This is a genomic window from Pseudoalteromonas sp. RWi3, from assembly GCF_054960735.1.
Genome location: NZ_JBHNYL010000005.1, coordinates 173,015 through 230,685 on the forward strand (window position 1 = coordinate 173,015; position 57,671 = coordinate 230,685).

53 protein-coding genes and 1 tRNA gene (2 of these 54 running past the window's edge) are annotated in these 57,671 nt (G+C 40.1%); 30 read left to right on the forward strand and 24 right to left on the reverse strand.

The window, feature by feature from the left end:
* The 6 genes from hemW to ACFI4Z_RS09440 form a co-directional block, all read right to left on the reverse strand.
* Positions 1–882 carry the 5' portion of a radical SAM family heme chaperone HemW gene (hemW, locus tag ACFI4Z_RS09415; protein WP_462670356.1) on the reverse strand. 255 nt of this gene lie to the left of the window's left edge, so 882 of the gene's 1,137 nt are visible here — the first part of the coding sequence; it begins with the start codon at positions 880–882; its stop codon lies beyond the left edge, outside the window.
* The gene (locus ACFI4Z_RS09420; RefSeq protein ID WP_462670357.1) at positions 879–1,478 is read right to left on the reverse strand and encodes an XTP/dITP diphosphatase; all 600 of its coding nucleotides are present in this window, start codon (positions 1,476–1,478) and stop codon (positions 879–881) included. The genes hemW and ACFI4Z_RS09420 overlap by 4 nt, the downstream gene beginning before the upstream one ends.
* Positions 1,479–1,481: 3 nt before the next feature.
* Complete coding sequence (locus ACFI4Z_RS09425; RefSeq protein ID WP_462670358.1) at positions 1,482–1,925, reverse strand: DUF4426 domain-containing protein; 444 nt, start codon at positions 1,923–1,925, stop codon at positions 1,482–1,484.
* A 49-nt stretch (positions 1,926–1,974) separates the two neighbouring features.
* Positions 1,975–2,508 carry a YggT family protein gene (locus ACFI4Z_RS09430; protein ID WP_394192672.1) on the reverse strand — a complete coding sequence of 178 codons (534 nt, stop codon included), beginning with the start codon at positions 2,506–2,508 and terminating at the stop codon, positions 1,975–1,977.
* A 298-nt stretch (positions 2,509–2,806) separates the two neighbouring features.
* The gene (gene proC, locus ACFI4Z_RS09435) at positions 2,807–3,628 is read right to left on the reverse strand and encodes a pyrroline-5-carboxylate reductase (protein WP_135473753.1); all 822 of its coding nucleotides are present in this window, start codon (positions 3,626–3,628) and stop codon (positions 2,807–2,809) included.
* 15 nt (positions 3,629–3,643) lie between these two features.
* Positions 3,644–4,357: a YggS family pyridoxal phosphate-dependent enzyme gene (locus tag ACFI4Z_RS09440; protein ID WP_462670359.1), complete on the reverse strand. Its 714-nt coding sequence runs from the start codon at positions 4,355–4,357 to the stop codon at positions 3,644–3,646.
* A 2-nt stretch (positions 4,358–4,359) separates the two neighbouring features.
* Between ACFI4Z_RS09440 and ACFI4Z_RS09445 the strand changes: the two genes are divergently transcribed.
* From ACFI4Z_RS09445 to ACFI4Z_RS09455, 3 genes are read left to right on the forward strand one after another with little or no spacing between them, the layout of a single operon-like run.
* Positions 4,360–5,400 (forward strand): type IV pilus twitching motility protein PilT, encoded by a 1,041-nt coding sequence (locus ACFI4Z_RS09445; RefSeq protein ID WP_099296268.1) that lies wholly within the window; start codon positions 4,360–4,362, stop codon positions 5,398–5,400.
* A 27-nt stretch (positions 5,401–5,427) separates the two neighbouring features.
* Positions 5,428–6,555, forward strand: a complete 1,128-nt coding sequence (locus ACFI4Z_RS09450; RefSeq protein WP_099296269.1) for a PilT/PilU family type 4a pilus ATPase — start codon at positions 5,428–5,430, stop codon at positions 6,553–6,555.
* A gap of 4 nt (positions 6,556–6,559) precedes the next feature.
* Positions 6,560–7,471: a hypothetical protein gene (locus ACFI4Z_RS09455; RefSeq protein WP_462670360.1), complete on the forward strand. Its 912-nt coding sequence runs from the start codon at positions 6,560–6,562 to the stop codon at positions 7,469–7,471.
* Here ACFI4Z_RS09455 and ruvX read toward each other — a convergent pair.
* The 6 genes from ruvX to ACFI4Z_RS09485 form a co-directional block, all read right to left on the reverse strand.
* On the reverse strand, positions 7,434–7,880 hold the full coding sequence (gene ruvX / locus ACFI4Z_RS09460; RefSeq protein WP_462670361.1) for a Holliday junction resolvase RuvX: 447 nt from the start codon (positions 7,878–7,880) through the stop codon (positions 7,434–7,436). The genes ACFI4Z_RS09455 and ruvX overlap by 38 nt on opposite strands.
* A gap of 35 nt (positions 7,881–7,915) precedes the next feature.
* A complete protein-coding gene (locus ACFI4Z_RS09465) occupies positions 7,916–8,473 on the reverse strand; it encodes a YqgE/AlgH family protein (protein ID WP_462670362.1) in 558 nt (185 codons plus the stop codon).
* Positions 8,474–8,705: 232 nt separating this feature from the next.
* Positions 8,706–9,659: a glutathione synthase gene (gene gshB / locus ACFI4Z_RS09470; RefSeq protein ID WP_462670363.1), complete on the reverse strand. Its 954-nt coding sequence runs from the start codon at positions 9,657–9,659 to the stop codon at positions 8,706–8,708.
* 53 nt (positions 9,660–9,712) lie between these two features.
* Positions 9,713–10,447 carry a 16S rRNA (uracil(1498)-N(3))-methyltransferase gene (gene rsmE, locus ACFI4Z_RS09475; RefSeq protein WP_462670364.1) on the reverse strand — a complete coding sequence of 245 codons (735 nt, stop codon included), beginning with the start codon at positions 10,445–10,447 and terminating at the stop codon, positions 9,713–9,715.
* A gap of 83 nt (positions 10,448–10,530) precedes the next feature.
* Positions 10,531–10,995 carry a hypothetical protein gene (locus ACFI4Z_RS09480; protein ID WP_462670365.1) on the reverse strand — a complete coding sequence of 155 codons (465 nt, stop codon included), beginning with the start codon at positions 10,993–10,995 and terminating at the stop codon, positions 10,531–10,533.
* A 30-nt stretch (positions 10,996–11,025) separates the two neighbouring features.
* Positions 11,026–11,919: a DUF350 domain-containing protein gene (locus ACFI4Z_RS09485; protein WP_135473748.1), complete on the reverse strand. Its 894-nt coding sequence runs from the start codon at positions 11,917–11,919 to the stop codon at positions 11,026–11,028.
* A 71-nt stretch (positions 11,920–11,990) separates the two neighbouring features.
* Here ACFI4Z_RS09485 and glnE point away from each other — a divergent pair, with 71 nt between their 5' ends.
* Positions 11,991–14,789 carry a bifunctional [glutamate--ammonia ligase]-adenylyl-L-tyrosine phosphorylase/[glutamate--ammonia-ligase] adenylyltransferase gene (gene glnE, locus ACFI4Z_RS09490; RefSeq protein ID WP_462670366.1) on the forward strand — a complete coding sequence of 933 codons (2,799 nt, stop codon included), beginning with the start codon at positions 11,991–11,993 and terminating at the stop codon, positions 14,787–14,789.
* 12 nt (positions 14,790–14,801) lie between these two features.
* Here glnE and ACFI4Z_RS09495 read toward each other — a convergent pair whose 3' ends face one another.
* From ACFI4Z_RS09495 to tolC, 3 genes are all read right to left on the reverse strand, one after another.
* Positions 14,802–15,374: a TcpQ domain-containing protein gene (locus tag ACFI4Z_RS09495; RefSeq protein ID WP_462670367.1), complete on the reverse strand. Its 573-nt coding sequence runs from the start codon at positions 15,372–15,374 to the stop codon at positions 14,802–14,804.
* A 59-nt stretch (positions 15,375–15,433) separates the two neighbouring features.
* Positions 15,434–16,360, reverse strand: coding sequence for an LpxL/LpxP family Kdo(2)-lipid IV(A) lauroyl/palmitoleoyl acyltransferase (gene lpxL, locus ACFI4Z_RS09500; RefSeq protein WP_462670368.1), 927 nt, complete (start codon positions 16,358–16,360; stop codon positions 15,434–15,436).
* 101 nt (positions 16,361–16,461) lie between these two features.
* A complete protein-coding gene (gene tolC / locus ACFI4Z_RS09505; protein WP_462670369.1) occupies positions 16,462–17,802 on the reverse strand; it encodes an outer membrane channel protein TolC in 1,341 nt (446 codons plus the stop codon).
* Positions 17,803–17,958: 156 nt separating this feature from the next.
* Here tolC and ACFI4Z_RS09510 point away from each other — a divergent pair, with 156 nt between their 5' ends.
* From ACFI4Z_RS09510 to ACFI4Z_RS09565, 12 genes are all read left to right on the forward strand, one after another.
* Positions 17,959–18,585 (forward strand): NUDIX domain-containing protein, encoded by a 627-nt coding sequence (locus ACFI4Z_RS09510; RefSeq protein ID WP_462670370.1) that lies wholly within the window; start codon positions 17,959–17,961, stop codon positions 18,583–18,585.
* Between the two features lie 33 nt (positions 18,586–18,618).
* A complete protein-coding gene (locus tag ACFI4Z_RS09515) occupies positions 18,619–19,077 on the forward strand; it encodes a DUF1249 domain-containing protein (RefSeq protein WP_462670371.1) in 459 nt (152 codons plus the stop codon).
* Complete coding sequence (locus ACFI4Z_RS09520; protein WP_462670372.1) at positions 19,064–19,855, forward strand: metallophosphoesterase family protein; 792 nt, start codon at positions 19,064–19,066, stop codon at positions 19,853–19,855. The genes ACFI4Z_RS09515 and ACFI4Z_RS09520 overlap by 14 nt, the downstream gene beginning before the upstream one ends.
* Positions 19,840–20,400, forward strand: a complete 561-nt coding sequence (locus ACFI4Z_RS09525; RefSeq protein ID WP_462670373.1) for a YqiA/YcfP family alpha/beta fold hydrolase — start codon at positions 19,840–19,842, stop codon at positions 20,398–20,400. The genes ACFI4Z_RS09520 and ACFI4Z_RS09525 overlap by 16 nt, the downstream gene beginning before the upstream one ends.
* A 32-nt stretch (positions 20,401–20,432) precedes the next feature.
* A complete protein-coding gene (parE, locus tag ACFI4Z_RS09530; RefSeq protein ID WP_099296284.1) occupies positions 20,433–22,322 on the forward strand; it encodes a DNA topoisomerase IV subunit B in 1,890 nt (629 codons plus the stop codon).
* Between the two features lie 15 nt (positions 22,323–22,337).
* Positions 22,338–24,263, forward strand: coding sequence for a tetratricopeptide repeat-containing diguanylate cyclase (locus ACFI4Z_RS09535; RefSeq protein ID WP_462670374.1), 1,926 nt, complete (start codon positions 22,338–22,340; stop codon positions 24,261–24,263).
* On the forward strand, positions 24,256–25,350 hold the full coding sequence (locus ACFI4Z_RS09540) for a PQQ-dependent sugar dehydrogenase (RefSeq protein ID WP_462670375.1): 1,095 nt from the start codon (positions 24,256–24,258) through the stop codon (positions 25,348–25,350). Before ACFI4Z_RS09535 ends, ACFI4Z_RS09540 begins: the two co-directional genes overlap by 8 nt.
* 10 nt (positions 25,351–25,360) lie before the next feature.
* The gene (gene parC / locus ACFI4Z_RS09545) at positions 25,361–27,655 is read left to right on the forward strand and encodes a DNA topoisomerase IV subunit A (protein ID WP_462670376.1); all 2,295 of its coding nucleotides are present in this window, start codon (positions 25,361–25,363) and stop codon (positions 27,653–27,655) included.
* A gap of 204 nt (positions 27,656–27,859) precedes the next feature.
* Positions 27,860–28,651, forward strand: coding sequence for a hypothetical protein (locus tag ACFI4Z_RS09550; protein ID WP_462670377.1), 792 nt, complete (start codon positions 27,860–27,862; stop codon positions 28,649–28,651).
* Positions 28,652–28,749: 98 nt separating this feature from the next.
* The gene (locus ACFI4Z_RS09555) at positions 28,750–29,463 is read left to right on the forward strand and encodes a 1-acylglycerol-3-phosphate O-acyltransferase (protein ID WP_462670378.1); all 714 of its coding nucleotides are present in this window, start codon (positions 28,750–28,752) and stop codon (positions 29,461–29,463) included.
* Complete coding sequence (gene rraB, locus ACFI4Z_RS09560; protein WP_099296289.1) at positions 29,463–29,798, forward strand: ribonuclease E inhibitor RraB; 336 nt, start codon at positions 29,463–29,465, stop codon at positions 29,796–29,798. The genes ACFI4Z_RS09555 and rraB overlap by 1 nt, the downstream gene beginning before the upstream one ends.
* A gap of 209 nt (positions 29,799–30,007) precedes the next feature.
* Positions 30,008–31,216 (forward strand): HD-GYP domain-containing protein, encoded by a 1,209-nt coding sequence (locus ACFI4Z_RS09565; protein WP_462670379.1) that lies wholly within the window; start codon positions 30,008–30,010, stop codon positions 31,214–31,216.
* Here the strand turns inward: ACFI4Z_RS09565 and ACFI4Z_RS09570 are convergent.
* Positions 31,176–31,499, reverse strand: coding sequence for a hypothetical protein (locus ACFI4Z_RS09570; RefSeq protein ID WP_462670380.1), 324 nt, complete (start codon positions 31,497–31,499; stop codon positions 31,176–31,178). The two genes, ACFI4Z_RS09565 and ACFI4Z_RS09570, sit on opposite strands and share 41 nt — an antisense overlap.
* Before the next feature lie 305 nt (positions 31,500–31,804).
* Between ACFI4Z_RS09570 and ACFI4Z_RS09575 the strand changes: the two genes are divergently transcribed.
* Positions 31,805–33,073, forward strand: coding sequence for an outer membrane protein transport protein (locus ACFI4Z_RS09575; protein WP_462670381.1), 1,269 nt, complete (start codon positions 31,805–31,807; stop codon positions 33,071–33,073).
* A 40-nt stretch (positions 33,074–33,113) separates the two neighbouring features.
* On the opposite strand, the gene ACFI4Z_RS09580 is transcribed toward ACFI4Z_RS09575, so the two are convergent.
* From ACFI4Z_RS09580 to pepA, 4 genes are all read right to left on the reverse strand, one after another.
* Entirely contained in the window at positions 33,114–33,557 is a 444-nt protein-coding gene (locus tag ACFI4Z_RS09580; protein ID WP_462670382.1) for a hypothetical protein, read from the reverse strand.
* A gap of 121 nt (positions 33,558–33,678) precedes the next feature.
* Positions 33,679–36,534, reverse strand: a complete 2,856-nt coding sequence (locus ACFI4Z_RS09585) for a valine--tRNA ligase (RefSeq protein ID WP_462670383.1) — start codon at positions 36,532–36,534, stop codon at positions 33,679–33,681.
* 59 nt (positions 36,535–36,593) lie between these two features.
* Entirely contained in the window at positions 36,594–37,040 is a 447-nt protein-coding gene (locus ACFI4Z_RS09590) for a DNA polymerase III subunit chi (protein WP_394192774.1), read from the reverse strand.
* A gap of 177 nt (positions 37,041–37,217) precedes the next feature.
* Positions 37,218–38,729 (reverse strand): leucyl aminopeptidase, encoded by a 1,512-nt coding sequence (pepA, locus tag ACFI4Z_RS09595; protein ID WP_462670384.1) that lies wholly within the window; start codon positions 38,727–38,729, stop codon positions 37,218–37,220.
* Positions 38,730–39,275: 546 nt separating this feature from the next.
* Between pepA and lptF the strand changes: the two genes are divergently transcribed.
* Both lptF and lptG read left to right on the forward strand, forming a co-directional pair.
* Positions 39,276–40,388: an LPS export ABC transporter permease LptF gene (lptF, locus tag ACFI4Z_RS09600; RefSeq protein ID WP_462670385.1), complete on the forward strand. Its 1,113-nt coding sequence runs from the start codon at positions 39,276–39,278 to the stop codon at positions 40,386–40,388.
* Entirely contained in the window at positions 40,385–41,452 is a 1,068-nt protein-coding gene (gene lptG / locus ACFI4Z_RS09605) for an LPS export ABC transporter permease LptG (RefSeq protein WP_462670386.1), read from the forward strand. The genes lptF and lptG overlap by 4 nt, the downstream gene beginning before the upstream one ends.
* A gap of 37 nt (positions 41,453–41,489) precedes the next feature.
* Here the strand turns inward: lptG and ACFI4Z_RS09610 are convergent, their stop codons facing one another.
* The gene (locus ACFI4Z_RS09610; RefSeq protein WP_462670387.1) at positions 41,490–41,984 is read right to left on the reverse strand and encodes an RDD family protein; all 495 of its coding nucleotides are present in this window, start codon (positions 41,982–41,984) and stop codon (positions 41,490–41,492) included.
* 251 nt (positions 41,985–42,235) lie between these two features.
* On the opposite strand from ACFI4Z_RS09610, the gene ACFI4Z_RS09615 reads away from it, so the two are divergent.
* From ACFI4Z_RS09615 to ACFI4Z_RS09660, 10 genes are all read left to right on the forward strand, one after another.
* Positions 42,236–42,320, forward strand: a tRNA-Leu gene (locus ACFI4Z_RS09615).
* Between the two features lie 581 nt (positions 42,321–42,901).
* Positions 42,902–44,839, forward strand: coding sequence for a BspA family leucine-rich repeat surface protein (locus tag ACFI4Z_RS09620; protein WP_462670388.1), 1,938 nt, complete (start codon positions 42,902–42,904; stop codon positions 44,837–44,839).
* Positions 44,840–45,035: 196 nt separating this feature from the next.
* Positions 45,036–45,509 carry a GNAT family N-acetyltransferase gene (locus tag ACFI4Z_RS09625; RefSeq protein WP_462670389.1) on the forward strand — a complete coding sequence of 158 codons (474 nt, stop codon included), beginning with the start codon at positions 45,036–45,038 and terminating at the stop codon, positions 45,507–45,509.
* 298 nt (positions 45,510–45,807) lie between these two features.
* Positions 45,808–46,359 carry a cytochrome b gene (locus ACFI4Z_RS09630; protein WP_462670390.1) on the forward strand — a complete coding sequence of 184 codons (552 nt, stop codon included), beginning with the start codon at positions 45,808–45,810 and terminating at the stop codon, positions 46,357–46,359.
* Between the two features lie 222 nt (positions 46,360–46,581).
* Positions 46,582–47,700 carry a hypothetical protein gene (locus ACFI4Z_RS09635; RefSeq protein ID WP_462670391.1) on the forward strand — a complete coding sequence of 373 codons (1,119 nt, stop codon included), beginning with the start codon at positions 46,582–46,584 and terminating at the stop codon, positions 47,698–47,700.
* Positions 47,701–47,811: 111 nt separating this feature from the next.
* On the forward strand, positions 47,812–48,090 hold the full coding sequence (locus ACFI4Z_RS09640) for a hypothetical protein (RefSeq protein WP_462670392.1): 279 nt from the start codon (positions 47,812–47,814) through the stop codon (positions 48,088–48,090).
* 352 nt (positions 48,091–48,442) lie between these two features.
* Entirely contained in the window at positions 48,443–49,438 is a 996-nt protein-coding gene (locus ACFI4Z_RS09645; RefSeq protein ID WP_462670393.1) for a fatty acid desaturase, read from the forward strand.
* 83 nt (positions 49,439–49,521) lie between these two features.
* Positions 49,522–49,902 (forward strand): VOC family protein, encoded by a 381-nt coding sequence (locus ACFI4Z_RS09650; protein ID WP_462670394.1) that lies wholly within the window; start codon positions 49,522–49,524, stop codon positions 49,900–49,902.
* 49 nt (positions 49,903–49,951) lie between these two features.
* Entirely contained in the window at positions 49,952–50,203 is a 252-nt protein-coding gene (locus ACFI4Z_RS09655) for a TIGR03643 family protein (RefSeq protein WP_462670395.1), read from the forward strand.
* 473 nt (positions 50,204–50,676) lie between these two features.
* Positions 50,677–51,816, forward strand: coding sequence for a Na/Pi symporter (locus tag ACFI4Z_RS09660; protein ID WP_462670396.1), 1,140 nt, complete (start codon positions 50,677–50,679; stop codon positions 51,814–51,816).
* A gap of 228 nt (positions 51,817–52,044) precedes the next feature.
* On the opposite strand, the gene ACFI4Z_RS09665 is transcribed toward ACFI4Z_RS09660, so the two are convergent.
* The 3 genes from ACFI4Z_RS09665 to ACFI4Z_RS09675 form a co-directional block, all read right to left on the reverse strand.
* Positions 52,045–54,099 (reverse strand): TonB-dependent receptor, encoded by a 2,055-nt coding sequence (locus tag ACFI4Z_RS09665; protein WP_462670397.1) that lies wholly within the window; start codon positions 54,097–54,099, stop codon positions 52,045–52,047.
* Positions 54,100–54,164: 65 nt separating this feature from the next.
* Complete coding sequence (gene rhlP, locus ACFI4Z_RS09670; RefSeq protein ID WP_462670398.1) at positions 54,165–55,019, reverse strand: rhombotarget lipoprotein; 855 nt, start codon at positions 55,017–55,019, stop codon at positions 54,165–54,167.
* Between the two features lie 69 nt (positions 55,020–55,088).
* Positions 55,089–56,666 carry an ATP-binding cassette domain-containing protein gene (locus tag ACFI4Z_RS09675; protein WP_462670399.1) on the reverse strand — a complete coding sequence of 526 codons (1,578 nt, stop codon included), beginning with the start codon at positions 56,664–56,666 and terminating at the stop codon, positions 55,089–55,091.
* A 414-nt stretch (positions 56,667–57,080) separates the two neighbouring features.
* On the opposite strand from ACFI4Z_RS09675, the gene ACFI4Z_RS09680 reads away from it, so the two are divergent.
* A protein-coding gene (locus ACFI4Z_RS09680; RefSeq protein WP_462670400.1) for an endonuclease/exonuclease/phosphatase family protein crosses the window boundary here: on the forward strand, positions 57,081–57,671 show its 5' portion. Its footprint extends 507 nt past the window's final position; the window shows 591 of its 1,098 coding nt (coding positions 1–591); the start codon lies at positions 57,081–57,083; its stop codon lies off the right edge, out of view.

Sequence of the window (57,671 nt, forward strand, 5' to 3'; positions counted from 1 at the left end):
AGCCAAGTCCATGTAGCCACGTGGATGTTTTACTTTCATGGTACGTGTGATTTTCCCTGAGGCTGTATCAGTAACTTTACCATGTGCGCCGCAGCCTATTCCTAAATAGTCGCCAAAGCGCCAATAATTCAAGTTATGTTGGCATTGATACCCCGGTTTTGCATAGCCTGAAATTTCATATTGTTGGTAACCTGCATCAGCTAGTAAAGCTTGACCCTGCTCTTGGATATCCCACAATGTGTCGTCAGGTGGAAGAGTGGGGGGTTTTGAAGCAAATTGGGTATTGGCTTCAATAGTCAATTGATACCATGATATGTGGGGAGGATTTAATGCAATGACTTTTTTTAAGTCGCTAAGCGCATCGTCTAAAGATTGTCCTGGAAGGCCATGCATAAGGTCGAGGTTAAAACTATTTAAACCAGCTTCATGGGCTTGCTGTGCAGCATAAACGGCTTCATCAGCGCCATGAATGCGACCAAGTGCTTTGAGCTTATCGTTTTGCATGCTTTGCACACCAATCGATATACGATTAATACCTGCCGCGACATATTCTTTAAAGCGGCCTGTTTCAACGGTTCCCGGGTTTGCTTCTAAAGTTATTTCACAGTTGTCTGCTAAACCAATTAATGAATCTACCGCATTTAATAAGCTGACATACGCGTTACCCGTTAGTAGGCTAGGGGTGCCACCGCCGATAAAAATAGAGTGAATTTTACGCCCTTGGACAAGGTGTAAGTCAGCTTTCAAATCATCAATTAAGTGTTGAACGTATTCTTTTTCAGGAATATCACCTTTTTGGCCATGGCTATTAAAGTCACAATAAGGGCACTTTTGCACGCACCAAGGAACGTGCACATATAAACTTAGAGGGGGTAATTTCACAGGCCGCCTTTTAGTTTAAGCTCTGCTAGCAAAGCGTTTAGTGCTTGGCCACGATGGCTAATAGCATTTTTTTGCTCTTTTGTTAGCTGCGCACTTGTGCAATTAAGTTCAGGGACATAAAAAATGGGGTCGTAACCAAAGCCACCTTGACCATCTTGGCTTTGCGTTATTTGACCTTCCCAACTTGCACTGCAAATAAGAGGTGTTGGGTCATCGCTATGGCGCATTAGTACCAATACACACCAAAAGCGAGCGCTACGAATCGGGTTATCACCTAACTCAATTAAAAGCTTGTCGATATTGTCTTGGTCAGTGGCATCGTCACCAGCGAAGCGAGCAGAGTATACGCCTGGTGCACCGTTTAGTGCGTCAACCTCTAAACCTGAATCATCTGCAATGGCGGGTAACCCGGTTACTTTTGCAGCGTGGCGGGCTTTTATTATCGCATTTTCAACAAACGTCGTGCCGGTTTCTGGCACGCTAGAGACATTAAAATCACTTTGCGGGACTACGTTAATGTCGAGGGGGGTGAGCATCTGTGCTAATTCTTTAACCTTTCCTTGGTTACCTGTGGCTAAAACTAAGGTTTTTGTCATGATTTAATCTACATAAAATTTTTGTTGAAACTGTAACTTTTGAAATTGATTGTTCTGTTTTATTTCGATATCGAAACGTAAAATTTCTTCATTGGTAAACTTCACTTGTGCAAGGTAGTAAACAGATTCGCCTTCAATCACTTCTTTAAACGTGAGGGTTTGTTTATTGCCAAGTAAGTTTTTAGCTGTGCCAGTAAGAGTAACTGTTTGTGCCGTTTTATCTGCAGTGTTTTTTAAAATTGAAATATTAACAATGCCTTTATAATCACTGCGCTCTAAGCCGTATGCTTTCGCTATTTGTGGTTGAATAAATGTTGATGGAAATGCAATGTAGTGAACCTGCCAAGGCCCGAGCTCTTTATATTGGCCTCCTTGTTGCTGTTCACTATGCGCACTAAACGTGATGCCTGCTAATGCAAAAAATAAAATACTTACAAGCTTTTTCATATTTGACCTTTAAAAAAAGAGGCCTAATGGCCTCGATCATGCAAATGTGTTAACCGATTAAATCCATAAAGAGGATTTGACCAAATTGTAGAGCAATAATGAGTACAACTATAGATAGATCAAAGCCACCCAATGGCGGTATTATTCTACGGATTGGTTTCAACATTGGCTCAGTTAACTGATGGAAAACAGCCTCGATAGGGTTGTAACCTTGGCTTACCCAGCTTAATAAAGCACGAATAATTAGGACCCAAAACATGAGGTTAAGAGCTTCTTTTATTACCGTTATAAAAGCTGATACGAAAACCGTTTGTGCAGCCCAACCACCATAAAACAAAAGCATTAAGGTTGAAATTTTTGCCACCGCAACAATAAATGCCAACAACAGCGAGGCTAAGTCTAAGCCACCAAAACCGGGAATAATTTTGCGTAGTGGGTTAACAGCAAATGAGGTTGCTTTAACAACAAACTGACTCAATGGATTGTAAAAGTCAGCTTTGGCTGTTTGGAGCCAAAAGCGAAGCAGCACCACCATCAAAAACAGATCAAATACAATCCCGACTAAAAATTGCATGGCATTCATAATTTACCTCGAAAAATGAGCGTTATCGCTTAGGGTCAGTTGACCTTCACGGATTAAAATTTGTTCAAGCTAAGGGCGGTTCAATCGCGGCGCCAAGTTTGTAACTTAGTGGACTAAGTAAAAACCGAGCTACAAAGAGTAAATCGCCCCGAGGCAGAACCTTTCGGGCAGCGTCTGTTTGGCATTAATACTGCATTTCACCTATTTATGATGAACAACCACACAACATAGGCGCGGCCTTATCTAAATACCAAACAAACTGGTGTAAATTCAACCTAAAAAGGTCAATAGGTCCTGGTTAAAGCTCTTGTTCCATTTGTTCTGCGCGAGCAATACAAGCATCCATTGCATCTGCAACGGTACCTGTTAGACCTTGCTCTTTTAAGTGCTCAACAGCAGCATGCGTTGTGCCACCTTTCGAAGTAACATTGGCACGCAGTTGCGAAATACTGATATCAGGCTGCGATAAAGCCATTTCTGCGGCACCTAATGCGGTTTGTTGCACTAAACGGCGCGCATCGTCATCACTAAAGCCCAAGGCTTTTGCTTTTTCTTCGATGGCTTCCATGAATAAAAAGAAGTAAGCAGGCGATGAGCCGGTCACGGCAATGATATTGTTTATTTCAGACTCTTGATCAACCCAAACCGCAATACCTGTGCACTCAAAGACCTGTTGTACAAAGTCATGTTCGTCAGCCGTTTCATCTGCGCCGAACAAACCAGATACACCACGACCAAGTAAAGAAGGGGTGTTAGGCATACAGCGCACCATTTTCACTTTTTGGCCAAGCATTTCACGTAATCGATTAACTGTTAAGCCTGCTGCAACAGAGATAAACAGTTTATCACTAAAGTCCACACCCGAATCTTGGAAAGATTGGCATAAGTCGCCCATCATTTGTGGCTTAACTGATAACACAATTACATCGGCATCACGCAGTGCTGCGTTGTTGTCGGCGGTGGTTTTAACCCCGAAGTCTGCTGCTACCTTAGCGAGTTTTTCTTGGTTTCTGTTTGTCGCAATGATATTCGATGCTGCAAACCCATTTTTAACCATGCCACCAATAATGGCATAGCTCATATTACCTGTGCCTATGAACGCAATTGTTTTATCTGTCATACTTTAGTTATCACCTTAGCTTCGTTGGCCAAAAATATCCGTGCCGATCCGTACCATGGTCGAGCCTGCAGCAATTGCTGCTTCTACATCACCACTCATACCCATCGACAAGGTGTCTATTTGAGGATATAAGGCCTTAAGTCTATCAAAGCAAGTCGCTAATTGCTCAAAATATTGTGTTTGCTGCTGTGAATCGTCAGTTTTTGCGGGGATAGCCATGATTCCACGTAACGTTAAATTTGCGCAATCATCAACATATTCAGCTAAATCCATAAGATCGTCAGGGTGACAGCCCGATTTAGCTGGTTCTAAACTTATATTTACTTGAATTAATACGTTCAGTGGTGGTCTATTTTCTGGGCGTTGATCATTTAAGCGTTTAGCAATTTTTTCACGCTCAATGCTTTGCACCCAATCAAAATGTTTAGCGACCAACGCTGTTTTATTCGATTGAATAGGGCCGATGAAATGCCAAGTTATATCGCTATATTCTTCAAGTTGAATGGCTTTATCAACGGCTTCTTGAACATAAGATTCACCAAATTCTCTGTGCCCTTGCTGATAAGCGGCTAAAATGTATTCAGCAGGTTTTGTTTTTGATACCGCAAGTAAGCTGATATCGTGTTCATTACGGTGGCTTTTTTTTGCTGCATTTACAATTCTTGCATAGGCGGCGTTAAGTCGTTCTGGTATTGTAACCATATAATTATCAGTTGGTTGTGGAGTCATAAATGGATATTACCGAATTATTGGCCTTTAGTGTTCAACATAAAGCATCGGATCTGCACTTATCATCAGGTGTTGCCCCTATGATACGTGTCGATGGCGATGTGCGTCGTATAAACATTCCAGCACTGGAAGATAAAGATGTAAACAGCTTAGTTTACGACATTATGAATGATAATCAACGAAAGGATTACGAGCAAAACCTGGAAGTCGATTTCTCTTTTGAGGTGCCTAATTTAGCGCGTTTTCGTGTTAATGCTTTTAATTCTAACCGCGGGCCTGCTGCTGTATTTCGTACCATCCCAAGTGAAGTACTAACATTAGACGATTTGGGTGCCCCTGATATATTTAAAACGATTTCAGATAACCCCCGAGGTTTGGTGCTTGTCACGGGACCAACGGGCTCGGGTAAATCAACGACTCTGGCAGCTATGGTCGATTACATTAATCAAAATAAGCACCACCACATCTTAACGATTGAAGATCCAATTGAATTTGTCCACGACAATAAACTATCGCTGATCAACCAACGTGAAGTTCATCGCGATACACACAGTTTTTCCAATGCACTGAGAAGTTCGTTACGTGAAGACCCTGATGTTATTTTGGTAGGGGAATTACGTGACTTAGAAACCATTCGTCTGGCGATGACTGCAGCTGAAACCGGTCACTTAGTGTTTGGTACTTTGCATACTACATCTGCGCCAAAAACTATTGACCGTATTATCGATGTGTTCCCGGGTGAAGAAAAAGACATGGTCAGATCCATGCTTTCTGAATCACTACGTGCGGTTATATCACAAACCTTACTTAAAAAAGTGGGGGGAGGACGAGTTGCAGCACACGAGATTATGATAGGCGTACCAGCAATAAGAAACTTAATTCGAGAGGATAAAATTGCGCAAATGTATTCATCAATTCAAACTGGGTCATCTCATGGTATGCAAACCATGGATCAATGTTTAATCAATCTTGTGAATCATGGTGTTGTTTCCAATGCTGAAGCGCGCGCTAAAGCCCAAGATAAAGCTAATTTTGGCGGTTAACCCTTTGCCCCTGCAATAAGGAAAAGTATGTCTCACTCTCTAAATTACTTTTTACAGTTGATGATAGATAAGGAAGGGTCTGATTTATTTGTATCAAGCCAACTACCTGTCAGTGCTAAAATAAATGGTGAGTTGATTGCCTTAGGTGATGATAAACTTACTGATGAGGAGTCGCTCGCGTTTGTTGAATCAGCAATGAGCGAAAAACAAAAAGCAGAGTTTCATAACTCCAAAGAGTGTAATTTTGCCATAGCGACAGACGAAGGCCGGTTTAGGGTTTCTGCTTTTTGGCAGCGCGACCGTGCAGGTATGGTCATTCGCCGTATCGTAACCCAAATACCAGACGTGAACGATCTAGGCCTGCCTTCAACATTGACTGATGTGATCATGGCTAAGCGGGGGTTGGTACTCTTTGTTGGTGGAACTGGTACGGGTAAGTCAACGTCACTTGCTGCACTACTTGGTTATCGTAACCGCAATCAGCGGGGACATATTCTAACAATAGAAGATCCGATCGAATTTGTGCATGAGCACCGTAAGAGTATTATTACTCAACGTGAGGTCGGTCTTGATACAGATAGCTTTGAATCTGCTTTAAAAAGCTCATTACGCCAAGCTCCTGACGTTATTCTAATCGGTGAGATACGCTCACAAGAGACTATGGAATATGCACTTAGTTTTGCGGAGACAGGCCACCTTTGTGTAGCAACGCTGCATGCAAATAACGCCAACCAAGCTATTGACCGCATTATGCACTTGGTACCAAAAGAAAAACACGACAAACTCAAATATGATCTATCATTAAATTTACGAGCAATTATTGCACAGCAATTGATCCCAACCTCTGATGGCAATGGCCGTGTTGCTGCCATTGAAGTTTTGCTTAATTCTCCGATTGTAGGTGAGCTAATTAAAAAAGGAGATATTGGCGGAATTAAAGAAGCCATGGCAAAAGCCAAAGATATGGGCATGCAAACGTTCGATCAGGCTTTGTTTGAGCTTTATAAGCAACAACGCATTAATTACGCAGATGCGCTTCATCACGCTGATTCACCAAACGACTTACGTTTGATGATTAAACTTAGAAACAATGAACAGCAAGGAGCTGGCTTTTTACAAGGTGTAACCATTGATGGCTTAGACAACAAAGGTTAGCCGTATGCAGTTTGGCAAAAAATGGTTTTGTACTTTCTTTTTATTTTATTGCGTGTGCACGCCATTTTTTGTTGCCTCCCAGTCTGAACCCATTGCTATTTACCTTCGAGATGATGTTTATAATGACTATAAGCGTTTTTTAGGTGGTAAAGAGCCCATCCAAGTTAAAGATTTTAATACTAAGTTTATCCGTCGTGATGTGGTCGATATGATTATCGCCCAACAAGCGTTACACTTAGGTGGATTTACAAAAACCTTTGATTACCAAGTTGGAAAAATAAACTTTCGCAATACCCGCCTATTGGAAAAAGGAGATCTGTTAATCAGCTTTGATAGCTATTGGTATGAAGATACTAAGGCTTTTAATGGTGAAGTGTTTATCAGTGATCCGGTGATCCGTAAAGGGGAGTATTTTGCTGGTATCTTTGCCTCGCCTGATAATAAAGCCGTATTTAAAATAAAAAAACTGTCTGATTTTAATACCCTTACTAGTGTTTCAACACCTCGCTGGCGAACCGATTGGCATACACTTTCGCAATTACCTCTAAAAGAGTTAATTCGGGAAGACGAATGGCTGAGCCAGGTTAGAATGGTGTCTATGCAATGGGTCGACTTTATGTTGATGCCACTAATGCCTGAGATGAATAATGAATATGTACTAGAGGGAATTAAACTAAGCGCTGTGCCTGATACGCTAGTGTTGCTAGACGACAGTCGTCACTTTGTAGTATCTAAGCTACACCCAGATGGCTTGCGAGCTTTTAAAGCACTGCAAAAAGGGTTGAAAATTTTACGCGAGCAAGGCGCAATAGAAAAAGCGTACCGCCAAGCTGGGTTTATACCACAGCTTAACGATCAGGTTATTATCAACTTACCGCTTAACCGTAAGCTTGTTCAAAGTAGCTTTCCAAAATAATAACGGCAGACATATTATCCACATTGCCTTTACCTAAGCGCTTGTAGCCACCTTGTTCAAATAAACGCGCCTTTGCATCTGCTGTGGTCAAACGCTCATCCTGAGTCTCTACAGGTAGTCCAAAGTTGTTGTGGAGGCGGTTTGCAAACTTTTTAGCTTTGAAAGTAACCTCTTGATTAGTGCCATCCATATTTAATGGTAAGCCAACAACTAGTAAATCGGGTTGCCAATCATCAATATGTTTCTTTATAAAATCCCAGTTTGGTATGCCGTCTTTTGCTTTCACTGCACTGAGACTTGATGCCGTGTCTGTTAATTCTTGGCCAATGGCAACACCAATACTGGTAGTGCCAAAGTCAAAGCCCATTACGGTGCGTTCACCTTTGGGCTTGAGTTGTCTTTTGGTCATTGTATTTTCTATTTTGTCCAATAAAGCTTGAGTGTTTAGGCATGTCCAGCCTCAGTGCTGAGTTGGCCGATGTCAAAACCGAGAGTTTCGACCGCTTTTTCCCAACGTTTTTCCACGGGAGTGTTAAAAATAATATCAGGGTCAGCTTTGATTATAAGCCAAGAGTTTTCCAGTAGCTCTTGCTCAAGCTGGCCTTGCTCCCAACCTGCATAGCCTAAAGTAATTATGAATTGTTCAGGTGCTTGTGTTGTTGTAAGGCTGGCTAATACATCTTTAGATGTAGTAATCATTATGTCACTGCTAAGCTCTTGGCTTGCAGAGTAGCCAGGCTTGGGTGAGTGTAAAACAAACCCACGGTCAGTTTTTACTGGTCCACCCGCGTACACTGCTACTTGTGCAGATTGATTTGATTTGTCGTTATCGATTTCAATTTTATCAAGTAAGTCACCAACGGTGATATTAATGGGTTGGTTAATCACCAAGCCCATAGCCCCATCTTCATTGTGCTCACAAATATATGTAACAGCACGTTTAAAAAAAGGGTCTTGCATTGATGGCATTGCGATTAAAAAGTGATTTTCTAATGATTGCATAACGATACCCCTTATTTTGCCCCCATTGCAGGGAGTCACTTTAATTTAGTAGCACGTTAACGTGTGCTGCATTTATTTCAGTTAAATAGGAAAGCTTAGTGCATCAAGATTTTTGTGATGTCGAAAGCTCTGGATTAAATTCACAAGCAAATAGAATGAAATATTAAGCTGTTAGAAATAACTCTAACACCAGAGCTCACATTTTTAGTAATTGAAGTATGGCATAGTTTGTTTAACTGCGACCTAATTTTTCTTCAATTGCATCAAATAAAATCCCAGTAATAGAAATATCAAACGCTGCTTCAATTTCTTTTACACACGTTGGTGCGGTAACATTTATTTCAGTAAGTTTGTCACCAATTATGTCTAAACCAACAAAAATAAGCCCTTTAGCTTTAAGTGTTGGTGCCACAGCCTGAGCAATCTTAAGATCTGCATCACTAATCGGACGAGCTTCACCGCGCCCACCTGCTGCTAGATTTCCACGTGTTTCACCATTTTGCGGTATACGTGCTAAACAATACGGAATAACTTTGCCGTCAACGACTAATACGCGCTTATCACCTTGTTTGATCTCTGGAATAAAATTTTGCGCCATGGCAAAGCGTGTACCATGTTCTGTTAAAGTTTCACAGATCACGCCAAAATTGGCATCATTTTCAGTCACGCGGAAAATAGATGCGCCACCCATACCATCTAAAGGCTTGAGAATAATGTCTTTATGTTCATTGAGGAACTCACGAATTTGATTTTTATCGCGTGTTACCAAAGTATCTGGCGTGTGCTCGCTAAACCAGGCTGTGAATAGCTTTTCATTGGCGTCGCGTAAGCTTTGCGGTTTGTTGACAATTAACGTCCCTTCAAGCTCTGCGCGTTCAAGAATGTAGGTTGCATAAATATATTCGGTATCAAATGGCGGATCTTTACGCATTAAAATGACGTCTAAATCGGCCAATGCAATTGTGCTCTTTTGTTCTAACTCATACCAGTGATTTTCATCATCAAATACAGTTGCTTTAGCGGCTGTTGCATAAGCTTTGCCTTTACGCAGCGATAAATCATCCATTTCCATGTAGTAGATTTCGTAACCACGGCTTTGAGCTTGCATCATCATTGCAAAGCCCGTGTCTTTTTTAATATTAAACCCGCTAATAGGGTCTGAAATGATACCTAATTTAATCGCCATGTTGTTACCTTACTAAATACAGTGTTATTGATATGAGGGTAGTTTTAGTAATTTCAATTCGCTAAGTCACCAAACTGCAGTTGTAATGCACTTAAGACCGTTAAAGCGGCCGTTTCAGTTCGCAGAACACGTGGACCAATACGGATATCGACAAATTCTTGCTCTTTAGTTTGCGTAATTTCTTCATCGGTTAAACCGCCTTCAGGGCCGACTAAAAAGCGCACACCGCTATCGGGTACGGTAATTGTTTTTATTGAATGCTCAGCTCGAGGGTGCAAAGTTAATTTTATCTCATCGCTTTTTTGACCAAGCCAGTCACTAATATCAATGGGAGGATGAATGGTTGTAATGCGATTTCGGCCGGACTGTTCAGCCGCAGCAATCGCTATTTTTTGCCATTGTTGGTGCTTTTTGGCTAAGCGTTCGGCAGTTAACTTAACGCCGCAACGTTTGCTAAAAATAGGTGTTATTTCTGTAATCCCTAACTCCACTGATTTTTGAATGGTGAAATCCATTTTATCACCGCGAGAAATACCTTGGCCGAGGTGAATGCGTAGTGGTGACTCTACATCTATGTCATTGAATACAATTGGCATCGCAACCACAGACTTTTTGCCAACCTCTATCAATTCACATAAATATTCGCCACCTTGGCCATTAAATAGAGAAACTTGCTCACCAACTTTCATTCGAAGAACGCGACCGATATGGCCTGCAGCATCATCATCAAGTTGAACTGGGGTTGATAAAACAATATTGCTTGCTTGGTAAATATGAGGAACGCGCATGATGACCTTAAGATAAATAGCTAATATGGCTATGGTATGAAAGGCTGGGCTTGGGTGCAAATACTATTGTTATTGGATCAGAGCTAACTATTTAGTTTTTCACTTAACGCGTCTAAATCTTGAGGGGTTTCTGCAATGTCACTTTGGCATGATAAGTGGTTGTTTTGTGCTTCATCTGCGACAGGCGTAAATTGAAAACCTTGTTCGCTTTCACTAACTAAAAAGCGCACGCTATGAAGCGAGTTATAAATAAAGCGTTGATTGTCATCAGCTAAAAGATAATCTGTTTGGTTGAATAAAACACCAACAATTTCATGATGCTCATGTAAGTAGGTTGCCAGCTCAGATACACTAATTTCATTTGCGAAGTCACAGTAACAATAATCTTTGATAAGTTGATCAAACATCAGCCTAACTAATTGGCGAGTATTTGCACCCGCTGTTACTAGTGTACTGTTTTTTGAGGCGCCAAAATAGTGCTCAGTAAATCGTCTACTAAACTCACTGTCATTATCAATCAATAAAAAGTTACTTACTTGAAACGGCATAAGGCCCCGCATTTTGGGTATTTTCAATAATTAAATTGAAAACATACTTATTAGTAAATAGCCTATAGCGCAAAAAACTGCAAACTCAATGCAGGCTATCCCAATGTTATCTTGATGATCAATCTCAAGCGCAGTATCAATATTAGGTAAAGAGATGTACTTGATGATGGACGTTAATATATACAGTAATAACCACATCGAGCCGCAATGTAAAGCTAATGTGAATAAGTTTTCGACCATTTTACCATTGTGGAAGGTAGCGCTTGCTAAACCAGCGTACATTGCTAATGCAAGGCCAATTGATTTTCCCGCATAACGAATGCCAATAGATGTATTTTCTAGGTTAAAGTTGCTTTGTAATGAAGCGCCTTGGTTTGCTTTTGCAAAACGGTATTCTCGTATTTTGCTGTCTAAGGCAAAAAAACCTTGTAGTAAAAAGAAGCTAACAAAGGCAATCAGTAAACTACTAAACCCTTGCGTGTGGGACCAGTTATATAATCCTAATGAAATTATGCAGTTAGCTATTAACATGCCAGAATCAACCATGGCTGCACATACATTTTGTTTTAAAATAGCGGCTTCTTCATTAAAACGGTACAAAATCCATTTTCGATGAATGAGGTGACCAACTTTAATAAACGCGAACAAAAGCACGATTAGAATCATAATTTTTAATGGATTCGATTGTGCAGCGCTGAGGCTTATTTCATCAAATAAATAGGCAATGGTTGCAATGACTACAGTTATCTCTGAGGCAAAACTAATCCCCATTGCAAAGTTATCATGCTGCGCAAGCTCTTCTTTTAAAGCTTGTTTTGCCTTTAAGTGGTTTAATCCACGCAAACTAAAGACTGCGATACAAATAACTGTAAAACAAATAGCAATAGCCACTAAACTAGTGTTAGATAAAGACAAATATGACATGGTTAACCTAATTGGTTTTAGTATGTTAGTTATTCTAGTATGGATATGCTTGATATAAAAGAGAGTTTTTAATGAGTAAAAGTGCAATATTCCCCCAGCAATTACAAAAACTTGGCGAAGAACGATTTTCAGCGCTTTATGGACAGCGGACGATTAATAAAAAAATAGTCCAATTATTGGGGTTAAGTGACTTTGCATGGCGCTGTCTCGACGCTCAGCCTGAACTCATTGATATGTTACTCTGTGAGCATGAAATGTCTCTTCGCGATTGCCCATGCCCATTTTTAAATTATGACTTAACAGAACTTGAAGAAGCTGCAGGAAATAAGATTTTGCGCCAATACCGTCAACGTTATTGGCTTAAAGTTGCCTTTTTAGATTTATGTTGTAGTAATGATATTGCCGATAGTATCAACTATATTTCTCAATTAGCAGATAGCCTCATAAACGGCGCTAACCAATGGGCATTTGCACAGGTAGCTAAAGTGAATGGGCAGCTCGAAGATGAAGAAGGCAATCCAACCCCTATGCTCGTTTTAGGAATGGGTAAACTCGGTGGGCGAGAACTCAACTACTCTTCAGACATCGATTTGATTTTTGCTTACCCTCATACAGGTAAGACGCAAGGTGGTAGGCGCTCTTTAGAGGCCCAAGTTTTTTATACCAAGGTCGCTCAAAAACTAATTGCAGCGCTTAACCAAAACACGGCAGATGGCCAAGTGTTTCGTGTGGATATGCGATTACGCCCCTTTGGAGAAAGTGGCCCTTTAGTGATGAGCTTTAATGCCATTGAAGATTATTACCAAGAGCAGGGCAGAGAGTGGGAACGATATGCCATGCTCAAAGGACGTTTGATTGGAGCACCAACTAACTACACTGAAGAGTTTTATCAATTGTTAAAACCGTTCGTATACCGAAGATATATTGACTTTTCCGTCATTGAATCATTACGAAAAATGAAGCAAATGATAGCCCAAGAAGTTCGCCGTAAAGGCCTTACAAATAATATAAAGCTAGGGGCGGGAGGGATCCGCGAAGTTGAATTTGTTGTTCAAGCACTGCAAATGGTACGTGGCGGCCGAGAAGCAAATTTACAAACTCAATCATTAATAAAAGCGTTGGCTCAACTAAGTAAAAACCAAGTTATTGCTCAAAGTGAAGCGCAGCTATTAGAACTAAATTATTTATATTTACGAAAGATAGAGCAGTACTTACAGATTTTTGATGATCAGCAAACTCAGACTTTGCCTGATGATGAACTCAATCAACAGCGTTTAAGTTATTTAACGGGCTACACTGGTTTTGAGCAAACGCTTGCAGATATAAATTTCAAAATGACCGCTATCCATGGTGAGTTCGAATTAGTTATAGGCTATGAGAATGAGCCTGACGACCCTTGTGAAAGTGCTTTTGTTAGTGCCTGGGAGCATGGTGATGTAAGTTTGCTCACAGAACCAAATGATGCATGGCAGCAACCGTTAAATGACTTTAAAGGGCGGTTAGCTAAGGTAAAAATAGGCCTACGCGGCCGTGATATTCTCGACAAACTGATGCCACTGTTGCTAAAGCAGCTTTCGCAGTGCAATGCTTCAGGTGATGTTTTTAGAATGATTAGCCAAGTGCTTAATAAAATTATTTCGCGTACTGCATACCTTGAGCTGCTTTTTGAAAACCCAGGAGCATTGAAACAGCTTGTTTCTTTGTGCTGCCACAGCAAATGGATTGGTGAACACATTTCTCGCTATCCTATTTTACTCGATGAGCTTATCGATCCTGCTGTGCTTTATAAACCTACATCTCTTAGCGCTTATAAAGATGAAGTTCGTCAATACTTTTTACGTATCGATAACGAAGATTTAGAGCAGCAAATGGAAGCGCTACGTCAATTTAAGCAAACTCATCAACTGCGGATTGCTGCGGCTGATGCTACTGGTGTGCTTGATGTTATGAAAGTAAGCGATCACCTGACAGCACTTGCAGAAGCGATTGTAGAACAAGCGATTAATATAGCTTGGCAGCAAATGGCTTTACGATTTGGCACTCCGCCAAATACAAATGACGAAAACAAAGGATTTGGAGTGATTGCATATGGTAAAACAGGCGGCTTTGAAGTTGGCTATGATTCCGATTTAGATCTCGTTTTTGTTCATAATCACGATGGCACAAGTCATACTAATGGCGATAAAGGAATTTCCTCTAGACAATATTATTTAAAGTTAGCTCAGCGCTTAATGCACTTATTTAACACGCGCACAGCATCGGGCATTCTTTATGAGCTCGACACAAGGCTCAGACCTGAAGGCGCATCAGGGTTAATGGCTATTAATCTAGAAAGCTTTAATCATTACCAACAAACTCAAGCATGGACATGGGAGCATCAGGCGTTGGTTCGTTCACGCATGATTTTCGGCCAAGTTGAGCTGGTGGAACGATTTGCACAAATTCGTCTTGCTATATTATGCCAAGCCCGTGATCAACAACTTTTGCGCGATGACGTTATTAAAATGCGGGAAAAAATGCGTGGTCACTTAGCCAAGGGCAGTAGTCTGTTATTTGATTTAAAGCAGGATGCAGGTGCAATGACTGATATTGAATTTATAACACAATATTTAGTACTTAAAAATGCGCATACATTTGAGCAGCTAACGACCTATTCAGACAACGTTAGAATTTTAACCGATGCCGCTAAGTTAGGATGTATCAGTCAAAAAGTTAAAGAAGGGCTGATAGCGGCCTATATTGATTATCGCTCGCACTATCATGTCCTAAGTCTTGATCAAAAAGGACGTTGTATTGAACGTGAGCGTGTTAAGCAACATATTGATTTAGTGGTTAATGCTTGGCACAGCATTTTTGCATTAGACAAATAGGGTCAACAGACCCTAACTTTTTAAACGGCGGCAGTTTTCACGTACATATTCAGAGGGTAGTTCGGTAATAACCGCTGCTCTTTGTTTATAACAAAAAAACGTGTACACCTCATTTTCAAAGTCATCGTTGATAGCACGGCCAACTTGATACAAGGTGGAGTTAAAATTACTGTCGACGCGAAAATGATCTTTAACAACATAATCTTTACTTAGATACCAATACAAAACAATGTCCTCTTCGCGAGCGTAATTAGAAAGCACTTTTCTTAATGTAGATCCATTTTCAAAACGTCTTGGCATTAACTCTCCGGACCAATTAGGCGTTGATGGCTCAACAACTTTGGCTCGTTCAATCAATGCGGCATCAATATTGATGTCAGGCGCAGAGAGTTTTAATACATATTTATCACGCTCATTACTTTTGTTTATTTGGTTGCGTAAAGACGCATAAAAACGAGACAGCCCTTGCGCAGCGGCATTGGTCGATTCTTTTACGTTAACGACAGGGCCGTGGCCAAATAAAAAATAAAGAGCAGCCAATATGAGAATAACAGCTAATGATAAATGCTTAACCCAAAACCACATAATTAATACTCTTGTTTATTTTTGTTTATAAAATCATATTCAAAACGCAAAGTCACCTGCTACTTGTAATAAGACGGTGCATTTTCATCAGGACGAGTTTTAAAACGCCTGTGTAACCACATATACTGCTCAGGTGCGATGTTGACTGCTTGCTCCATACGTTGATTAACCCGTGTTACATCGGTTTTATCATCGCCGCTAGGGAAGTTATTGAGCACGGGTAATACTTCCAAATGATATTTCCCTTGTTCATCACGGCGACTTGTAAGGCTGACAACTTCGCAATGTTTACTTGCAGAAAAAAGTAAGGTACCAGTCGTGCTTGCTGCATCAGGTACTGCAAAAAATGGCACGAATTCACAGCGTTTACGGCCATAATCTTGATCAGGCAAGTAATAACAAACTTTTTTATTTTTGAGCGCTTGTAATAGTCCTTTTACATCTCGTTTGCCAACGAGATACTCATTGGAGCGTAAACGGCCTTTTGTAGTAAAGTATTCCATTAATGGGTTGTTATGGGGGCGGTAAAAGCCAACACCTTGGCACTTGATACCCATTACACGGCCAGTCATTTCCAAATGCAGCATGTGAGGCACCAAAAGCAATGCGCCCTTTCCTGAGCGCTGAATACTCTCTAGGTGCTCAATGCCTTTAAATGAACCGCATACTTTGTTTATTCGCCATTGTGGCCACCACCATGCCATACCGGTTTCCATCATTGCAATGCCAGTATTTTCCATATTCTTTAAAACGAGCTGTTGCTGTTCTTGTGCCGATAATTCTGGAAAGCATAGTTTGACGTTTACTTCAGCAATATGACGGCGCTTTTTCATAAAGCGATGAACTAATCGGCCTAAATACTTTCCCATGGCTAACTGTAACTTTTGCGGAAGCCAAGAGATTATGTAAAGGAAAAACACACCTACCCACGTAAGCCAATAGCGGGGACCTAAAAAAGACAACTTAAAAGCAGAAGAGTTAACCACAAAAACATCTCACACGTTAAAAAAGGCAGTTTAACTGTAAGCGATAAAAAATACAAAAAAGCCAGCATAAAGCTGGCTCTTAAAAGAAATTTTTAAGTGCTTTAAATTTCCTTTAAACCTTGGTTAATGGCAATTAGGTCTTCACTTGTTAATGTGCCAGCAGCTTGTTTTAAGCGCAATGTAGAAACAACATAACGATAACGAACATTCGCTAAGTTACTTTTTGCGTTAAATAGGTTCTGTGTGCTGATAAGTACATCAACAATAGTACGCGTGCCAACTTCAAAGCCTGCTTCAGTCGCTTTTAGCGCACTTTCAGCCGAAACAACGGCTTGCTCAAGTGCTTTAAAGGTCGCTATGTCTGATACAACTTGATTATAAGATGTAATTACAGAGCGGGTAACACCACGAAGTGAAGACTCTAAATCTTCGCTTGCAGCAACATAAAACGCACGTGCTTGTTCTGTCGCAGCCGTTGTTGCTCCGCCAGAGTAAATTGGTACACTAAAGTTAAGGCCTACTGTTGTACTATCACCACGCGGCTTCATATTATTGCGCGCAGTGTCAGTTAACGAATCGCCATAAGTTGCGCTAAGAGTTAACTTTGGATAATGCCCAGCTTGAGCTAAATCGATTTGATCTTTAGCAATATCAACAGTTACTTTCGCAACTTGAAGGTTCAAATTGTTTTGTTCAGCTATTTTTACGAAATCAACCGATTGTTTGCTAGGTTTAACTGTAGAAAATGTTTCGGTGTTTAAAGTATCAAGTTTTGCATGGTATTTACCGGTTATTTCACGCAATAACTCACGTGCTGTTTCAACGCCATTTTTTGCAACAATTTCTTGCGCGACTGAGTTATCAAACTGTGCTTGAGCTTCGTGTACGTCAGTGATCGCTGTTAGGCCAACGGCATAGCGCTGTTTTGTTTGCTCGAGTTGACGTTCAATAGCACGTTTTTCAGATTGCACAAATTCAAGCTTATCGATTGCACTTAATACGTTAAAGTAGCCATCTGCTACGCGTACAATTAGATCTTGTTGTGCAAAGTCATATTGTGCTGTTGCTTGTAAAGCTTGTTTATCTGCAATACCAAGAGAATTCCATGCACCTAAGTCAAAAAGAGTTTGGTTTAAGGTTAAACCACGGCTGAAGGTGTCAGATTCACTATCTATTTTTGCATAACCAAGGGCATCGGTGCCATCATATGAGGTGCCGTCTCTTTTTTCATAACCCATCGAGAAACCGATTTGAGGAAGTAAGGCACTTAAAGCACGGTCACTGTTATAAGATTTCGCATCGGCTTGGGCCTTTGCTTTTAAAACAGTGGGATCATTTGCAGTGGCGATTTCGTATACTTGTAATAGATCTTCAGCATTTGATGCTGTAGCAGTCAATGCACATGATAAACCGATCAGCGCAGATAAAATGTTCTTTTTCATTGGTCGTTCAGTCCTTAGACAATTTGCGTACTAAAAGCATGTTAACCTGTTTTGTAAAATAACAACAAAAAAATTGTGTAAAACAGCGCAAACAAGTGTAACAGAATATAATAGCTCACAAACATTTTGAGTTAAGCAACAAATAATGGAGCTGTGATGGCAAACAAAATAATCAATCAATTTAGCAATGATGATGTCAAATTGAAGCCAATTGAAAACCTATATGATGGTTTTTTTAAAATTAACTTATACCAGTTTAAACACGCGTTGTTTGCAGGTGGAGAGTCACAGACCATCAAACGCGAAATCTTAGAGCGCGGAGATGCGGTGGCTGTATTGCCATATGACCCTAAAACAGATCAACTATTACTTATTGAGCAAATTCGTATTGGGGCTATGCGCAGTAAGAACTCGCCGTGGTTGCTTGAATGTATAGCTGGGATGACAGATCAAAGCACCGATTATGAAGCCGTGGTCAAACGCGAAGCATTTGAAGAGGCTGGGCTTGAATTACAGCATCTAGAGTATATGTTATCCTATTTATCCAGCCCGGGTGGTACGACGGAGCGGTTATATCTGTATTTAGCGCTTGCGGATTTAAGCAATTTACAAAGTGGGGTTTTTGGTCTAGAAACTGAGGGCGAAGATATTAAGACCCACATCATAAGTTTTAACGATGCCATTGCGCGTTTAAATAATGGTGAAATAGACAATGCCGCCACGGTTATCTCATTACAGTGGCTAGCGCTAAACCGCGAACGTATACTAAATCAACCTAAATAAGCTACCTTTAACCATTAACTTTAGGGCGCAAATTTGACATCAATAGCAGTGAAACAACGATATATTCAAAGTCTTCCTAAGTACCTTACTTTATGTGAGCACAACTACTTGCGGGCATTAAAGTTATTGCCTGCTAAAAAAGAGGTAGCAGAAAAACGCCAGATTCAATTAGGTGAGCATCAATTTGAAATAAACATAGATGGTTGTGCTAAATACACCATGGATATCTCAATTACTCAACAATCGGGCACGATTAAGCGGATGACCCCTCTTTTTTTGACGGTCAGACTTTATCACGACGCTAAGGTAGCTGAAATTATCCATCATGATTACCATCAAAGAATTAAACCTTCTTATGGTTACCCCAATCCACTAATGCACCAAAAAGATGAAAAATATCAGCTAAATGCATTCCTTTATGACTGGTTAGTGGCATGCGTTGAAAGTGGCCGTTCTGTACTGAATTGGGATGTAAACAATGGCTTGGTTTGATGATAGCTTAAAGTTCGAGACAAGGAAGTTAAAACTTGCGCACATTACCGACAGTCACCTATTTGCTCAATCTGATGGTGAATATTTTGGTGTAAATACCGCTGAACATTTCGCCGCTTGCTTGTCGCATATGGCCACGAAAAACCTAGATTGTGTAATTTTTGGCGGGGATTTAACACAAGATCACAGCCCAGAGTCATATAACTTATTTGCTCAATTAATTGAGCAATCAGCATTAGACTGCCCAGTCGTTTGGTTGCCAGGTAATCATGATGAAATTGAACAACTGGCACAGTTAAGTAACAAGCAAATTTCAAATGCTAAGCTTCTTATCGCAGATGGTTTTGATATTTTACTTCTTAATTCAAAAGGTGCCACACCTGCTGGGTGGGTTACACAATCACACTTGGATGATATTACTAACTATTTAGCCTCATCACAGTGCCCAAGTGTTGCTTTTTGCCATCATAACCCTTTGCCTATTGATGGATATTTAGATAAACATATGTTGGAAAATGGCCCACAATTACTTAATGTCTTAAACAACAGTAATCAAGTTAATTGGCTTTTTCATGGCCATGTTCATAATGACTATTGCTTTCATTTTCGAGACATAAATGTAGTTGCTACACCCGCCAGTTCAGTGCAATTTACCAAAAGCACGCCGCAGTGGTCACAGCAAAATCTAGGGCCTGCGTACCGATTGATTACAGTGTCTAAAAGTCTTGAAACAGGCAGCGTGTGTTGTGAAACGGATGTGATATGGCTAAAAGAGTAATCTATATTCACGGTTTTAATAGCAGTGAAAAGTCATATAAAGCTGTGCGCTTTGGCGAGTATATGGCACACTACAATATAGAATATTGTGTACCGCGTTTAAGTCACGAACCATTGCATGCAATAATTCAACTAGAGCAATTATTAACGCCAAACTCGGTTTTAATAGGCAGCTCGTTAGGTGGGTTTTATGCCACTTATTTATCACAAAGGTATCAGCTTCCTGCAGTGCTAATAAATCCTGCGGTTAAGCCGTTTTTATTGTTAAGTTCATTTTTAGGGCCGAATTATAATCCGTATCAGGATACCCATTACGAACTAAATAAAAGCCATATTAATGCGTTAAAAGCACTCTTTGTAGCACAGTTGAAGCAGCCCTCGCTACTGTATTTATTTCAGCAAACGGGCGATGAAGTACTCGGATTTAAGCAGGCAGTAAAATATTATTCGCAATGCAAGCAACATATTGAATTTGGAGGTGATCACAGTTTTAAGAACTTTGAGAGCACCTTTGAAAGCATTGTGGACTTTCTTAAAATCACGTAAAAAATAGCTAAGCACATAAAAAGATAAAAACTATGAGTCAGCAAAATTATAACGCCGAAGCCATTGAAGTATTAAATGGCTTAGAACCAGTTAAACGTCGTCCGGGTATGTACACTGATACCACACGTCCGAATCACTTAGGTCAAGAAGTCATAGACAACAGTGTTGATGAAGCTATGGCGGGCCACGCGAGCAAAATAGATGTCATTCTGCACGAAGATAACTCGTTAGAAGTTTCAGATGATGGGCGTGGTATGCCTATTGATATTCACCCTGAAGAAGGTATTCCGGGTGTTGAACTCATTTTTACCAAATTACATGCTGGTGGTAAGTTTTCAAACAAAAACTACCAGTTTTCTGGTGGTCTTCATGGTGTAGGTATCTCGGTTGTAAATGCATTATCAACGCGAGTTGAAGTGATTGTTCGTCGTGATGCCCAGCAGTTTATGATGGCGTTTGAAAATGGCGATAAAGTTGAAGACTTAAATGTGATTGGTACTGTTGGTAAACGCAACACCGGCACCACAGTTAGGTTTTGGCCTGATGCAAGCTATTTTGACTCGGCAAATTTTTCTCTGACCAAGCTGCATCATTTATTGAAAGCAAAAGCGGTTTTATGCCCAGGTTTACGTATTAAGCTAATTAATAAGCAAACCAAAGAAACCCAAGAATGGTATTACGAAACGGGCTTGCGCGATTATTTAAATGAAGCAGTGAAAGGCTATGAAGTAATCCCTAAAGATCCGTTTACTGGTGAATTTTCAAGCTCGACAGAAGGCGCTGATTGGGCGGTTGTATGGTTGCCAGAAGGCGGTGAATCAATTGCTGAAAGTTATGTGAATTTAATACCAACAGCACAAGGCGGTACACACGTTAATGGCCTTCGCCAAGGTTTACTAGAAGCAATGCGTGAATTCTGTGAATTTAGAAACTTGCTTCCTCGAGGTGTAAAGCTAACGCCTGATGATATTTGGGAGCGTTGTAGCTATGTTTTATCGGTTAAGATGCAAGACCCACAGTTTGCCGGTCAAACCAAAGAAAAATTATCGTCACGTTCTTGTTCTGCATTTGTATCGGGAATAGTTAAAGATGCATTTAGCCTTTGGCTAAATGAACATACAGATATCGCGGAGTTGTTATCCGAACTGTGTATCTCCAATGCGCAGCGTCGCCTACGTGCGGCGAAAAAAGTAGTGCGTAAACGCGTAACCGCAGGACCTGCATTACCAGGTAAATTAACTGACTGTAGTGCCGCTGATAATGACCGCACCGAGCTTTTCTTAGTGGAGGGTGATTCAGCAGGGGGCTCAGCTAAACAGGCGCGAGATCGTGAGTTTCAAGCGATAATGCCCTTACGTGGTAAAATCCTAAATACGTGGGAAGTTGAGTCAGGGCAAATATTAGCGTCACAAGAGGTGCATGATATTTCGGTTGCACTAGGAATTGACCCTGATTCAAATGATATTTCTGGCTTGCGCTACAATAAAATATGTATATTAGCTGATGCTGACTCGGATGGGTTACATATTGCGACGCTTTTATGCGCATTATTTGTTCGTCATTTTCCTACCTTAATTAAGGAAGGACATGTGTATGTGGCTATGCCGCCACTATTTAGAATCGACATTGGTAAAGATGTGTATTACGCACTTGATGAAGATGAAAAAACGGGCATATTAGCGCGAATCGAAGCAGAGAAGAAACGCGGCAAAGTGAACGTACAACGATTTAAAGGGTTGGGTGAGATGAACCCATTGCAACTGCGTGAAACAACCATGGATCCTAATACACGCAGGTTAGTACAATTGACGTTAGACGAGGAAGAGCAGACCTTAGAAATGATGGATATGTTATTGGCTAAAAAGCGCTCATCTGATCGCCGCCAATGGCTAGAAGATCACGGAAATCGTGCGCAAGTATAAACTCAAAGGTATCTCATGTATCGACAACAAGATAGCAGTCTACTATTAGCTAATATATATCGCTTAACAATAAGCTGCTTTATTGTTTGTTGTACTTTTGTTTCAGCCGCTAGTTTTGCAGCCTTGCAAGAAGATAAATGGTTAGAGGAAAAAATATTAACCGCTGAGAAAAACAGTATCAAGCACCCAAGTTTAGCCATTGATTATCTACAGGATCTAATTCGCGTTAATCGTGGGAAATTAACCGATTTACAACATTCGAAGTTACAAATTGAACTCGCAAGAAACTACCTTTTTAATGGCCAGTTGAGCGAAGCTCAAGTTTTAGAACAACAAATTAGCGAGCATTTGGATGAGCTGGATGTAACAACTCAGATTTCTTTCTGGATAATAAAATCAGATATAAACATGTATTTAGGGAATGCTGAACTTGCATTAGCAAACTTAAACCAAGCGAAGGATCTGGTTGAGTCTCTTAATGATCCCGTTCTAATTGCAGATGTTTACGCGGCTTTAGGTGATTTTTATTTAAATAATCATGATGAAGTTAATGCAATAGATTACTTTTATAAGGCTTACGCACTGCTGCGTTCGAGTGGTAATAGACTAAAGTTAGCGTATCTTGATGCAAGTATTGCACGGACATATGAAGCGCTATTTGATTATGAAAAAGCCATTGAACTACAAAAAAAGGCGCTTAAATACTTTTTAGAAAACGACCTTAAGTTTGACACTATGGTGTCATATTATTATCTAGCTAGAACGTATTTAGATGTTGGCCGTGCTGACGATGCAAATGAGTTAGCCAATAAAATATTAACAATAAATGATAAGTTAAATACCCCCAGTTTTGATTACTATGCTTATATCTTGCTAACTCAAGGTTATTTAGCATTAGATAACTTAGTAAAAGCCGAGCATTTTTTGAATTTAAGTGCCTCTTGGTTGCCAGAAATCGAAGATATTAAAAGTATTATTAGGTACCAATTAATTCAAGCCCAAATAGAAATTGAAAAAAATGAGCTAGATTTAGCGTTGCAAACATTTGACAGCGTTGAAGAAAAAATTAAAAGTATTCCTGTCCAAAACAGCATTACTTTTAGACTTCAGCTCATTGAGTTACAAAGTAGGCATGCCATTTTAACAGGAGAGTTTCAACAAGCCGTCGCTTTTCAACAGGCTTATATTAACCTTAATGAGCAGTATTTTAATAAAGTAAGAGAGCTATCTCGCTCTCGCTATAAAGTGCAATTTGAATTGAAAAAAACCGAACTTGAAAACCAACTATTAGAAAAAGATAAAGAGCTAAAAGACGCTAGGCTAATAGAGTTTGAGCAACAGGAAGTACTCCAAAAAACAATTATGGTAAGCGTATTATTGCTATCAGTTGCGTTTTTACTTTTTGCATGGCGCCAATACAGACTTAAGCGAAAGTTTAGCGTACTTGCCAATACTGATTACTTAACAGGTGTTGCAAATCGCAGAAAAATAATGGATTTAGCAGAGCAACAGTGGCAGGAACTATCGAAAACTGACACTCACTTCTCTCTTATTAGTTTTGATTTGGACCACTTTAAAAGAATTAATGACGAATATGGTCACCCTGTGGGGGATCTTGTTTTAAAAAGAGTGGTGATATTAGCTCAACAAGCTATTCGTGATAATGATTGTTTAGGAAGGATTGGCGGAGAAGAGTTTTTAGTTGTGCTAAATAATACAAATAAAACAGAAGCAACTGAAATTGCATATCGCATCAAAAGCGCAATCGAAAAAGAGACAATAAATTGTGAAAATGGTCAAACAGCAAAAGTCACTGTTAGTTTGGGTGTTACTCAAAAAAGCAGCCAAACTGACACATTTAAAGACTTAATGAAGCAAGCAGATAAAGCTTTGTATTCGGCTAAAACGAAGGGTCGAAATAGGGTGGAAGTTTATGAATAAATTACGCATGCTATTCTTTTTACTTGGGTTTTTAAGTATACCAGCTATTGCTGTGGACATACTCCAAGAGCTGAGTGTGGCTGACGGATTCAAAATTAGCTTGTTTGCAGATGATGTTGAAAATGCAAGGCAGCTAGCGGTATCAAAAAAAGGGATTGTTTACGTCGGCTCTCGTAAAGCGGGTAACGTGTATGCGTTGATTGACCACAACAGCGATGGCGTTGCAGATAAAAAAATAGTGATTGCTAAAGACTTGAATATGCCCTCGGGTCTGGCAATGAAAAACGGTGACTTGTACGTTGCGGAGGTTCAGCGAATCATCCGTTTTAAAGATATCGATAAACACTTAAAAAAACCAACGTATGAAGTGGTTTATGATCAATTTCCTACAGATCGCCACCATGGTTGGAAGTTTATTCGCTTTTCACCAACGGGTGAGTTGATAGTGCCTGTTGGCGTACCATGTAATGTGTGTGCTGAAAACGAAAAATATGGGCGTATATTTTCATTAAATGTAGACACAAAAGAGATTCAAACCATTGCCAAAGGGGTGCGAAACTCAGTTGGGTTTGATTATCACCCTAGTACGCAAGCATTCTGGTTCAGCGATAATGGCCGCGATATGATGGGCGATGACCTGCCACCTTGTGAAATTAACCGTGTTAGCGAAGAGGGAGAGCATTTTGGCTTTCCGTACGTTCATGCTGGTTCAATCTTAGATCCCGAATTTGGTATAGGTAAAAGTATTACAGATTATAAAGCACCGGCTTTAGCGCTTGGTGCCCATGTTGCTCCATTAGGAGTGCATTTTTATAAGTCAAAACAATTTCCAGCAAACTATCAGCAGCAGTTATTTGTTGCTGAACATGGTTCGTGGAACCGCAGTAAAAAATCAGGATATAAAGTGGCTGTTGCCACTATTGAGCAAGGACGTGTGATAAAATACACGCCGTTTATAACGGGCTTTATGAAAAACGAAGAAACGTTGGGTCGTCCGGTTGCGTTTGCAGAACTTGCCGATGGCAGCTTATTGATCTCCGATGATTATGCCAATGTGATCTACCGTGTAAGCTATAAAAAAAATTAGGTAGGCTTTGATGAGTGATACAGATACCTTGCTGATGCAAGGAATTGAGCAACAAACAATGGGGCGTTTTACTGAAGACGCTTATTTGAATTATTCCATGTATGTGATCATGGATAGAGCATTGCCACATATTGGTGATGGCTTAAAACCAGTTCAGCGTCGTATTATTTATGCTATGAGTGAGCTGGGTTTATCAGCTGCGGCTAAATATAAAAAATCAGCGCGTACCGTCGGTGATGTACTTGGTAAATATCATCCGCATGGTGACAGTGCCTGTTACGAAGCTATGGTGTTAATGGCGCAACCATTCTCATACCGATATCCGCTCGTGGATGGCCAAGGTAACTGGGGTGCTGCCGATGATCCTAAATCATTTGCTGCAATGCGTTATACCGAAGCTCGTTTATCTAAGTTTTCAGAAGTATTACTGAAAGAGCTAGGTCAAGGCACCGTTGATTGGACTCCAAACTTTGACGGTACAATGAATGAGCCACAGGTGCTACCTGCTCGCCTACCGCATATACTCCTTAACGGTATTACAGGTATTGCTGTAGGCATGGCTACCGACATTCCACCTCACAACGTACGTGAAGTGGCTAGTGCGTGCTGCTTATTACTTGATAAACCTAAAACAGAACTTAACGAGATTTTAGAACTCGTTCACGCGCCTGATTACCCAACAGACGCTGAAATAATTACGCCAAAAGCTGATATTCAAAAAATTTATCAAACAGGGCGTGGTTCTATAAAAATGCGCGCTGTGTATACCCAGGAGCAAGGTGACATTGTGATCACTGCGTTGCCGCACCAGTGTTCTGGTAGTAAGGTACTTGAACAAATTGCAGCTCAGATGAATGCAAAAAAATTGCCAATGGTGGCTGATTTACGTGATGAATCAGATCACGAAAATCCAACTCGCATTGTTATTATCCCGCGGTCAAATCGAATAAAAGCAGAGCCACTAATGGCGCATTTATTTGCTACTACCGACCTTGAAAAAAATTATCGTGTTAACTTAAACATGTTAGGCCTAGATGGTCGTCCACAAGTAAAAGACTTGCGCAGTATTTTAACTGAATGGCTGGTATTTAGACGTGAAACAGTACGACGCCGCTTGCAGCATCGTTTAGATAAAGTGCTCGCACGGTTACATATTTTAGAAGGTTTATTGGCGGCCTTTTTAAATATCGACGAAGTGATTGAAATAATTCGTACTGAAGATAAGCCAAAGCCCGTCTTGATGGAGCGTTTCGATATTTCTGAAATTCAGGCTGAAGCGATTTTAGAGTTAAAGTTACGTCATTTAGCAAAACTTGAAGAGTTTAAAATTCGTGGTGAACAAGACGAGTTAGCAAAAGAACGTGACAAGCTTGAACTTACTTTAGGCTCAGATCGTCGTATGTCGACCTTACTGAAAAAGGAAATTCAAGAAGCTGCTGAACTTTATGGTGATGATCGCCGCTCACCAGTTGTTGAACGTATTGAAGCAAAAGCATTGAGCGAAAAAGACCTTATTCCGTCAGAGTCAGTAACCGTAGTGCTTTCTGAAAAAGGCTGGGCACGTGTTGGTAAAGGCCATGATATAGATGTTGAAGGTCTTAACTACCGAGCGGGTGATGAGTACAAAGCGTCAGCACGGGGTAAGAGCAATCAACCCGCAGTATTTTTAGACTCTGCAGGGCGAGCATTTGCCACTGATGCACATGGTTTGCCCTCAGCACGCAGTCAAGGTGAGCCAATGACAGGGCGCTTTAATCTAACTACAGGTGCTAATTTTGAGCACGTTGTAATGGGCGAAGATAAGCAAGTCTTACTAATGGCTTCAGACGCTGGCTATGGTTTTATTACTGATTTTATCGATTTAGTGAGCAAGAATAAAAACGGTAAAGCACTAGTTAGTGTGCCAAAAGGTGGGCAATTATTAGCACCTATTCGGGTTAATGATGTAGCGACAGATTATTGTATGGCGATCTCGAACGAAGGCCGGATGCTACTGTTCCCACTGCGTGATTTGCCAAAACTAGGTAAAGGTAAAGGCAATAAAATAATTTCTATACCTAGCGCTAAAGTACAAGCCCGTGAGGAGTTTGTAAAAGTACTCGCTGTTGTGCCACAAGGCTCGAGCGTTACATTGCACGCAGGTAAGCGTAAGTTAACACTCAAACCCAGTGATCTTGAGCATTATCATGGTGAGCGCGGACGCAGAGGTAATAAGTTACCCAGAGGCTTACAGCGTGTTGATGAGGCTGAAGTTGAGTTTACTACCTGCACTGATAGTGAAGCTGAGCAAAGCAATTTAGAGTAAATTTAGGCTAAAGCTAACTTATCATTACACGCATTTAAAAGATCTGCATTTGCAGGTCTTTTTTATGTTTATAACTTTTCGTTCCTAAAAAGTTTACATCTTGCGCTTAATAGTTTTAACTATTGGCGGTCTTCAGTTATGTGATTAAATAATATACGCAGTAGTTAACATGGAGTTTTAAATTTTTTATAAGGAATAAAGTATATGTATTTTAAAGTTTTAGCTTTTACATTGTGTGCAGTGAGTTTGGTTGGTTGCTCAGAACATGATGAGGAATATTACGCAGGTAACCTTGAAGCAGCTCAAACAAAAATAAAAGAGTGTGAAGAGCGCACAAAGCAGGCTTTTATCGAAAAGGACAAAGATAAACTACAGTCAATATCAGAGGATAAAGAATGTGTAGCGACAGATAAGATCTATCGAATTCACAAGAGTAAACTAAGAAAGCTTGAACATGAGCAACAGCAGGAAAGACTAAAAAAAGAGCAGAAGGAGAAGTTTAAAAAGTTCGACGCTGAGTACAAAAAACATCTTACCAAGCTTGAAACGTTATCCTATACTGACTTTTTAGTTGTTCAAGAACAACACTGTAAGCGCCTTACCTTTGAAAAAGTAAAACCTATTTGTAAAGCTTTTAATGAGTTGAAACCAATTAAAGAAAATGAACAAATTAATATTTTAAAGCAAAAGTATAAAGATAAAGAGCTAGAGGTTTATAAAGACGGAGTTTGTAAGGGCCTTTCTTTTGATGAAATTCAATGCAGCTTGAGTAAGCAAGCCGTTCGTGAACAGCGAGAAGAAATAAAAACTTATTATCTTGATAATAGAGATGCTCTCAAAAAAGATTTTAATGAGTGCTCTAATAGATATTCAGCGTTTAGAAAAGCCGGCAAAAATCGCGAGGCAACGCAATCTCTAAAAGAATACAAATGCCAAATGGTAGGTAAAGCCGCTAGAGAGCTCAAAGTATACAGCTTTAAAAAACCAATTAGTTAGTATTAAGATAAATTTTAAGCGTACATGTGTGCGCTTAACTCTCGTTATACAGCCTAAATAACGCTATAATGCGTTTTAGAACGTAGAGGAGAATTCTGTTGTTAGCTTTTATCCGTATTTTGATTATGGCTTTGTTTATATTAGTCAGTTGTTTTTGTGGCTTATTACTGTGTGTAGTTAAACCCTTTCATAAAAACAATGTACATGTTATTTCAAGTTGGTTTGGCTCAATGGCTAAAATGTTGGGTGTAAAGGTTGTTATTACACGCCACCCTGATGCACAAAATACAGGCCCAGCTGTGTATGTTGCAAATCATCAAAACAATTATGATTTATTTACAATACCCGCTGCAGTGCCGCAAGGCTGCGTTAGCTTGGGTAAAAAAAGTTTGAAGTGGATCCCATTTTTTGGGCAGCTTTATTGGCTATCAGGTAACATACTCATTGATAGAGGTAATCGTTCGAAAGCCGCAGGAACTATTTCTAAAACAGCTGAAAAAATTAAACAAAAAGGATTGTCTATTTGGATGTTTCCAGAGGGCACTCGAAGCTATGGGCGCGGCTTATTGCCATTTAAAACGGGGGCATTTCATACTGCCATGAATGCAAATGTACCTGTTGTACCTGTTTGTATGAGCACAACAGACAAAACCATTAAGCTAAATCGTTGGGACAATGGTACAATCTACATTGACATGTTAGCACCTCAGCACCTTGATAAAGAAATAGGTGCGCGTGAACACGCAGGTCGTATTCATACTATGATGGCTGCTAGAATAACCGAATTAGATGCCCAAGTGAGAGAAAAGTAATGGAAAATTGGCGTGAAATTAGTGAAGACATCGTCTCTTCTTTATTAGAAGATGGTTCTGATCCTGAAATTCTTTACGAAGTAGAGCACCACTTTGTTTGTGAAGACTTTGTAAAGCTTGAACAAGCAGCGCTAGCGGCATTTAAACTTGGCTATGACGTTGAAGAGCCAGCTGAGCTAGAGCTTGAAGATGGTGCAAAAATCTGGGGTTTTGATATTGTTGTTGAAGCCGAGCTTGATGTTGAAGTCATCATGGAAGATGTTGATAAGCTTGCACAGCTTGCTATTGATACAGGCGTTGAATACGACGGCTGGGGCACTTACTTCCAAGAGTAAATGTGATTCCGCCTAGGTTCTGGAACAAGAGCAAGAGCCTAGGTACGCTTTATTACCAACCTGCTTAATCTACTTCAAAGAACTTTATGTTCGTCACAGCAATTCAAAAACTAATCCATAATTCGTATTCGGTGTTTTATCTGTAGACATTTATTGTCATTAGTTGATAATAATATATTCGATTTTATAAAAGTAACGCAACTACATTTATGCTTATTTCTCTTCCTATTTCTGAGCTTGTGCCGGGTATGTTTGTAGACAGTGTCAGCAAGCAATATGAAGGTGTCGATAGCGTTAAGATAAAAACACGTGGTTTAGTTCGTGATAAGTCGATCATTAAACGACTAGTCGCTGAAGGTGTTGCTGAGCTTGTAATAGATTTCACCCAAAGCGATGTCAAAATCCCAGCTAAGTACCAACCAAAGCCACAAGTTCCCACCGAAAAGAAATCGACTGTAAAAGCAAAAAAAGCGTTCAGTGTTGAGCAAGAGTTTACAAAAGCAAGTGTAGCGTACGAGCAGCACAATCGAAAATTACAAAGTTTATATGGCGATATGACCTCTGGCTTAAAAATGAACCTTGCGCTGTTAGATGATATTGCCAAAGATATTGTGGCTTCAGTTTTTCGCAATCACAATGCTATGGCAATACTAACGCGTATAAAAGATAAAGATATGTATAACTGGCGTCATATGACCAACTGCGCCATTTTAGTCACTGTTTTTGCTAAGTACTTAGGTTACAAAGAAGCGATTGTGCAAGAGCTTGCGATGGGGGCATTACTGCATGATTTGGGTCAAGCAAAGTTGCCTCAAGGTATTTTCTCAAAAACAGAAGAAGTGAATGACCTTGAAATGCAAGCCATCAAAAAGCATGTTGTGCAGAGCTTGGGGCTTGTTAAGGGTGAAAAAGGCATAACGCCCTTGATGTTAGATATGATAGTCAATCATCATGAGCGACTTGATGGCAGTGGTTACCCACGAGGTATCAGTGCAGATAAATTGAGTCGCCCGGCGCGGATCATGGCAATTGTTGATGTGTATGATGCAATGAGCTCCGATAGGCCTCACCAGCTAGGAGCTGAGCCAATCAACGTGTTACGTTATTTACTTAGTAATAAAGATCTTTTTGATAGTGAATTGGTGCAGCGGTTTATAAAGTGTTTAGGTGTTCATCCTGTTGGCACAATTGTAAAACTGACCAATGAGCGATTAGGTCTCGTTACCCAAGGGAATCAGAAAAACCCAATCAAACCCAGTGTTAAAGTGTTTTATAATGCAAAGCATAACCATCACATAACACCAAAAGACGTCGATTTATCGGAAGAAGGCCATGATTTAAAAATTATCGCAAGTATCAAGCCGCTGGATTATCAGCTTAATTTGGCTCGTTTGTTAAAAGAGCACTTGCTTGCTTAGTTTTTTGGCAGCTTTTTTTGGCTGAATGCTTGGCCGAGAATAATGCACCGCCAAAACAACTTACCATTAATACCAGCCACAGCAATGTGCCTTGCTCAGAGTGAAGAGCTGCACAGCAACAAATTAGTGCGACAAATGCAGCTGCAATCGCACCTAGCCAATAATGATTTACGGGATTGTCGCACTCGCCAGCTCTGGTGCATGCACAATAATTAGCTTTGCAAAAACAATATACGCTAGCACCGCAGAGAATAAGCGCCACAGCAATAAATCCAATCTCCATTGCTTTTCCATTCAAAATAAAACATTGCAAATAGTCTAATTGGCTACAAACAGTAAGTCAACGCAAATGATAACTAGTTGCATTTGGTTGTTTTGTTATCTCATCCGATGAGTTTTAAAAAACTGTTACTTTGATGTTAAAAAACGGTATTTATAAGGTTTTTTAACGAATTGTTACAGTTTTTCGATAAAAATTAAGGTAGTGTAGCAAGGTTTTGAATATAGTAACTTGATCCTAAATAACCTGTACGCAGGTTAAAAATAACACACATGGGTATCCAAACTTTGTTTGGTTAAGGAAACACAATGAAATTTACTAAAACTCTTATTGCAGCATCGCTTGCTGTTATTTCTGCTGACAGCTTTGCCGCTGCCTTTCAGTTAGCAGAGCAAAATGCATCAGGCCTTGGACGTGCATACGCAGGTGAAGCATCTGTTGCTGATGATGCATCTGTTGTGGCGCGTAATCCTGCGTTAATGTCAGTTTTTAAAGAAAAGCAACTCAGTGTCGCAGGTATTGCGGTAATCCCTGATGTTAGTTTACGCGGTACAGAAGCGAGCAATGCATCAACAAATCCAAATCAATTAAATGATAGCAGCATCGCCCCTTCAGCAGTTATTCCGGCGGGCTACTTTGTCATGCCTGTAGATGACAAGTTTTCAGTTGGTTTTGGTGCTTTTTCTAATTTTGGTTTAGCCACTGAATTTGATGCTGACTATCCAGCAGGTCAATTAGCGGGTGAAACGGAAATTGTCACTGTTAATATGAACGTCAGTGGTTCATATAAAATCAACGAACAATTTAGCGTTGGTTTAGGCTTAAATTATATTTATGCTGATGCAAAAATTATTCGTAACTTTGGTGCCAACCCGTTTGGTGTGCCAGCTCAAACAGAAGCGGTTCATTTAGAAGGTGACGATACCGGCTTTGGTTGGAACGTGGGTGCAATGTACCAACTAGACCAAAATAGCCGTTTTGGGTTTAACTACCGCAGTGAAACTGATATTACCTTTGATGGACAATATTCAAATCAACTGCCTGCGTCAGCGCCATTCAATGGCCTTGCTGGGGCAAGTATTCCTGGCAGTGTTGAAATCACTTTACCAGCGATTGCTGAGTTTTCTGGTTCTCATCAGTTAGATGATAAAACAGGTCTGCATTACAGTGTAATGTGGACTGGTTGGGAAAGCTTTGACAAGTTAGAAGCGCAAGTTGAGGGTCGTGATGCGCCTGTATTCTCAAAAGAAGAGAACTTCTCTGACGCAATGCGTTACTCAATCGGTGCTGATTACCAGTTCAACGATGCTGTATTACTGCGTGCCGGTATTGCCTATGATGAGTCGCCTGCGGATAAAAACCACATGTCTATCTCTATTCCAGATACAGACCGTTTTTGGTACTCGTTTGGTGTTAACTACACCATGAGCGAGCAATCAAACATAGACATCGGTATGAGCATTTTACGTGGTAAAACGCAAAAGTTCACTGAGCCTGATAAATTAATGCAACAGTGGGGATTTGAGTCAAATGGCCACGCGTACTTATTTGGTGCGCAATACAACTACACTTTTTAAGTTAGTTAATAAAGATTAAAGGCAGCTTTTGCTGCCTTTTTTAAAATTGATAGCCCACATGTATACCTACGGTGCCTTCTATTTTTTCAGTGTCTTTCTTTTCACAAAACACCACGCAGTCCCCATCTTCCTCTTTTACACCTGCGCTTAAACCTAGTATCCAACTCGTATTATCAATACCTTGGAAGTAGTAATTTAACTTAGCAACAACATAGCCATCTTCAGCAACTGCAACCTGTTGACCAGCACTGAAACCAACAGTGGTATGGGCTGACATAGAGTACTCGTAACCAAGTGAATAGCCAATAGCACCTACAGCAGCAGAAAGTGCGTGTAAATCTTCAATTGAATATTTGTATTTAACTCCAGCATGACCGCCAAACTCATAGAACCCAGCACCAGCAGAGAACGTATTTTTTGCCATAGCTGAAGTGCAGCAAAATGATAAAGCCAATAGTACAAAAATAAATAGTTTATTTTTCACTGTTTAAAAATTCCTGTGATTTATAATTTTCACAGTAAGTATAAGTAGATGGACTTTAAATAGAAACAAAAAAGCGAGCTATGAAGCTCGCTTTTTGAAGAAGGTAAATAAGCGTCAGTGCTTATAAGCTTTCAATTTTTTCTTTTTGCTCAAGTAACTTGGCTTTAGCGTCTGAGTACTCAGCCAGTTTTTCATGCTCTTTGGCAAGTACTGCTTGTGGTGCATTATTAACGAACTTTTCGTTCGCAAGTTTATTTTGCACTTGAGCAAGGCCTTTTTCTGCTTTTTCAAGTTGCTTAGCAATACGGGCAAGCTCGGCATCAACATCAATTAGACCAGCCATTGGGATCATGATCTCAAGGTTGCCTACGTATGATGTCGCACAAGCTGGCGCATCATCTTTGTTCTCTAGCAATGTGAATGCTTCAATTTTAGCTAGTGACGCTAAAAAGCTTTCGTTTTCTTCAATACGGCGCTTGTCTTCGCTTGACGCATTAGCAAGTAACACTGAAAGTGGTTTGCTTGGACTGATGTCCATTTCACCACGAATATTACGAATGGCGACAATGAATTGCTTAACCCATTCTAAGTCTTCCATTGCTTTAGCATCAACACTTGCAGCATTATAAGCAGGGAAGGCTTGAACCATTATACTGGTGTTCTCTGTTTCAAGGCCTGCTAGAGGTGCAACGCGCTGCCAAATAGTTTCAGTGATGTATGGCATCATTGGGTGCATTAAGCGTAATAAACTTTCAAGTACAGTGATTAGCGTATGACGCGTACCACGTTGTTGTGCTTCATTACCTTTGAATAACACTGGCTTAGTAAGCTCTAAGTACCAATCACAGAACTGGTTCCAGGTGAATTCATAAAGCGTATTAGCGGCAAGGTCAAAACGGTAGTTGTCTAGGTGCTCAGTATACGTTTTAACAGTCGCTTCATACTGACCTAAAATCCAGCGATCAGCTAGCGAGTACTCTTTTGCTGCATCGTTTGCAAAACCACAATCTTGCTCTTCGGTGTTCATTAGTACGTAACGGCTAGCATTCCATAACTTATTACAGAAGTTACGATAACCTTCAAGGCGGTTCATATCCCAGTTGATATCACGACCCGTTGAAGCCATTGCTGCCAAAGTAAAGCGCAGTGCATCGGTACCGTGTGCTTCAATACCGTTATCAAAAGTTTTACGGGTGTTCTTTTCAATCTTTTTCGCAAGCTGCGGCTGCATCATGTTGCCAGTGCGCTTAGTTACTAAGCTCTCAAGATCGATACCGTCAATCATGTCGATTGGATCAAGAACGTTACCTTTTGACTTAGACATCTTATCGCCATTTTCATCGCGAATAAGACCGGTAACGTAAACCGTTTTAAAAGGCACTTGTGGCTTGCCGTTGTCATCTTTGATGAAGTGCATGGTCATCATGATCATGCGTGCCACCCAGAAAAAGATAATATCAAAACCAGTTACCAACACGTCTGACGGGTGGAAGGTTTTTAGATCATCGGTATTTTCAGGCCAACCTTGTGTTGAGAAGGTCCAAAGTGCAGATGAGAACCAGGTATCAAGCACATCCTCGTCTTGGCTTAGCGCTACATCATCAGCGATGTTGTTTTCGCGGCGTACTTCTGCTTCATCACGACCAACAAATACATTGCCTTCGCTATCATACCAAGCAGGAATACGGTGACCCCACCAAAGCTGGCGTGAAATACACCAATCTTGTACGTCGTTCATCCACGAGAAATACATGTTTTCATATTGCTGTGGTACAAATTGAATGTCGCCATTTTTAACAGCGTCTTTTGCAGGCTCAGCAAGAGGTGCAACACGTACATACCATTGGTCAGTTAGTAGTGGCTCAATAACCACACCAGAGCGGTCGCCATAAGGTACAGTTAACGCATGATCTTCGATTTTTTCAAGTAAACCAAGCTCTTCAAACTCAGCAATAATCGCTTTACGCGCTTCAAAACGGTCGAGGCCGTGTAAGCGCTCAGGAATTGGTGCGTCAAACTCAAGTTCTTTACCATCAAAGGTGTAAGTTTCACCTTGGGCTAATACCGCAGCATCTTTATCAAAGATATTGATCATCGGCATTTGATGGCGCTTACCCACTTCGTTATCGTTAAAGTCATGAGCTGGGGTTATCTTCACACAACCCGTGCCTTTGTCTTTATCGGCATGTTCATCGGCGACAATTTTGATACGGCGATTAACAATCGGCAGTAAAATGTCTTTACCGATCAAATCTTGATAGCGTTCGTCATCTGGGTTTACTGCAACACCTGAGTCACCTAGCATGGTTTCTGGACGGGTAGTTGCAACAACAATGTAGTCTTTACCGTCTTGAGTTTTAACACCATCCGCCAGCGGGTAACGTAAGTTCCACATGTGGCCTTGTTTGTCTTTATTTTCAACTTCAAGGTCAGAGATAGCAGTGTGTAATTTAGGATCCCAGTTTACTAGGCGCTTACCACGGTAAATTAAATCTTCTTTGTGCAGGCGCACGAATACTTCTTTAACCGCTTCAGATAAGCCATCATCCATAGTAAAGCGTTCACGATCCCAATCAACTGATGCGCCAAGACGACGAAGTTGCTTGGTGATAGTGCCACCAGATTGATTTTTCCAATCCCAAATTTTATCGATAAATGCGTCTCGGCCTAAATCGTGGCGTGTTTTACCTTCTTCGGCAGACAGCTTACGTTCAACCAACATTTGGGTTGCGATACCTGCGTGGTCAGTACCTACTTGCCATAAGGTGTTATTGCCTTGCATACGCTTAAAACGCGTTAAGGTATCCATAATGGTATCTTGGAAGGCGTGGCCCATGTGTAAGCTACCCGTGACATTTGGCGGTGGGATCATAATTGAATATGCGTCGCCTTGGCCAGATGGTTTAAAATAGCCTTTTTCTTCCCAGTCTTGGTATAGCGACTGTTCAATATCTTGCGGATTGTAGGTTTTATCCATTACACAGAACCTTAAATAAGTACTTAAATGAGTTGGTTAGTTAGTCTTTCTAAGAGCGACTAGCTATTAATATCTTGCGTGGTGATATTGGCACCTAGTTGGCGCAATTTTTTAAAGCGCTCACGAGCAGCTTGTTTAGCGACTGCCTCTACGGGTACAAAATCAAAAACTTGGTTAAAGCGACGAATAAAATCCGGAAGCTGTGCGGCCAAATTTATTAAAACTTTTCGATTACTGACCGGAGGTGTCATACCAATTTCAACAGGTGCACCGCCTTTTGGCCCTTCACCTTGGAGGTTGTGAGGCACAAAGCTGTCAGGGTCAAATGACCAAATCGTTTCATCAATGGCATGGGCTGTTTCTGTGTTATCAACAAAAACAAAAACACGGTGACCAAGGCGATACTGTTCTGCGGCAATTTGTGCGGCTAAGGCAAAATGATCATCCGCTTTCGCTTGTGACTCATCTTGTTGCTTTAGAACAAAAAATTGGGCATTGATGCTCATTGTATCGGGGTTTCCCATTGCATTGCATATGTGGCTTTTTAGCACACATAAATTAGAGCAAGGATTTTGCCATAAAACAGGGTTTGCTTCAATGAATACACTACGTTACTCATTAATTAGTGGGGAACAAAAAAGGCGCTAAACAAGCGCCTTTTAGATGACTATAAGTATGAATACTTAGTCTTGTGCAGCATCGCTTACACCAGCACGATTTAGCAAATATTGCGTCAACATAGGCACAGGACGACCTGTCGCACCTTTGTTTTTGCCACTACGCCATGCTGTACCGGCTACATCTAAATGTGCCCAGTTATACTTTTTAGTAAACTTAGATAAGAAGCAGGCTGCGGTAATTGTGCCAGCTGCGCGTCCGCCTAAGTTAGTAAAATCAGCAAATGGGCTTTCTAGCTGATCTTGATAATCATCCCACAATGGTAGCTGCCATGCACGGTCGCCACTTTGTTCAGAGGCTTTTAATAAATCATGAGCAAGTGGATTATGGTTTGATAATAAACCGGTTGCATGTGCGCCAAGTGCAACAATACATGCACCTGTTAGAGTGGCAACATCAATTACTGTCTCTGGCTCAAAACGCTCAACATATGTAAGGGCGTCGCATAATACTAAGCGACCTTCAGCATCGGTATTAAGTACTTCAACTGTTTGCCCTGACATAGTGGTTAAAATATCCCCTGGGCGATAAGCGTTTGAGCTAGGCATGTTTTCACAGCCGGCTAAAATACCAATCACATTAATAGGTAATTGCATTTGTGCAAGAGAGCGCATTGCGCCAATAACACCGGCTGCACCACCCATGTCGTATTTCATTTCATCCATACCTTCGCCTGGCTTAAGAGAAATACCGCCAGAGTCAAAAGTAAGGCCTTTACCAACTAGAACGATAGGGGCTTGATCTTTTGCGCCCCCTTGGTAGTTAATAACCGACATAACCGATTCGTTGTCACTACCACGGCCAACGGCTAAGTATGAGTTCATACCAAGTTCAGCCATTTTCTCTTCGCCGATAAGCTCAACGCTTACGTTTTCAAAATTGGTAGCCAGTTCTTGGGCTTGCTCGCCTAAATACGCAGGGTTACAAATATTTGGTGGCATATTTGCTACGTCTTTACATAGTTTGCTGCCCGCAGCGATAGCTAAGCCGTGCTCAATAGCGCTTTCACCGATGGTTAATTCGCGACGCGTTGGTACATTAAATACAATTTTACGCAGTGGGCGACGTGGGTCGCTCTTTTTACTTTTTAATTGGTTAAACGTGTATAAGCAGTCTTGTGTTGTTTCAACCGCCTGGCGAACCTTCCAATAAGTATCGCGGCTTTTAACATGTTGCTCAGTTAAAAAGCACACTGCTTCCATCGAACCCGTTTCGTTTAGAGTGTTGATGGTTTTTGAAATAATTTGTTTGTATTGCTTGTCGTCAAGCTCACGCTCTTTACCACATCCAACTAATAAAATTCGTTCACTCAGTACATTTGGCACATGGTGTAATAACAGCACTTGGCCTGGCTTGCCTTCAAGGTCACCACGACGAAGTAAATTAGAGATATAACCATCACTGATTTTATCGAGTTGTTCACCAATGGGGGATAAACGACGTGGCTCATAAACGCCAACTACAATACATGCGCTACGCTGCTTTTCAGGACTTCCACTTTTTACGCTAAATTCCATTGTCACTCCTAATTTTGAGTCATAGAACCCTTAATATGGGTAATTAAATAAATTTCTAGTGCTAAGTAATTTAATTGGTTTAATCTTAGACTAAAAACGTTAACTCATTATGTGTTTTTGAACTTTATACCTTTGACTCGATTAATACCACTAAAGCAGCAATATATCGTGTTGTTAGGTATGATAAATATACCCAAATCACCTCAAGATGCAGAATTCAGTGTTTCACAGGGGCTTAATATCAAGGCGTTACTTTGCAACAATGGCCGTCCCTTTTAAGAAGGAACAACGATGAGAGTAAGTTTCTGTGAAATGCCCAGCGGGTTGGTTTAAAAGCGATTTATACTGCGTTATTGATTTTAACAATAGAACCACTATTACTTGCAATCAACACCTTGGCTAAATCGCTTTTAATTCCAACGACGCTCGCATCTTGAGGTGGTTTGGGTATAATGCTGATGACATATAATAAACAGAGTAAAACGCTAAGTTTACTTAGTTTTTCCCACAATTGAAGTGAAACACGATGTTTAACAGGGGCAAGCATTGCTAATTTTCCGTTATTTGACCACTGAAGTTTTAAAGTCTCAGGTCGCTGTATTTTTAACCCTAATGACCATCTTTTTGTCACAAAAGTTTGTGGTTATTTTAGGGGATGCGTCCGAAGGTGGTATTCCCGCTAAGCTAGTGCTGTCGATGATTGCACTTAAACTTCCACAATTAGCCTCATTAATTTTACCGCTAAGTATTTTTCTTGGGATCATACTTGCTTATAGCCGTATTTACGCTGATAGCGAAATGACCGTACTTAAAGCCTGTGGAGTCAGTGAATGGTATGTTGTTCGTGTTACTCTTATTTCAAGTTTTGGTTTGGCAATAATGGCTGGATTTTTAACACTCTATGTCGCCCCTTGGGCCAGCGAACTTGAATACCAATTAAAAGAGCAAGCCAAAGCTGATGCTGGGTTGTCTGCATTAAGAGCTGGGCGCTTCCAACAAACAGGCAATGAAAAAGCGGTTGTATTTATTCATAATATTGATAATGGCGGCAAAGAACTCAATAAAGTTTTTGTTGCACAATTACCTGACAGTGAAAAAGATAACTTAGCGCGTTTGGTTTATGCACAGCGAGGTGTGGTTGTTGAGCAAGAGAATGGTGAGCAGCAGCTTGTCCTTAGCGAAGGTAAACGTTATGAAACAGATGGCCAAACACCAGCGCTTAACCTAACAGAGTTCGATGGTTACAGTGTACAGATACGCGAACAAGAGGTGGAGCACCAGCGCCGCAAGTTAGAAGCTGTACCAACGATGAATTTAATCTCAATGAATACGCCTGAAGCCGTAGCGCAATGGCAATGGCGTTTAGCAATTCCGCTTTCAATACCATTACTTACATTGCTGGCAGTTCCTTTGAGTGTTGTAAACCCGCGACAAGGCAAATTTGCAAAATTAGTGCCCGCCATCAGCCTCTATTTGGGGTATTTTATATTACTTAATGCGGCAAAATTTGCGGTTGAAGATGGCAAAATACCGCCATCAATTGGGTTGTGGTGGATTCATATTACAGCCCTATTCATAGGTGGGTTTTTAATTATAAAAGGGCGGCCAGTGGGTGCTTGGCTCAAAGCGATTGTTACTAAGCGGGAGTTAGGCGCATGATGAAAACTCTCGATTTATATTTGGGTAGAAGCATTATTCAGACTACCGGCTTTGCGCTTATGGTTTTGGTGGGCATAAGCACCTTAATTAAGTTTATTGAGCAACTTAAATCGGTTGGCCGTGGTAGTTATGATATTGCAACTGCGCTGCTTTACACTGTGTACAGTCTACCCGGTGATTTAGTGGTTTTTTTCCCAATGGCTGCTTTAATAGGTGGTCTCACCGGTTTGGGAGCGCTTGCTTCTAATAGTGAGCTAGTTGTAATGCAGGCGGCGGGTATGTCGCGCTTGCAAATCATCATATCAGTAATGAAGACTGCCGTGCTTATGGCAATTTGCATGATGGCTCTTGGCGAGTGGGGCGCACCTGAGGCACAGCAAAAAGCCAAAGAAATACGCAACCAAGCAATTTACGGTGGTGATGTCTTTAACGCACAAAAAGGCGTTTGGGCTAAAGATGGTAATAACTTCATCAATATTGAAGATGTTGATCAAAATGGTGTTTTGCACAGTGTTAATATGTATCACTTTGATAATTCATTACAACTGACTGAGATAACCAAAGTACGAGAAGCTGTGAGCAGGAACGATGGCTGGTTATTACGTGATGTAAGTAAGGTACAAATAGGTGAAGAGCAAATTATTACCCAGCAGCTCGATGAAGAATTTTATGAGTCACAACTTACAGCAGAAAAGCTTGGAGTCGTGTCTGTAAAGCCAGAGTCACTGTCGTTTACTGGGCTCTGGTCATACTTAGATTATCTTGAACAGAACGAGCAAGATGTGAGTACGTATGAGCTCGCGCTATGGCGTAAGATTATGCAGCCAGTGTCAATTGCCGTTATGTTATTGGTTGCTTTATCATTTATATTTGGCCCCCTTAGGACTGTGACTATGGGCGCACGTATAGTGATGGGGGTTGTAACCGGAATTGTATTTCACTTAACTAATGAAATCTTTGGTCCAGTAGTGATGGTGTATCAAATACCTGCGATTATAGGCGCAACACTACCGAGTATTATATTTATTGGTTTTGCGACTTATCTGCTAAATAAACGAAATTAAAAAAAGGAGCTAGGTACTAGCTCCTTAAAATACACTGTTAATCTAATGAACGATAAATTCGTTTGTTCTCTTCTTTTGATAATGCCACTACTTCTGTTTTAGCAATATAATCTTGCAGCGCACGTTTGTTTTTAAAATCAACCAGCACCACCAAGTTACCCAATCCTAATAATGCACTAAGGCTGCGAATAATAGCTTGTGGCCAACTGATCAGATTACCGTCGCGTGTTTGCACTTTTAAGCGCCATGCCCGCATACCAATTGTTTGACCGCTCTTTGTCCAAAAGTAAGCAAAAAATACAATGTTAACAGCAACAAATAATGCACTGCGGATACCATACAACAGTGGAGAATCTTGAATCAAAGCTGCAGGGTCTTCGGTTGGCGCGATAACACCCAAAGCAATAAAACTTTGTATCGCTGCAAAGTATAAAATAGCCGTTAGCATAGACAATGAAATAACGACTAATGAGTCGTAAATTAATGAAGCAAAGCGGCGCCAAAAGCCCGCACTTGGAAAGTCATCAGACATAAATATACTCAAAAAGTTGATATGCGAGCTAGTTTAGCAAATAGGGTGACAAATACTAGGACTGCAAAACAGCACAATGTTAATGGTTGCTCAATTGTTAAGCGGTTGTTCACGCATTTGTAAAAAAGGCTTGCCGCTAAGGCCATTGTTTGTATAATGCTTGGCATAGAGACGAAGACAGCTTTATAAGTCCTAGCTCTAAAGTGGTTTTTCTTTATCTTCTCGTGTTTAGAAGGTTAAAGAAAAATGATGCCAGCGTGATGAAATTGGTAGACATGGGGGATTCAAAATCCCCTTCCGAAAGGAGTGGCGGTTCGAGTCCGCCCGCTGGTACCACTTTTGATGACCCCGACCAAATTGGTTGGGGTTTTTTTATGTCTGAAATAAAATGAAATACGGACTCGAGCGCCACTTGGAGTGGCACTGTTACGAGTTAAAGTCCGCCCGCTGGTACCACTTTTGATGACCCCGACCAAATTGGTTGGGGGTTTTTTTATGTCTGAAATTTGTGTAGGCGGACTCGATCGCCACTTGGAGTGGCACTGTTACGAGTTAAAGTCCGCCCGCTGGGTGAGAGTAAACCGAAACGAAGTTTTGCAGTTGCTCGAAGTGAGTTCATGGATGAGCGATGGATGCAGCTTCATGGATGAATTACGATTTCAGGTTTAAAAAATGAAATGCAAACTTGAGCGCTACTCAAAACAATATTTGACGATGAACCCTAGCTTTTTTAGCTAGTCCGTATCGTTCAAACTTTCCCTCATGCTGATTAAAAAACTTATCAACAATAGTACATTGGTAAATAAATACAGATTACCTGTTATGGGTATAGTAGAATGCGCGCCCTAAATATATTTTTACTTTATTACTTACCCTTACTCAAAGTTCGTATTTTGAAGCATTTTAAAGGAAAAAAAATGACGACTAATCGATTATTTATCTTTAAGCATATTTTTATTTTGTGCATTGTGTTTACATTATCTGCTTGTGGCGGAGGCTCTGGTGGTGCTGAAAAAGCTGACACAAAAACAAATTCAAACCTAGATACCACAGCGCCTATTATTACTTTAAATGGTTCGCAGGCTATTACACTCAAAATAGGCAGTAGCTACCAAGAGTATGGTGCATCTGCTTTAGACGATAAAGACGGTAGCGTAAGTGTTAGCGTGTCAGGCTCTTTGAACCTCAATCAAGCTGGTGTATATACGTTTACATACACTGCAACTGACAGTGCGGGAAACTCTTCAAGTGTCATTAGAACAATTACAGTGGTTGCACCAGATGATACACAAGCGCCGAATATAACGTTGAATGGTGAAAAGTCTATTTCTCTTGAATTTGGCGAATCATACCAAGAGCTAGGGGCGCAAGCACAAGACAATGAGGATGGAACAGTCAGTGTCGCTATTTCAGGCTCTGTGGATGAAAGTACACCCGGCGACTACACAATTACATACACCGCAGTTGATTCCGCTGGTAATACGAGTTTAATTACTCGAAAAGTGACAGTACTTGACGCTAAAGACACTGCACCACCGCTGCTTACTCTCATTGGTAAAAAGTATATTAAGTTATTCTTAAATGAAGAGTACTCAGAGCAAGGGGCGTCGGCACTTGATGACTTTGACGGTGTAATCAGTACAAAAGTATTTGGTGAGGTTGACGTTAATAACGCAGGTGTATACATAGTTACCTACACTGCAACAGATAAAGCAGGAAACACGGCAAGTATTGAGCGCACTGTTGAGGTGGTTATACCTCGTGAATTTATCACAACCTGGAAAACGGATAATACACAACTGCTCTCAACAGATGCTAATACAGTTAAAATTACAACGAAAGGCGAGGGTTATAACTTCCAGATAGAGTGGGGCGATGGCACTATCGACCGCAATGTTGTTAATACAATTACCCACACATACGACACCAGCGGAACCTATACCATTAAAATAAGTGGTGATTTTCCACGTTTTTACTTTGATGAAACGCAAGCTGATTGGAACAAATTATTAACTGTAGAGCAATGGGGTGATATTCGTTGGTCATCAATGGAGCGTGCATTTATAAACTGCTCTAACCTTGTTATTAATGCCTTAGATACACCTGACTTATCAAACGTAACGAATCTCTCTTACATGTTTTCGTATGCGCAATCGTTCAATCAAGACATAAACGATTGGGATGTTTCTACTATTACAGATATGACAGGTATGTTTCAAGGAGCTATTTTATTTGATCAACCCCTTGAAAGCTGGGATGTGTCTCGTGTCGTAAGAATGGGGCATATGTTTGATGGTGCAACAAACTTTAATCAAGATATTAGCAATTGGGATACAGCGAGCTTAAAAGACATGATACGCATGTTTAATAATGCCAGCCAGTTCAACCAACCAATTGGCAGGTGGTCAGTTGGCGGTGTTTATAGGATGACAGGACTATTTGCTAATGCAGAGTCGTTTAATCAAGACTTAGGTGATTGGAAAGTTGGGGTTGTATTTTATATGGGCAATATGTTTGATGGTGCATCAGCATTTAATCAAGACATTGGCCGCTGGAATGTGTCTGGTGTTGCCTATATGAACAGTATGTTTCGCAATGCGGTTTCATTTGATCAAAACTTAAGTGAGTGGGATATTTCTAACCTCAGTGATATGCGTAGCATGTTTGAAGGGATTGCATTGTCAGTTGAAAACTACGATGCCCTTCTCAATGGCTGGAGTAAATTATCGGCCCCACCGCTAAAAATTGGTTTTCATGCTGGTAATAGCCAGTACTCTGAAGCTGGAAAAACCGGACGCGACATCTTAACAGGTATACACGAATGGAATATTGCTGATGGCGGAATAATGCAATAGCATTTAACCGGTAAGCTGCGATATTCTCAATTAAGAGTATCGCAGCTCCATCTTCGTAGTGAAGCATGGTTTCGTGTACTGTTATTTTATGAGTGGACTATATAGCCTGCTGTTACCCTTAAATAGCAAGTCTTTATAAAAACGTAATACACTGATAAATTGAACAATACAATTATATAATGCAGAGCTTAATCGATTGATTAACAAGTTAAATAATGCGAACAATTTAGTCGCTGAGCAAATTCACACTATTTTTCAACGTTCTTATAAAATTGAAGCAGAGCTTATTGGCTGTGTGGTATTCCCTCCTTTACTTCGTACAGTAAGTAATATAAAAAATTCACTGACCCATTTTTATGGATTATATGTGGGCGAGTCACTCGCGGGTGTTATTGAACTGGAAGTTAAAAACAGCCAGTTAGAAATTAATAGCTTAGTGGTTGACCCTGAACATTTTCGCAAAGGTATTGCGAATAGATTAATGCACTTTGTAGTTGATGATTTTGCGAGTACCGCTTCAATCAAGCCATCGACTATTGTTGTTGCAACCGCCGTAGTCAACGGACCCGCGATTAAGCTATATAAAAAACATGGCTTTGTTGAGTTAAAAAAATGGACACCCGATCACGGTATCGAAAAGCTAGCAATGGTTCGAACTGACATGATTTAACGTAACAAATTAAGTATAAAAATGCTTTAAATTCAATGTCTTTATAATTGTTAGTTTAAATACCAAGTATTTCTTGAAATGTAACCAACGATAGTTCTTTACAGAGGCCAATCCCTTAAGTTTATTTTAAGTTTAATTGTTTACGCTTTACCAAGCATATTTAAATTTGTTTCAGATCACTAAACACTTACCAATTATAGGTTACTGTTTAGTGGCGTTGGCGATCTTTTCAAGCTCCTAACATAATAGTTCGGTTGATGAGTAACCACGTTATGGCTGGATTTTTTCGAGAGGCATTATGAATCTAAAAAACACACCTACTCATTACAATACACTCTCCATTGCTTTGCATTGGCTTATGTTCATATTGATTGTTGCTGTGTACTCAAGTATTGAACTACGTGAATTATTCGACAAAGGGACTACAACCCGAGATGCCTTTAAAATGTGGCATTTTATGCTTGGTTTATCGGTTTTAGCCTTAGTATGCATTAGGTTAATTGCTCGGATAGTGGGTGGCTCGGCTCCTGATATAAAACCAGAGCCAGCTAAATGGCAAAATAACTTGGCTAAACTAGCACACATTATGTTGTATGGGCTTATGTTTACTATGCCCATTGCGGGATGGTTAATTTTGAGTATGGCAGGCAAACCAATCCCGTTTTTTGGTCTAGAGCTGCCGCCACTGGTCAGTAAAGATTTAGACTTGGCTAAAACAATAAAAGAGTTGCATGAAATTGCTGGAGAAGTTGGCTATTACTTAATTGGACTACATGCCGCCGCCGCTTTATTTCACCATTATATTTTAACTGACAATACACTTACACGAATGCGTTTGCCAAAAAAATAACACTTAATTAAGTGGTCAAACGGTTGTTTGCGCACATATTCAAGGTTATGAGCGACGCGCGTATATTTTTCTATTTAGCTTTGCTTAGAGATAATAGAAAACTGAATAATAGTAATATCTTAGCTAATTTGTTAAAACTATTTTAAGTAAAAAATGAGTGTGGTCAGAGTAGAAAGATCCGCCCTTCGCCCACTGTAAAATTGTTAGCTCTCTGGAGGAAGTATGAAGGAAGATTGGCCGTTCTGTGGAAGAGCTGTATATTTATCTGGCGGACCAGTAGCTATTATTGAGCCACAAAGTGATGTGATTACGCTCTGGCCTAAAACTAAAGATGGTAAAATTACTGAAATTAAAATAGATACATTTGGTAAGTTATATTACGCGCTTAGGAAATATAATTTGACGATTATTGGTGTTGAATTTACTACACATCATAGTGAGTATATAGGTGAAGCCCCAAAACAATTTCGAGGCTACACTGAGCAGGAAGCTATTTGGCCTAATTGGGATGCCGCACAAAAGTGGGGTGAATTAGCCTTATCATCATTTCATAATAAAAATGGTTTAAGTTATGATCTATCAAATAGAATTAGCTTCCAACTAAACACTATTAATAACCGATTGAGAAGTTTATCCTTATCATATAAAAATCAGTTAAATGCTTTAGTTCTGAAAAATAAATTCAAAGCTGGTCAACGGTTTCAAGACGGATACACTGACTTGGTTTATCAGGAGTTTCACTCTTTTTTATTCGATGCTGGAATCCTTCGAGATAACTTATGTGAATATGTTTATAATTTTTCAGATAATGGTTCTCGCAAAGAAGATGGAAAAGAAATCACGACTGCAAGTGGTCTGTTTAAATTTCTGAAAAAATTAGTTAACCACACAAAACTAGAATCTTACTTAAAAAGTGAAATGAGTAAAGGTGGGTGGTTATTCGAGTTGGGGCAATATCGAGATCTAGTTATGCATTCAGCACCAATAAATATAGCTAATCAGCGTTTATATGCAATTCATGAACCAATTACGCTGCCCGATGATAAAGAGTTTCTTTCAGTTCGTTTTCCTTTACCTTCTAATCCTTCAAAACTATACAGTGAACGTTGTAGGAGAAATGATTTTGATAAATACATCGAGCAATTTGAAGAGCTTTCTCGAGTCTCATTAAAAGATCGTGGAGAGTATGATTGTTTAGAATACGCGCATAAGGTATTTGGGTTGCTTTCCAATCTGTCTTTAGAGGTAGCAAAAGAATCACCATTTAAACCAATGCGACAAACATTCATTCGTACTGACGATGGAACTATATCTAGACCTTCGTATGTAAAAGAGAGATAAAAAAATATCAAGGTGACGCGTTACACTCAGCGGTATTGGTATGGATTTTGGTGCGCTTGGTCAGTTTATCGTGGCGCACCTTATGTTAGGCATTAAATTTCAGGAGAGACAATGAAGCTCATTTTGGTAATAATCCTCTCGCTAGTATTTTCAGCTGGCACTTTAGCAAGTGAAGCAGTTGAACTTCGTCACAAAGGTGTGGAAGCAGTATCGAAAGGTGATTTTTTATCAGCTCAAAAATACCTAAATCAGAGTGCAAAACTAGGATTTTACACAGCACAGATTGAGTATGCATATTTGCTAGAGTCTAGCCCTGGCTCAGTACAAAATAATGTTGAGTCTTATGCCTGGTACAAAGTGGTTATTGCGCGAGCAGGTACTGACACATAATTTGCAAAAGAGGGTTTGGCTCGGCTAACCAAAGTAATGTCTGAGGAAGAGTTAAACCAAGCAAAAGAAATTACAACAAAATATATTGAACAATATGCCAAGTGAAAATTTAACACATGTGAGCGTTAACTCTGTTAATAGGCACTAGTGTTCTTTATTGAACGTTTTATACAGTGGCTGTTAAGCAAGTAGCTTACGCAAAAGCTTTAGTTGAATTAAAAGTCTGCTTGATTTAAATTAATAGCTCTTTCATTTTTTACTTACCACTTACCACTTGCCACTTATTCTCGCTCTAGCAGCTTTTTAATTATTCGGGTATCATTTGCGCAACTTTGATTTTCAGTTGCTATTTATGAACACGTTAAGTGCCAAAGAAAATATTCAAGCCATTGTAAAGGCGATTAAAGCGGAAGAAGCTAAACTTCGTCAAAAACACCCATTATTAGCCCATCAAAATACCTTAGGAATGGCGATTCTTTTACTCTCTCTTGCAGCGTTAATTGGTGTAGGAACACTGTATTACCTTGCTATTATACCTGCTTGGTTGTGTATTATTTTAGCGGCCATTGCTGCGTCAATTTCCCATGAGCTAGAACACGACCTTATCCATAAACAATATTTTAGTAAAAAACCATTTTTGCATAACTTTATGATGCTCACAGTTTGGCTGATGCGACCAAACACTATTAGCCCTTGGTATCGCCGCCAAATGCATTTACATCACCATAAAACCTCGGGCACTGAGCAAGATTTAGAAGAGCGCTTAGTCGGTAACGGCATTAAAAATCCATTTTTACGCGCCTTGGTGATTGTTGATGGTCTACTTGGTTTATTAATTAATGCAAAGCGTTTTAGTAAAGAAATTAAAGGCTTTAGCTTTTTGAAAGTGTTTAATGCTGGTTTCCCGGTAACTACCACGTACTTTGCAATTTTATACTCTGTTATTATTTTTCACTTAGTTAACCTATTTGTGCCACTTGAAGCAAACGCACCGGTTTTATTGTTAGATGCGATGGCGGTATTTGAGTTTTTAATGGTTGTGTTGATTGTGCCAAACATCGTACGCTCAAGCTCTCTTAACTTTGTCACGTCATCAATGCATTACTACGGTGGCGTTAACAACATGATGGAGCAAACCCATGTAATAACCAGCCGTTTATTCGCACCGTTTAATTTGTTTTGCTTTAACTTTGGTCATACCCATACTATTCATCACTTTGTACCGAATCAGCCGTTTTATTTGCGCCAGATGATAAGTAAAAAAGTGCTTGAGGTAATGAAGAAACACGGCGTTCGCTTTAACGACTTTGCTAGTATTAAGCAAGCTAATCGCTATCAGGCTTCTTAATACCAAGATGCAAATTACTAATTGACCTCAAGTTTGGTTAAGGTTTTAAAGTCGTTATCTAACTTTATATTTAGGTAGCGACTATGAATCTTAATCAAATCACTTTACCTGTCACTGACATTGAAAAAGCCAATCACTTTTATCTTACTTTAGGCTTTACACAAATTGTTAAAAGTCCCCATTATTCACGTTTTGAGTGTGCCAATAAAGCCACGTTTTCTTTGTTATTAACCAATGATACGTTTAGTAATGGTGCGATAATATACTTTGAAAGCGAAGACCTAGAAAAGTGGGTCGCGTCATTAAAAGCCAAAGGTGTGAAATTTGATACCGAGATTATTGACCAGCGTTACTTATGGCGTGAGGCTAAGCTTACAGACCCATCAGGAAATCTAATTAAGCTATATTGGGCTGGGTACAATCGCTTAAACCCTCCATGGCGAGTTGATATAAGTGTTCAATAAGGTGAGCTAAATTAGAAGTGACTGCGTATGAAAATAATTTGGGTGAATTATGCAATTTAGTGACAGTGAAACTTCTCGAATTATTGAAATGGCGTGGGAAGATCGTACGCCGTTTGAAGCTATTGAAGATCTGTTTGGTTTAAACCACTCACAGCTTGTTACCTTTATGCGCAGCAATGTTTCCAGCGGTTCATTTAAAGTATGGCGCAAGCGACACAGTGGCCGCACAACAAAGCATTTAAAGTTACGTGATCCAGCCATTATGCGCAGCCATTGTAAAACACAATATAAACACCGTTAGTCTTGTGTATACATGAGGGGCGTACTCGTTAAGCGGGTTTAAATATCCAAAGAGCTGTGCCTTCCTCATTACAAGCGTTTTATGGTGTGTGCCTTGTATAATAACCTCCTCTTTTTACCTGTCTGTTATTTTAATTGTTTTGTAAGTATGGCAGTAGACAGCCGACCAATTACAAAGTCTCTTAGATAAAAAAATACAATTTATTTAATAAATAGAATAAAGCGTTGTTAGTTGTTCTGTAAATCAATGTAAAACTCAATACTTGTTTTAACTGTTTGATAATAAATACTTAAATTTAATTTTTTAAAGCTGTTTAATCTCGTTTTAGTACTCTCATATCATGAGTGGCTGTTTTACGAGCGCTTGTTAATTTGAATGAAATATTTCTGTAATATTGGAGTGTTCTAATGCGCCCTGAAACAAAAACGTCATCAAAATGCCACAATCGGCAAGACAACAATTGAGATTTAAACATGAGTGAATCAAAGCAGAACACGCTATTAATTAAAACACTTAACTGGGCGGCCATTGTCTTTTTAGTTTATTTAGTACTGGTTGCCGTAGGTACAGTCAGTGGTGGTTTTAAGTTAGCGTCAGGTGGTACTCAAGGCGCACAAGAAATTTTTGCGTTTGCAACTAACCCGTTTATCGCTTTATTACTAGGTGCTTTAGCAACCGCTTTAGTACAATCGTCTTCTACTGTAACGTCAGTCATCGTTGGACTTGTGGCAGGTGGTTTACCTTTAAGTATTGCTATCCCAATGATAATGGGTGCAAACATTGGTACAACCATAACAAATACTTTGGTATCAATTGGTCATATTCGCTCAAAAGATGAGTTTCAACGTGCGTTTGCTGCCTCAACAGTTCATGACTTTTTTAACTTGTTCGCGGTTGCTATCTTCTTACCGCTTGAAATAATGTTTGGTTTATTACAAAAGCTTTCAGCCATGTTATCGCATTTGTTTGTCGGTGACGCTGACTTATCATTAAAGAGCTATAACTTTGTAAAACCTTTAGTGAAACCTGCTGTGGGTGTAATAAAAGACGCATTTAGCTTCTTAGATACAAAAATGTTAGGCGCAGCAATGGTCGTTGCGGGTATCTGTTTAATCTTATTTGCAGTAACAACGTTAGGTAAGCTTCTTAAAAAGGCACTTGTTGGTAAGGCAAAAGATATATTACATGGCGCGATAGGTCGTGGCCCAGTTGCGGGTATTACGTCGGGTGCAGCTGTAACTGTGATGGTGCAATCGTCGTCAACAACGACAAGCTTGATGATCCCACTTGCAGGAAGTGGTGTATTTACTACGCGCCAAATTTACCCGTTCACATTAGGTGCAAACATTGGTACAACGATCACTGCTTTATTAGCTGCAACATCTATAACTGGTCCTATGGCTGAAGTGGCGCTAACTATTGCACTTGTGCATGTTATGTTTAATGTGTTTGCTGTAGCGCTTATTTACGGTATTCCGGTATTACGTGAGATTCCAATTAAACTAGCCGAAAAGCTGGCTGAGGTTGGCACTAAGAATAAGTCGGCAGCACTGGGCTATGTGTTGGGTTCGTTCTTTGTAGTACCAGGTTTAATCGTACTAGCGGTGCGTTAGTCAAATCAAATAAATGATAAGTATGCGCTATGTGGTTATCCATATAGAGCATTTTTTATTTAAGGGGTTTGTAGTGTTTGCTTTATCGTAATATTGCGGCCCCCGAGATAATCAAAGATAGCGCAGAACCCACTTGTTAAAGCACGCAACCATAAGCTGCTCAAAAGTGCACCTGTACTTCAAGTGCACTTGAGAAAGTAATATAAAGCTCTTCTAAAAAAGTGTTAATTACCATGCGTAACTTGCTGAAAACATCACGTTACGCGGTCTGCCTGGGAAATAACGATCTCCACTGAAACCCGTATAATCAGCACGCTCTGCGTAGTTGGTGTTAGTTAGGTTATTAACACGTGCAGTAAGTTTTAATTGCTTAGTCAGCTGCCATGCACCGCGCAAATCTAGTAAGTTATGACCATCATAGCTATGAAGGTTTTCAGGGTCGGTAAAATAGTCACTAACATGATGCCATTCAATCGCAACAAGGGTGTTATCTGTGATTTGCCAGTTAGCTTGGAGGTTGGCGATATTACGTGGTGCTGTGTCTACGTCATTCCTATTAATATTTACATCTGATAAAACACGGTCATAGTCGTATGTATGCTTGGCATGGCTTGCTGCGAGGCTAAGCTGTATGGATTGAGTAAGCTGATAGTCTAGCTCTAATTCAATACCGCGGTGCTGGGTTTTCCCGTCATTAATAGTAAAAAAGTCACTGTCGCGAAAAATGACGTTTTCTTTATCCATAGCATAGGCAGACACTACATAGTGCAATTGTTGATATTGGCCTTTGAGGCCTAGCTCAAGGTTGTCTGCTGTTTCAGATTCTAGATCAGCCACTTGTTGTTCGCGCTGGAGTTGATAAAGCTCGGCAGCTTGGGGGGCTCGATAACCGCGGGAAAAGTTTGCGTATAAATAGTTATCGACAGTTAGTTGGTAACTCAAGCCTAATTTGGGTGATGTATTGGTAAAGGTATTCTCATCACTGGGTGGGCGAGAGTAACGACATCCGCCAAACCCACATTCGCTGCCATCTTCAGCGGTGCGCCCAGCAAGCATGTTATTGGTATAGTCGTAGTTGAGTCGTTCAAAGCGAGCACCTAGGCTGACATTAAGTTGTTGCCATTGCCAATCAAGGCTAATAAATGGCGCAATCAGCGTGCTATTTACGTCGTAATCGTAATGTTTGCCTTGCGGCACTGTCGCAACTAAAAATGCAGAGCCTTGGGTTGGCTTATCTTGATATTGTAGATAGTCAGCGCGAGTATATTCGCTGTCTAAGCCTAAATTAACAGTCAGTTCATCTGAGTAGACATGTTGCCAAAGTGACTGTACGCCAAAACCATTTTGGCTATTTTCTTCAAGCGGTGTACCTGGTAAAAAGTGCTTGAAAAAGGTCATACTCTGGTTGCGCACATAAGGCGTAATAGTAAAAATATATTGGTCGGTTTGCCACTGTGCTTTTGACCACCCCCTAAAAGAGCGCGCTTTTCTAAATGCATCGGGGTCAAAGTTTTGTTGAGCTATTTCATCATCTTTATAACTTTCAAAGCCTTCGATAAACCCTGCGGTTTTTTGATCGAGGTTGGTATAGCTTAGCCCTGTTGTAATTGAAAGTTCGTCGTTGGTATAACGGTGACGTAGGTTGAGTTTTTCTTGATCTACACTTTCATCATCACGGTAGCCGGTATCGCGCGTTACACTAGCGTTGATCCCAACCCCTTGATCACCAAGATCCTTCCCGCTTCGCAGTTTTAAACGGCTGTAACCGTAAGAGCCTAAATCAACCCCCAGTAACTGTTCATCGTAAGTGGTATCTGGCGTGATGACATTGATAACACCATGCACAGCATTTGAACCATAAAGGGCTGAACCTGGACCTTTTAAAACCTCAATACGATCTGCCATTTCAGTGTGGGCTTCAAATAACTCGTTAATATTACAAAAACCAGCCGCACGCAGTGGAATGCCATCTTCAGCCGTTAAAATACCGCCACAGGCGCCCGCACCAGACAGCACTGGAGAGCGAAGCGCAGGTAAATATTCTTGGCCATTGCCATGCTGTAAATTTGCGCCAGCGATTTGTTTTAACACTTGTTCAATGTGGGTGGGGGCAATTAAATCCAGTTCTGCTTGGGTGATGCTGCTGACAACTAAAGGGAGAGGATCGGCATTTACTTGCGAGCGAGATGCTGTTGTCGTGATTCGTTCAATATCGTTTTGGTTTGCAAAAGAATCACATACGGTTGTAAAAGCTAGCGTTAAACCTAGTACTCGAAAAAGCATATAAGCCCTTTATCTAATCTGATTCAAAAGGGCAGAATATAGCCTTTTAGACGAATGCTAAAACTTTAGCGATGAACGACGTTTGATGCATTTTTGCAAAAGCGGGTTTGTTGGCGGTATTTTAAAATTAAACCACCAGCAAGAAGCGCTAATAGCCAAAAAATACAGCCTGAACTCGTGCCATTTTTATGGTTTACGTTTGCTATTTTCTCTTCTTTTACTCGGCTTTTAAATGAGCCAAGTTCAGCATCTAAATTTACTATCATGTCATCCACGGCTAAATTAAAGCTGCTGTTTGATTGATTGTTTAAGGTATCGTCAATACCGACGGCCGTACTACGCTGATCAACCTTATTAATACCCGGTGCGCGAAACAGCATTTTTTTACTCTTCACATCAAAAACAGCGGTATCGACAAAAGTTTGAACCGTATTTTCATTGCCAGGAATAACATACAAGCCAACAATGGTCAGGTACAAAAAGGCGGCATTGTTTTCCAGTGTTTGCGATACTTGGTCGTATGAAACCAGTGCCATTATATCAACATCATATAACCGAGATACTTGATCAAGGGTTGTAAATCCCTGACCTCCTTTTAAGTAACTGCTTGGAATAATCTCAATGCGGTCGATATAGTCGTATTGTAAAAACTGCTTTTTTACTTTTTCAAGCAACGCAATTTCTTCATTACTACGGATACCTGCATCGTTTTGATTGGGAATAAATGCAATACCGACAGTGGCAGGTAAATTAAGCGTTGGCATACTTGGTTGATGAGCTTGACGACTTTGTTCATTGGGATATAGAAAATCCACCAAACTACTAGAGCGTGTTTCTTGATTCGCATTTTGGCTGAGCATAGTACTGCAGCCAGCTAACGAAGTAATTACAATCACCAAAACCATTTGTAGAGTTTTCATATTATTCCTTTTTATAATTGAGTGATCCGATGAGTTTGAAACTTAAATGGTGAAAAAGTTCGCATGCCGTTACTTTAAAGTAATTTGGGTTGTTAAACTAGCTTGCTGAATAAACACCTCATCATGGCTTACTAATATAAAGCTGCCAGAAAAATGTGCTAAGTTTTGTGCCAATAATTGCTTGTTATTGAGGTCTAAATGGTTATCGGGTTCATCCAGAAGCAACAAATGACTGCTGGCATTTTGTTTGGCTATCAGCATCGCTAATTGCATTTTTTCACCCCCGCTTAGTCGAGCAACCTGACGATAAACGGCATCTCCTTTAAATCCTATGTTTGCCAGTACGTTTCGTATTACTTGCGGCTTAAGGTCGCAATGCAGCTGAACTGCATCCATTAAACTTTGTGAGGGAATTAAAAAAGAGCAATGCTGGTCAATATAAAGTACCTGAGTATTTAGTTGAATTGTCGTCGATAAATATGAGCTTTGAGTTTCATTGATCATCCTCAGGAGTGTTGATTTCCCAGAGCCATTTAGCCCATCAATATGCAGCTTATCGCCACTGTTAATCATTAAGGTCACTGGAGTTTGAATACAACCACGGGGTAAACATAGTTTGTCAATAAACAGCAGGCGTTTATTACTGGTAGGTTTAGTAAATGTTAGGTTGCTTTCAATCTTGTGAGGCTGTTGTTGTTTAAGGGCGCGTTGCTGTTGAGCGAGGTTATTGAGCTTTGCTGAGGCTAAACGTTCGTTAGCGCCTTTACTTGCTTGTGCTTTATTTTTATTAAAATCGAGCATGACCTTAGCTTGGCTTGCACTGCGGCGGTGTTTATTGCCTTGTGCGGCTCTTTGTTGTGCTTTTTCATGGTTAATTTGGGATTGCTTTTGGTGTTTTTTTTGCTCTTTGGCTAAGTGATTTATTTGTTTTGTCAGCGCGGTTTGCAATCGTTCTTTTTGCTGGCAAAAATGGGTGAAATTTCCAGTTTCGTAATGGCAGCCTAGATTGTTCAACTCAATAATAGCATCGCTGTGATCAAGTAACTGGCAGTCATGGCTAACGATAATTACTTGCCCTTTAAATGTATGTAACTGTGATATTAACCACTGCTTTGCTGCTCGATCTAAATGATTGCTTGGTTCATCTAAAATTAAAAGATCTGGCTTGGTAGCTAATGCGCAATAGAGTACTAAGCAACGCTGTTGCCCTGGGCTTAATTGAGTAATAGGGGTGTTAATGGGTGCATTAATACCTATGCCTGATAGCTGTTGCTGGTAATATTGCTCACATAGCCAATCGTCGCCTACCAGCGCAAAATCCGCTTCAGCAATACTTCCTTGTGTAATACGTGTAAGAGCCGCCAACTTTTTATCTATTCCTAACTGTTGTGCAATGGTATTTGAGGAGTTTTGTAAATAGTGCTCACATAATTGCTGTGATACAAATGAACGTGTGCCGCTAAACTCAACACGTCCCTCACTAGGTTGTATATGGTTTGCTAAAATATTCACCAATATGGATTTTCCGCTGCCATTAGCGCCAATAATTGCGGTGATCTTTTCATTGATTGAAAAATTAAGCTGTTTAAATTGTACATGGCCATCAGGGTGTTGATAGCTTAAATTATGGATTTGTAATGTATGCATAATGCCTCTGATATGAGCAGGGCATGGCGCGCAAAGCTATTAAATTAACTATGAATCGTTAAGTCGATAACGAGATATATGACGAATTTTGCGCCCACTAACCCTGTAAATTCAAAAAATAAAAACGAATTTCAACAGGTGTTAGTTATTCATCGTGGCGCAAACTCCAATAAGGTAAGTGAGTTAATAATATACAAACATGGGAGAGGTTGTCTGTACTTTTTATTTATATCATCACATTTTAATTAAAATGCAGCTTAGAAACTGTGTAAACTATCATGAGTGCGTTGATTTTATACCGAGCATACAGATTTAGTTGAGGGTGGTAATGTATGTGTGTAAGCGCATAACAGAATGTGTAAGTTATATTATTGATTATATTTTACTTCTAACGTGTGTTAAAAGGATTGTTGAATGTTAATTGTGTTGTTTTGTCTCTTAAGCGTTTTGCTTCTAGTGACTCTTTTACCTTTTTCTTTTAGCCAGCATTATTTAATTCGTAGTTGCGATTTTATTCGGTTACAGGTTTTTTATCTTGCATTAGCTGGGCTACTTTTAACTGGGTATTTTGCATTAAGTGAGTTATCGCCTTTGGTTTTGTCGTCCTTAGTAATGGCGAGTGTTATTTTGCTCATTCAAGGTAAATGGATATACCCGTACACATGGCTTGCAAAAAAAGAGGTGGCTCATAGCCCTGAAGAAAGTGAGCATAGCGTTCGTATTATGTCGGCTAATGTGTTGATGTCGAATACGCGCTATCAAGATTTAATCGAATTAGTCAACGAGAACCAACCTGATTTACTGATCACGCTTGAGTCGGATAGTAAATGGCAGCAACATTTATCAGTACTTGAAAAAGATTACCCTCATACAATATTTTGCCCAAAAGATAATCGCTATGGCATGCACTTATACAGCAAATTTAAAATAATTAAGCAGCAAGTGTGCGAGCTAGTTGAGGAGGATATTCCTTCAATACATATTTTATTTGAAACAGCGCAAGGG

Bases quoted from the DNA above. Each gene is read 5' to 3' on its own strand.
- ACFI4Z_RS09420 (WP_462670357.1), bottom strand. From the start codon at position 1,478: ATGACAAAAACCTTAGTTTTAGCCACAGGTAACCAAGGAAAGGTTAAA.
- ACFI4Z_RS09425 (WP_462670358.1), bottom strand. From the start codon at position 1,925: ATGAAAAAGCTTGTAAGTATTTTATTTTTTGCATTAGCAGGCATCACG.
- ACFI4Z_RS09430 (WP_394192672.1), bottom strand. From the start codon at position 2,508: ATGAATGCCATGCAATTTTTAGTCGGGATTGTATTTGATCTGTTTTTG.
- proC (WP_135473753.1), bottom strand. From the start codon at position 3,628: ATGACAGATAAAACAATTGCGTTCATAGGCACAGGTAATATGAGCTAT.
- ACFI4Z_RS09440 (WP_462670359.1), bottom strand. From the start codon at position 4,357: ATGACTCCACAACCAACTGATAATTATATGGTTACAATACCAGAACGA.
- ACFI4Z_RS09445 (WP_099296268.1), top strand. From the start codon at position 4,360: ATGGATATTACCGAATTATTGGCCTTTAGTGTTCAACATAAAGCATCG.
- ACFI4Z_RS09450 (WP_099296269.1), top strand. From the start codon at position 5,428: ATGTCTCACTCTCTAAATTACTTTTTACAGTTGATGATAGATAAGGAA.
- ACFI4Z_RS09455 (WP_462670360.1), top strand. From the start codon at position 6,560: ATGCAGTTTGGCAAAAAATGGTTTTGTACTTTCTTTTTATTTTATTGC.
- ruvX (WP_462670361.1), bottom strand. From the start codon at position 7,880: ATGACCAAAAGACAACTCAAGCCCAAAGGTGAACGCACCGTAATGGGC.
- ACFI4Z_RS09465 (WP_462670362.1), bottom strand. From the start codon at position 8,473: ATGCAATCATTAGAAAATCACTTTTTAATCGCAATGCCATCAATGCAA.
- gshB (WP_462670363.1), bottom strand. From the start codon at position 9,659: ATGGCGATTAAATTAGGTATCATTTCAGACCCTATTAGCGGGTTTAAT.
- rsmE (WP_462670364.1), bottom strand. From the start codon at position 10,447: ATGCGCGTTCCTCATATTTACCAAGCAAGCAATATTGTTTTATCAACC.
- ACFI4Z_RS09480 (WP_462670365.1), bottom strand. From the start codon at position 10,995: ATGCCGTTTCAAGTAAGTAACTTTTTATTGATTGATAATGACAGTGAG.
- ACFI4Z_RS09485 (WP_135473748.1), bottom strand. From the start codon at position 11,919: ATGTCATATTTGTCTTTATCTAACACTAGTTTAGTGGCTATTGCTATT.
- glnE (WP_462670366.1), top strand. From the start codon at position 11,991: ATGAGTAAAAGTGCAATATTCCCCCAGCAATTACAAAAACTTGGCGAA.
- ACFI4Z_RS09495 (WP_462670367.1), bottom strand. From the start codon at position 15,374: ATGTGGTTTTGGGTTAAGCATTTATCATTAGCTGTTATTCTCATATTG.
- tolC (WP_462670369.1), bottom strand. From the start codon at position 17,802: ATGAAAAAGAACATTTTATCTGCGCTGATCGGTTTATCATGTGCATTG.
- ACFI4Z_RS09510 (WP_462670370.1), top strand. From the start codon at position 17,959: ATGGCAAACAAAATAATCAATCAATTTAGCAATGATGATGTCAAATTG.
- ACFI4Z_RS09520 (WP_462670372.1), top strand. From the start codon at position 19,064: ATGGCTTGGTTTGATGATAGCTTAAAGTTCGAGACAAGGAAGTTAAAA.
- ACFI4Z_RS09525 (WP_462670373.1), top strand. From the start codon at position 19,840: ATGGCTAAAAGAGTAATCTATATTCACGGTTTTAATAGCAGTGAAAAG.
- parE (WP_099296284.1), top strand. From the start codon at position 20,433: ATGAGTCAGCAAAATTATAACGCCGAAGCCATTGAAGTATTAAATGGC.
- ACFI4Z_RS09535 (WP_462670374.1), top strand. From the start codon at position 22,338: ATGTATCGACAACAAGATAGCAGTCTACTATTAGCTAATATATATCGC.
- ACFI4Z_RS09540 (WP_462670375.1), top strand. From the start codon at position 24,256: ATGAATAAATTACGCATGCTATTCTTTTTACTTGGGTTTTTAAGTATA.
- parC (WP_462670376.1), top strand. From the start codon at position 25,361: ATGAGTGATACAGATACCTTGCTGATGCAAGGAATTGAGCAACAAACA.
- ACFI4Z_RS09550 (WP_462670377.1), top strand. From the start codon at position 27,860: ATGTATTTTAAAGTTTTAGCTTTTACATTGTGTGCAGTGAGTTTGGTT.
- rraB (WP_099296289.1), top strand. From the start codon at position 29,463: ATGGAAAATTGGCGTGAAATTAGTGAAGACATCGTCTCTTCTTTATTA.
- ACFI4Z_RS09565 (WP_462670379.1), top strand. From the start codon at position 30,008: ATGCTTATTTCTCTTCCTATTTCTGAGCTTGTGCCGGGTATGTTTGTA.
- ACFI4Z_RS09570 (WP_462670380.1), bottom strand. From the start codon at position 31,499: ATGGAGATTGGATTTATTGCTGTGGCGCTTATTCTCTGCGGTGCTAGC.
- ACFI4Z_RS09575 (WP_462670381.1), top strand. From the start codon at position 31,805: ATGAAATTTACTAAAACTCTTATTGCAGCATCGCTTGCTGTTATTTCT.
- ACFI4Z_RS09585 (WP_462670383.1), bottom strand. From the start codon at position 36,534: ATGGATAAAACCTACAATCCGCAAGATATTGAACAGTCGCTATACCAA.
- ACFI4Z_RS09590 (WP_394192774.1), bottom strand. From the start codon at position 37,040: ATGAGCATCAATGCCCAATTTTTTGTTCTAAAGCAACAAGATGAGTCA.
- pepA (WP_462670384.1), bottom strand. From the start codon at position 38,729: ATGGAATTTAGCGTAAAAAGTGGAAGTCCTGAAAAGCAGCGTAGCGCA.
- lptG (WP_462670386.1), top strand. From the start codon at position 40,385: ATGATGAAAACTCTCGATTTATATTTGGGTAGAAGCATTATTCAGACT.
- ACFI4Z_RS09610 (WP_462670387.1), bottom strand. From the start codon at position 41,984: ATGTCTGATGACTTTCCAAGTGCGGGCTTTTGGCGCCGCTTTGCTTCA.
- ACFI4Z_RS09620 (WP_462670388.1), top strand. From the start codon at position 42,902: ATGACGACTAATCGATTATTTATCTTTAAGCATATTTTTATTTTGTGC.
- ACFI4Z_RS09630 (WP_462670390.1), top strand. From the start codon at position 45,808: ATGAATCTAAAAAACACACCTACTCATTACAATACACTCTCCATTGCT.
- ACFI4Z_RS09635 (WP_462670391.1), top strand. From the start codon at position 46,582: ATGAAGGAAGATTGGCCGTTCTGTGGAAGAGCTGTATATTTATCTGGC.
- ACFI4Z_RS09640 (WP_462670392.1), top strand. From the start codon at position 47,812: ATGAAGCTCATTTTGGTAATAATCCTCTCGCTAGTATTTTCAGCTGGC.
- ACFI4Z_RS09645 (WP_462670393.1), top strand. From the start codon at position 48,443: ATGAACACGTTAAGTGCCAAAGAAAATATTCAAGCCATTGTAAAGGCG.
- ACFI4Z_RS09650 (WP_462670394.1), top strand. From the start codon at position 49,522: ATGAATCTTAATCAAATCACTTTACCTGTCACTGACATTGAAAAAGCC.
- ACFI4Z_RS09655 (WP_462670395.1), top strand. From the start codon at position 49,952: ATGCAATTTAGTGACAGTGAAACTTCTCGAATTATTGAAATGGCGTGG.
- ACFI4Z_RS09660 (WP_462670396.1), top strand. From the start codon at position 50,677: ATGAGTGAATCAAAGCAGAACACGCTATTAATTAAAACACTTAACTGG.
- ACFI4Z_RS09665 (WP_462670397.1), bottom strand. From the start codon at position 54,099: ATGCTTTTTCGAGTACTAGGTTTAACGCTAGCTTTTACAACCGTATGT.
- rhlP (WP_462670398.1), bottom strand. From the start codon at position 55,019: ATGAAAACTCTACAAATGGTTTTGGTGATTGTAATTACTTCGTTAGCT.
- ACFI4Z_RS09675 (WP_462670399.1), bottom strand. From the start codon at position 56,666: ATGCATACATTACAAATCCATAATTTAAGCTATCAACACCCTGATGGC.